The organism is Bacillus sp. AFS017336 (genome assembly GCF_002555445.1).
Taxonomy (GTDB): domain Bacteria; phylum Bacillota; class Bacilli; order Bacillales; family Bacillaceae_G; genus Gottfriedia.
On sequence record NZ_NUCO01000027.1, the window covers coordinates 1 to 57,671 of the forward strand.

Sequence of the window (57,671 nt, forward strand, 5' to 3'; positions counted from 1 at the left end):
TTACTGCTTGCAAAAAACAAGATTCGTTAAAGTTTGGAGAAGTCCTTAAGAAAAGATTAATGAAATTCTCATTAGCACTTAAGCCTAATAAAACTAGGTTAGTAGAGTTTTGGCGATTTGCCAGTAAACATGCCAAACAAAAAGGAAGAAAATTGGAAACAATCTACTTCTTAGATTTTACACATTACTGTACTAGAAAACGTAAAGGTAATTTTATGGTAGGTAGAAAAACTGAAAAGACTAAATTTAAGCGAAACGTTAATAAAATCCAGGAAACTCTCCGAATCATCAGGCATTGGTCAATAAAAGACCAAACTGAAAAGATAAATCAAATTCTTAGAGGTCATTATAATTACTATGGAATAGCAGGTAATCCGCACGCGAGTCTGTCTAACAATTTAAAGTTATTTATTGATTGCTAAGAAGAAAATGGATTTTAATGTCGAATACTTATAATAAAGGAGCTGTTACTATGGCATTTATTCTAGGTGAAGATAGAAATCAATTCAACTTATTACCATATACTTTAGATGATTATGTTAATGAAGATAATCCAGTCAGAGTAATTGATGCGTATGTAGATAGTTTAAATTTAAAGGAACTGGGATTTGTTCTTCATTCCGGTAACAGTGCTGGTCAAAAACCTTATAGAAGGCAAGACCTTCTTAAATTATATATATATTGTTACATGAACAAAATCAGATCATCACGCATGATGGAGACAGAAGCTACTAGAAACATTGAACTAATGTGGTTGATTGGGAAAATAAAACCTGACCATGGTACCCTATCTTCATTTATGAAAATTAACAAAGACGCCATTAAGCAGTTGTTTAAAGAATTCACACTTATGTTAAAAGGTTTTGGTCTTATTGATGGTAACTTAGTCGCTATTGATGGGACAAAGATAAAAGCAAGTAGTGCGAAGAATAAACATTATAATGAAAATATTATTAAAGAGAAATTAGAATACTATGAAGCAAAAATTGAGGAATATATTAATAGCGTTTTAGATACAACTGAAAATGAGAGTATGAAACAAAAAATATCTGATAAAATAGAGTGCTATCAAGAAAGAATAAAACAGTTAAATGCCATTAAAGAAGAGCTCAAAGAACATGGAAAGAAACAAGTTTGTTTAACTGATTCAGATTCAAAATCGATGAAGAACAATGGGAAATTTGAAGTATGTTTTAATGTTCAAGCAGTTGTAGACAATAAAAATAAATTATTTGTAGACTACGAAGTAGTAAATGATGTTAATGATCAAGGGCAATTATCGAACATGGTTAAAAAAGCAAAGGAAGTATTTAAGAATCAAAATATTACAGCTCTAGCTGATACAGGGTATTTTAATATGTCCGAAATCACGGAAGTGGTTGATGAAAAGACCGAAATTCTAATAAAGCCCCAAAAAGGGAAGAAACAAAAGGTTGAAAATGGTTTTGATAAATCAAACTTTAAGTATGATCAAAAAAATGATGTTTATATTTGTCCGATGGACTATTGTTTAAATTTTAAATGGAATGGAAAGCAAAACGGTAAAGATTTCAAACGTTATACGTGTGTAAACTATGATGAATGCGGAAAAAAGGAGTTGTGTACTTCAGCAAAAGGCGGCAGATCTGTAATTAGGTTTAATGAGGAAGAAATCATTGACCAGGTGACTAAAAATACCATTAAAAAAATTAAAATATACAAGAAAAGGGGTTCGATAATAGAACATCTTTTTGGAACCATTAAACGACATTTTGGATATACATATTTTTTAACTAGAGGGCTTGAATCAGTAAACACTGAGGTAAGCTTTATTTGTCTTGCTTATAATTTTAAGAGACTAATAAGTATTATCGGTGTAAAGGAATTAATACGAAAAATTAATGGGGGCACTGCCCCCTTTTTGTATGTTTTTATTTATTTTTATCAAAAATCTTCTTAAATGTATTCAATATTATAAAAATAGAATCAATTGTTAGACAGACTCACGCCGGGTTCTGTGGGGGTCTGGGTCGCTAATTGAGCGATCCTTCTATCCGGAGATGGAGCACAATTTACCGCAAGGTAAAAAGGCCCCCTTCTACTCGACTAGTTGGACAGGTGAAATAAAGCTACCAGATTTAAGGTAACATAATGATGGTTATGGTAGTTTTCGATAATATAAATCTTACAATCCTTCCAAAATACTTCACTACATATTAAGTAATTGTAAATGGTGACTCCCTAACATTTATGGTTTAATAAGTCATGTAACAAATCTTAATTTATTTGAAGTTTTATTATTATGATTTTTATGGAAATTAATATTATTTATGGTAGGGATTTTTAAAAAGGGTTATTAAGCAATAAATAATTAGAATATATTACTTAATTGAATTATTTGAATAGAAGAAGTTAGCAAGAGTGAATCAATTATCAAATAATGTCATGAGCACAATAGGAGGATTCATGAATATTGAACGATTAGTATATCTCTCAGAAGTTGCAAAAAGTGGTTCTTTTTTGATTGCATCGCAAATGAATTTTGTTAGTGAATCGGTCATTAGACAATCGATAAATAAGTTAGAGAATGAATTAGGATTTAAATTATTTAAGTCGTGCAAAAATTCTAAAGTAGTACTTACTATAGAAGGACTACAGTTGATATCACTAGTTAAAGAATTATTAATAGAATATAGGGAGTTAGAACAATTGGTTAAATCAATTAAAAATAATTCTTATAGTTATGTTAATGTTATGTATGATGTGAGTGTATTATAGGGTTTGTTTAGAGCAACTACTTGGTCAGTAGTTGCTCTATTTAAAACGTGAGCAGTACTGTTAAACGTACGATCACGATTAAGTAAGAAAAAAAGCAATAGGCTTAATCAACTCGTATTTGATTCTCGTGATTTTTAGTCATGAGAGGAAAATGCGAGTTTTTTTGTTTTGTTGAAAGTTCTTAAAATTGAGAGTAAGAAAATGTAGTGAGATAGATGATGAGCAATCGGACAAAGTTTTTATTAGTATCCAGTACAACTAAGTTCTATATTGAAGCTCTTGATTGTTTGAACAAATGAGAAATCAATAAATTTAACTAGTCTACCAAGGAGATGATCTTCCGTTACTGAATCTTCTAAACTAACAAATTCTACTTCATGTTGGGATTGTTTGGTTTTCGTTAAAAAGAGATTAAAATGTAGAATCATATCGGAATATGATATTAAATACTCATTAAAAAAGATGTAAAATATTGGATTTGAATAAATATTCAGATGAATTTTCATAAAAACAATCATATTACCCCAAATTTAACGAACGAATTCAAGTTTATTTTTTATTAAAATACTACTCTATCTATTGGAATTTTCGAATTTCATTAAAAATAATGGGATATTTTAACAATTTTGTCGAAAAAAGTCGATAGTAAAAGTACGATATTTCCCCAATATACGAAAATTGTTGAAACAAGTAAAATTAAGTTACCGTTTAAACTATTTAGAAAATTCAAGAGATTCAAACGGTATCTGTGGATGATTTAATTATTTGGGGGGGAAATTATGAAAGAGAGAAAATTATCTCAAAAGAGTAAGAGGCCAACTAAAAAAATACTTTCGATCTTTGCGTTAAGTTCGATGTTTTTAAATGTTGTGATTCCTCAAAGTTTCGCAAGTGTAAAAGCTGAAACGAAACTAAATGAACAAGGTTTATCTAGTAATACATTTAGTGCAAAAGAAGTTAACCGTATTCTTGACGGTCTTACTGCTGAGCAAAAAGCAAACATTAATAAACTTACCGGAGCAGATCAAGCTGAAAAAATACGTGTAGACAAAAAGGATTTAATCGGTTCAAAAAAGATTAATGTTATTGTTCAATTTAAACAAGATCCAGCTAAAATACAAATCATTAAGCAATCTTTAGCTAAAGGTGGAGCAACTGCAAATAGTCAAGCGTTTGATAGCGAATATTCAAATGCTAAAAATAAAGTTAAAGATTCACATGCAAATTTTAAGAGCTTTTTAAATACACAACCTCAAACTTCAATTGTTGGTGGGAAAACTGTTAAAACAGGAATCAGTATAACACGAGAATTTACAGATGCATTTAATGGAGTTGCTTTAACCTTACCAGCGAATTTAGTTCAAAAGCTTGCAGAAAGTCCAGATGTTGCGTCTGTTTGGTCTCAAGTAGAATATTCTTTACCTGATGAAGGAAATTCTAAAACTACAGCAACAAGTAAATCTGTTGGCAAGCCAACATCAGCGCTTACCTATTTAGGGATTGATAAACTTCAAGCCGATGGTAACACAGGTATCATTAAAACAGGTCCACGCGCGGGTCAAAAGGTTAAAGTGGGTGTATTGGATACAGGTATCGATTACAACCACCCTGATCTTTATAAAGTAACACATGATGAAAATGGAAAATTATATGGTGGACATGACTTTGTTAGTAATGATGGATTTGATGCAAACGGAAACATTAAATATGTAGATGACCATGATCCAATGGAAACAACTTATGATGATTGGGTAGCTGATAAGGCAAATCCAGATTCAGTTTGGGGAACACCACCATCAGATTATAAGCCATATATTACTTCGCATGGAACTCACGTTTCCGGTACGATTGCAGCAAATACGACGAATAATAACGATGTGTATTCGGCAAATGGGGTAGCACCTGATGTGGCTCTTTATGGTTATCGTGTATTAGGACCAGGAGGACACGGAACAACGGAATCTGTACTAAGTGGTATCGATCAAGCTGCAAAAGATCACATGGATGTAATTAATCTATCTCTTGGTGCAAGTGTTAATGATCCACTTTATCCAACAAGCATTGCGATTAACAATGCTACTTTAGCTGGAGTTGTGTGTGATGTTGCTGCAGGTAATAGTGGCCCTGGGCAAGCTACAGTCGGTTCACCAGGAGCTTCAGCACTAGCAATTACTGTAGGTGCAAGTACAATCCCTGAAGATATTGCAACAATGACCATTAAAAATGGTTCGAATTCTTATAAAGCACGTTTATTTGGTAAAGACTTCTCTCAATCAGACGATGCTTATAAAGGACAAACACTTCCGATCGTTGATGTCGGTTTAGGGAGTGTAGCAGATTATAGCGGAATTGATGTAAAAGGTAAACTTGTTCTAGTAAAACGTGGCGTTGACTATTTACAAACAAAAATGGCAAATGCTAATAAAGCTGGAGCAGCGGGTATGATTATCTGGGATAATACGGATGATACTGATAGCCAAGGCTTTATTCCTTCTTTCTTAGGTGTCAGCATGGATAATGTTTATTCAATTTCATTGACACAAGCACAAGGACAAGCTCTATCTGATGCGATTAAAAAAGACCCTAAAACTGCAAGCATTACGTTCCCTACAACACTAGATGCTGCTATTAGTAAGAGTGGAGATGAATTAGCAAGCTTCAGCTCAACAGGTCCGGTTAAAGATTGGACAATTAAGCCAGATGTTGTTGCGCCAGGTGTTGATATTTCTTCAACAGCTCCATACGATATTTGGGAGCCAAATGCATCACATGATTATAAACTTGGTTATCAGATTATGTCTGGTACTTCAATGGCAACTCCACACGTAGCTGGTATTTCAGCTTTAATTAAAGCTGCACATCCAGATTATACACCTGCAGATGTTAAAGCAGTGTTAATGAATACAGCTAAAAGTATTGACACAGATTCAAACAAATATAGTGTTTACCAAGTTGGTGCTGGACGTGTTAATCCTGCTCGTGCCATTGCTACAGATGTGAAAGTTCAAGTGTTAGATAAAGCAATTACGGCGGATAATCTATCAGATGCATCAACTCTACATGAAGTAGATAATCTTACTGGAAGCATGTTCTTTGGTTTTAAAGGTCGAGGAGAAGGTGCAACGAACGGCTCAGATGATGTTGTTTCTTCAAAAGATTTTAACGTTTCTAACCAAGGAAATAGCAGTAAAACATTTAAAGTAAGTACTGAGTTTATATCAACAAAATTTGCTGGATCGAATAAAGTAGGTCCAGGCACTGGAAATGACGTAAAAGTCGATTTTACTGTCGGTGGACAAAACGTGACAAACATTAATGTTGGTGGTGGAAGTACTGTTAAAGCAACAGCAAAAATTACAGTACCATCAAATGCATTAGAGGGCACTTACGAAGGGTATATTAACCTAGTAAACGCAGCTGATTCATCAGAGTCTTATCGCGTTCCGTTTACGATTACAGTTGCGGAAAAAGGCATTAATAATTTCCAAGTCGCGATAAAATCGACTAGTGTAGGAAATCTTTCTGCTTATAATTTTTCAGTAAATAACGAAATGGATAACTACTATATCCTAGTAAAAGACAAAGACGGAAAATATATAGGGGTAGCTAACTCCTTATCAGACGGTAGTGATATCATCCCTGGTGTCCAATACGGCCCACGTATCACTCTATTTAATGGATGGTATCTTCCATTTACAAAGGCATACGATGGAACGTATGATCAGTCTGGCATTTCAAAAGACTTACAAGTGTTACCAGAAGGCGCATACTCTCTTGAGATGATAGCAACTGGTAAAGATGGACAACGTTACACAGCGGAAGATACGCTATATGTTGACGGTACACCACCAACAATGACGATGGATGCAGACTCCAAGGGTGGGATTTATGAAATTGATCCGACAGGGTATCTACCTGGACAAGAAATTAAAGGGTTCACGGGTACAGTTTATGACTCGAACATAGACGTAATGAAAGCTAACGGGGAAACGTCCGTGCCAAGCCCTACAGATGGTACACCAGTTCCTGTTGATCAAGGCTTGAACAGTGTTGTAGGTTATCAAGACAGTATGTTCCCAACAGTGTACTTCAATACCAATGCGAAAGGTCGTTTCCATTTTGGTGTGACTGCTGAAGACCTTACAAATAAATGGGGAAGTCAATTTATTATTGACCCAGTTGATTATTCCGGTGAAAGTGATAGTATAAATGATCAAACCTATTACTTTATTAAAAAGGGTAATCCGTATGTTACTTTAACTTCATCTAATGGAGTAGATGCAGGACCAGGTAACGAAGATAAATTGGTTGTAGATGCGAATAAACCATTCAAAATGACAATGACAACACACTACGGTGTTGGAATGACTGGCGGTAAATTTTTACTGAATGATAATAAAGTCTACCAATACAGTAATATCCGACTAACAGACGAGTATAAAAATTACCTTATTAGTAAAGGGATTGATCCAACTAAGGTTCTTACTGTAGGTCAACCTTATGTTCATCCAAACTATCAAGTTGGAAAAACAACAGATGTGACACTTTCTAATATAGGAGCAGCAGGTGCACTTGACCATGATATGCCAATATTAGAAGCAGATGTGACCTATTCAAGCCCTGATCCGATTACGGGACCATTCCCATATCAATTATTACAAGCGAATTTAACATTATCAGGTGAAGATACAGAAATCGCATGGTTCCCAACGAATGAACCTTATGTAAGACAGAACACTTCTTTAATTAGAGGACGTGTGGCAGCGGAATCTTTCGCAAGAAATAACATAAACAACAATTATCCACAATTCACAGTTGATTCAGGTGCGAAGGTAACGGTGACGGATGACCAGGGCAAAAAATTTACAACGGATCAACCGACATCATTTAATAACACAATGGCCTATACGTTTATTAATCCATATTATGCGGTGACAGCAGATGTAAGTAATAAACCATATTCTATGGAAGCAAGTGTACCAGGACATTTTAAAGGATATGGAAAAACACCTGTAATTGGTGAAAACAAATTCGGTTATCAATCAGGTACTGTAAAAGATCTTCCAACTCTTTTCCCAATTTTATTAGGAGGAGACGTAAATGGTGATAACGTCATCGATATGAAAGATTTACTGAAAGAAATCGATGTTTATTATCATTATAAAAACCTAAATAATCTTAATAATCCAGCGAATACATTAGCTAACAAAACTGCATTCTTAAACACAAACCGTGATGAAGATATTTACTGGATTAAGCCAAGTGGTTTTGGTTATGGAATTGATTACAATGATTTCTATTTCATCTTTAAAAACTTTGGAATCAAAAATCAAAGTGCAATTGATGCAGGATTAAGTGTCCCAACTGCACAATTAACAGTAGATAAAGATACGACTTTTACAACTGATTATGCAGGCACAATTACGTTAAATGCTGGTGACACATTAGAGCAAGTTATGCAAAAGCTTAATTTCCCAGCTCCAGCTCAGCAAATCGTATCAACACCGAAGTTAGAAGATTTACAAAATGGAGCAACAATTTCACTTTCTCCAACAAGTGCAGTGTTCGTAGACGATGTAAAGTGGAGAAAATCAATTACAAAAATCATGTTAGGTTCTACTGATGTAACCAATTTAGTGACAATCAATCCTGGATATCAATATCAGGATGCAAGTGGCCAAGCGGCAACAATGCCATCAAAAATTACGTTCCCTGGATCGTTATTCCCAACGGCAACAAATTACACAATGACAATAAAAGCGACAGGATACCAAGATGTAACAAAATCATTAACAATCTCATCGGTTCCAATTCCGACGCCAGCGATTCCGATTATCACTGATCCAACAGTGGCGCATATTGGACAGGATTTAACATTAAACTTTACAGAAGATGCGAAATGGCGAAATGGAATCAATAAAGTGATTGTGACAACATACGGTAAATTAAGTATGGATATCACTAATTTGATCAATCCAGATACGAATCAAAAATATTACGACATAAGTAAGCCTGGAAAAATTACGTTTAACGCAAAAACATTTATGACGAATGCGACTCTTAATCCGAATGATGGTAAAACCTATAGTAATGCAACTGTAGACCCAGGTGGAACAAGTTATCTACCACAACTTTACAAATTTACCATCAGTTCACAAGGTGCAGATGGTACTGTTTATCCAGATGTAATTGCTGGTTCTGACCCTGTATACACAGGTCAACAACCAGTTGGATATAGTGTTACGTTTAATAGCCAAGGAGGAACGCCGATTAATCCGATGGCGATAGGATTTAAAGCAGGCTTAAGTAGATCAAATGGTCCGAATAGTAATTTGATAGCATATAATACTCCTGCCCCAACGAAACCAGGCTATACGTTCCTTGGTTGGTATAATGAAGCATCAGGTACAACACAATGGGATCCAGGATCATCTATTCAAACTGGAGACAAAACAGTTTATGCGAAATGGCAAATGAATACGACTCAAAGCTATTCCCCTGTTGATAAATCGAATCCGAATGGAGCGAAATTCGACCCAAGTAACACAAATGCAAGTGGTAACGGTTGGGTGCTTGGAGAAGGCGATTTAAAAATCAACATCCCAGATTATTTAACGAATGTTTCTTGGTTAACAGGAAAAGATAAAATTGCAAATATTGAAGCGACATTCTATGGAATGAAGAGCGATGGCACAACAGATACGGACTCGACAATCTATACGTTAGACCCAAGTACGTATGACTTATCGTCTAACGGAAGTAACGGGATTCTATCATTCACAACGGCTACACATGATCAAGCTGTTCAAGCAGGTCAAAATAAACCAGGTGAAAAGTTTGCCTTCAGTGAAATGCCAACTCTTGCAAATGCTGGGGGTATAAATGGATACAATTTAAAGATAACGTCGACAACTGGTGAAAATTTCACAATTCAAGCTGTTAAACTTGGTTATAGACGACATGTTGATTTAAATGGTGGTACGTTAAAGACTGCAAATGATACATTCTTTTCTGATGCGTTAGTTAATGGAAAAACTACAGCGCCAAATATGTCTACAGGTGCCACACATGTAATTAATGGAAATTTAACCATTAGTCCAGACCTTTATTTGGATGCAGCTAATTCAAGTGACAAGAAGTCAGATATTACAACAAATCCGAAAGTTTTAACCGGTAATTCTACATTCTATCTATGTTGGATTAAAGTTCCACCAACAGTGAATAAAGACATTGCTGGAAACATTGTTGGAAGCGATATTACGTTACCATTTACTGATGATGGAACATGGAAAGATAATATCAAAGCTATAAAAATCGGTACAAAAACTTTAGAATTGAATAAGGATTACACAATCACTAATAATAGCATCACCCTTAAAGCTGCTCTATTCACGGTTGGACAAAAAGTCAACGTGACGATTGTTTCAGAAGGGTATAAAGATGTTGTAGTGGTTGACCAAGTTATTGGTTACACAGTTTCATTTGAATCAAATGGTGGAGACCCAGTTTCAGCTCAAATCGTAGATAGAAATGCGACAAAACCAGTTGATCCAACAAAAGTGGGTTACAAGTTCTATGGTTGGTATACGGATCAAAATTTAACACAACCTTATGATTTTGATAACATTGTGACAAAACCAATCAAACTTTATGCGAAATATGCATTAGCTGGATCTGTTGTTACAGCAGATACAACAGATAATGCAGTAGGCAACGATATAGTATTAGAGTTCATTGACAAAGATTGGGCAAATGCGATTACTGGCATTAACATCAATGGTCTTCCAGTAGACGCATCGAAATACAATGTAGATAAAGAAAATCGTACGATTACTTTTAATAAGAGTCTGTTCACAAGAGCGAAAGATTATACGATTACTGTAAAAGCTACAGAGTATGCTGATGTGACAGTAGTACAAAAAGTTGTAAATGGATATACTGTGCATTTCGTAATGCCAAAGAATGCGCCTGCTGAAGTGAAAGATGCAACAAAAGATCAAATTGTAGCACGTAGAATCACAGCACCAACTGTACACGGTTATGATTTGACTTGGTTTGCAGATGAAGCATGTACAATTCCTTGGGATTTCACAAATTCTATTTACTCTACAAAAACGATTTATGGTCAATGGAAACCAGCTAAATACACTGTCATCTATGACACACAAGATGCTGGACTTGTAGTTTCAGTGAAAGCTGAATACAATTCTTTACTTGATGAATCAAAACCAACAAGAACAGGCTACACATTCGTTGGATGGTATAAAGATGCTGAAGGTAAAACACCATGGAACTTTGCGACAGACAAAGTAACTGGTGACACGGTTCTATATGCAAAATGGAGTATTAACTCTTACTCTGTTCATTTCAATAGCAATGGCGGAAGTCAAGTAGCTGATAAAACGGCAAATTATAACACAGGTATTACAGCACCAACTCCAACAAGAACAGGTTACACATTCGTTGGATGGTACAAGGATGCTCAAGGAAATGTTGCTTGGAACTTTGCAACAGATAAAGTTACAAATAACACTACTTTATATGCGAAGTGGAAAATCAACTCATATAAAGTAAGTTATGTAAGCAATGGTGGATCTACAGTACCTGCTCAAACGGCGAATTATAATAGTGTCGTTAATTTACCAAAACCAACAAAAACAGGTTATACGTTTGCTGGATGGTATAAAGATGCTACATTAAAAACGGCAGTAGGAAATTCTGTAACACTAACTAACAACATCACACTTTATGCAAAATGGAACATTAACACGTATACTGTTAAATTTAACAGTAACGGAGGAAGTTCAGTTACTTCAAAAACAGCAATTTACAATGCAACAATTAGCCAACCGAAGTCACCGACTAGAAAAGGCTATGTATTCCTTGGATGGTACAAAGATGCTTCTGGTAAAGTAGCTTGGAATTTTGCAAAAGATCGTGTTACAGCAAGCACTACAATTTACGCTAAGTGGGTAGCTATTCCAGCTAAACCGTCAAGCGCAAAAGTAACAAAAAATGGAAAAGACTCTGTGAAACTAACATGGTCAAAAGTATCAGGTGCAACAGGATATGAAATTGTTAAATCAACTTCAAAAACAGGAACATATTATCACCTAACTAGCGTGACAACAACTAATTACACGAACAAAGGATTAAGTAAAGGTAAAACATACTACTACAAAATCCGTTCTTACAAACTGGTTGGAACACAAAAAATCTATGGTGAGTGGACAAGTATAATGTCTATCAAGCTTTAAAAAGTGAAATAACAGGCAGAATAAATTCAAAAAGGGTGTTTATGATATTACGAAGATTGATTAAATACCCTATTTGAAAGTAAAAGGATTAGATAATCTTTTTTCAAATTAAAAACTTTCCCTTTAAATTAATAAAAGACAAGAATACTATTTCGTATTCTTGTCTTATTTTTGTTCTCGAAGCTGTTTATTTTTTCTAGAACAACCCCGTGAAGGATCAAACAAAAATGAATGAAGGGTATTTAGAATCACCCTTGATTACGATGCAAGTAGATAGCAATGAGACATTTAGGGAAATGGTGAATGAAGGAACTGGTTATTCAACCACACCGAGTGTTTTTCTTTAAGAAAGTGAAGAATTACATTTTACTAACTTGATTTTTAAAAGCGGGTATGAAATGAAAAGGAGAAACATGGATGTATTACAGAGAGGCATCAATGAGATTGGCAAGGGCGTCTGAGGTTCTTAAATTAATAACGATCATCTCTTTAAGGGTATTTCCATTTTGTTTACAGTTATAGCTTAGTATCGGTTGTAGTAATTGGAAAAAAGAAAATTCATTAAAATTATTATTTTTTTCATAAAATATTCAAAATTTGGCCAATAAAGATATTTCGGAAAGACCTGTTAAATAGAGGTTTACAAAAATATTTCGAATTTTTTACACTGATTTCACTCGATTTTTTTCAAGTTTTCAGCGGTATTTCCCTAATATACGACACGTATTGTCCGAAGTACAATATAATTAGACAAAAATGTCGGAAAATTGCAAAAAATGGGGAAATTTAATTGGTGAAACGTAATTTAAAAAACATTCTTCGTCAAGAAACAAGTGCAGCACCACAGTTGACGAAAGAACAGATTACGGCATTGAATCAAATCAGCATAGGTGGTGCGAAAATTGCGCCTTCCATCAACACAACAAGTGTCGAACCTGTTCGTGTCATTGTTGAATTCAAGCAAGCGCCAGCAAAAGTTGCGGTCATGCAGGCGCAATTAGCTGGAGAAAAGACAACTCTAACAGATGAAAAACAAGATGTAACGGATACACATAAACAATTTCGTTCGTTTATCGAAGGTTTATCTGCACATCAAGTAGGAATCAATGCAGTAACGGCAGAACATGAGGGCGGATCATCTTCAGATATCGAAATTACGCAAGAATATCAAAATGCATTAAATGGGGTTGCGATGACGCTTCCTGGGAATATGGTTGAGAGACTATTTGATTCAGGTCTTGTCAGTCATGTTCTTGCAGACGAAAAAGTCAAAATCGACCCGACTGAAACAACGACTGTATCACAACAAAGCGCTGAAGGACTAAAAGAAAATAGTATCCCACTTCCAGGAATTGATGCTATTCATAACGAAGGCATTGATGGACACGGCGTAAAAGTCGGTGTGTTAGATACAGGGATTGATTACAATCATCCTGATTTAACGGATGTGTATAAAGGATATCGAAAACAAGAAGGTGTCAATCCGAGTACGATTAACCCGAATTCGGTTAAAGGTTGGGATTTTGTCGATAACGATGCAGATCCAATGGAAACAACGTATGATGACTGGGTGAAGGCAGGAAAACCAGAAGCGACATCAAGTGAAGAATATTGGACATACCACGGTACGCACGTTTCTGGAACAATCGCAGCGCAATCAAAAGCCGCTGTCGAAAATCCAGCACAAGGGGTTGCTCCTGGTGTTGATTTATATGTTTACCGTGTACTAGGTCCTTATGGTTCTGGTTATACAAGTGGGATTGTTGGCGGGATTGACAAGTCAGTTAGCGACGGTATGAAAGTCATTAATATGTCACTTGGTGCACCGAATAACGATCCACTATCTGCTGAAGCAATCGCAGTGAACAATGCAACACTTGCTGGTGTCACATGTGTTATTTCGGCAGGTAATTCAGGTCCGTCAGAAGGAACACTTGGTACACCAGGTGCTGCTGCTACCAATTACAGTTGGCGCAAGTGACTTCCCGATATCTATTCCGATCGCAACGGCGAAAGTCGGAAGCGAAACCTTTACAAACTTTAAATTACTTGGAAAAGGATAGAATGACCACGTTGAAACACTAGCGAACAAAACGTATCCAGTCCAATATATCGGCTTAGCTGGTGACGATGATATGAAAGACACAAACGGTCAACCGATTGATTTGCACGGAAAAGTGGCATTGATTGCACGTGGAACATATCCACTTGCATCAAAAATTGTGAACGCACAAAAAGCTGGCGCAGTAGCGGCGATTATGTATAACAATATCGACGGCGACATCGATAATTATTTAGCAAGTGATGTGGGCTTTATCCCAACATTCCGACTATCAAATGTTGACGGTGAGCGCTTAAAAACAGCAGCAGAAAACGCTTCGATCACCTTTACGAATATAGGGTCAACCGTTACAGAAGGAAATCATTTAGCGGCTTTCAGTTCGAGAGGACCAGTTACGACAAGCTATGATATTAAACCAGATGTTGTAGCACCTGGGGTATCTGTTTACTCAACGTATCCAGAATATGTCCACAGTCCAGAACCAGGAATTGATTACTCACAAGCATATGCACGTATTTCTGGTACATCTATGGCATCTCCGCACGTAGCAGGGATAGCAGCACTGATCTTACAAGCACATCCAAATTACAAACCGGCTGATGTCAAAGCAGCGCTGATGAATAGTGCAGACAAACTAAACGGCGACTATTCTGTCTACGAAGAAGGTGCAGGTGAAGTCGACGTAAAAGAAGCGGTACACAACGATGTATCGTTCAAGGTACAAGACATCACGTTAATGAGTGATAGTTCTGGCGCAATTGCAACGATGGCGTATGAAAAAGGTGCATTGACGTTTGGTGCTGTCTACAAAGAAGATGGTAGCACAATCACAAGTAAACGTACCATTAAAGTGAAAAATAGCGGAAGTCAAGACAAAACATTTGATCTAACGACTGAGTTTATTAAACCGAATGAAAATGTGAATGACGCAGCTAAAAACAATGTGACGGTCACGATGCCAACATCCGTTGTGGCAACTGCTGGTCAATCAATCAGTTTAACGGCAACGATTAACATACCAGGTAGCGCAGAAATGGGACGATATGAAGGGTATGTGAACGTTGTCAACCATGACAATCCAAACGAACATTATCGTATTCCGTTCGCAGCTCGCACAGTAGAAAAAGGAATCGGAGAAGTTGAGTTCATGAATCCTGCTATCTCAACAGTGAATTGGATTCCACAACATCCATTTTCGGTCGGTCCAAATCGCTATATCCGATTCAGATTAAACAGTCCGATGAAAACAACTTGGGCGATTATCTATGATAAAGTCGGAAAAGCACTTGGTGCAACTTCATTAAAACCATTTAACATGGTTGGTGCACCTCTTGATACGGATCTAAAAATACTCTTCATGCCAACGTATTATCCGTTTAACGGCGATCCAAAAGATGAAAAAACAGACATTAATGCACCGATGGTGACACTTCCAGAAGGTGAGTATTCAGTCAAACTTCGTGCTACAGGTGAGGATGCGTTGAACTACGAGGTTGCGAATCAAAAATTCGTCATCGACAACACGTTACCGAAGTTGACACTAAAGGATCATCAACCAGGTGTTTATGAACTAAGTGATTCAGACTTTACAAATGAAAAAGGGCAAGACGGAAATACGTACCATGCATTTTGGCTTCATGCGAATCTGTGGGACGAAGGAACGGCAAAATTAGCATCACAAGGCTTCACCCAGTCTGAAAATAAGCTATGGTATTACCAAAATCAAAAAGCAGAAGCGAACGGAGATTTCCCACTTGATGCAAACGGGGATACAAAATTCGGCATTGAACCATCTGATGTAGAAAATGGACCAACAACGATCACGTTATTCCCAATGGACATGGCGACTAACGCGCACCTTTTAAATGAATTCTATTCCTTTGCATTCGTGAAAAAAGGAACACCTTATGTTTTACCAACGTACGATAAGAAAAAATTGTATCAAGGTGATACGGTGACAATGACACTCAATCTAAACAACGTAAAAGATTTGATGTCTAGTAACTACAATATTAATTTCTATAACCGATATTTACAATTTCAAAATGTAACTGTTAACCCAGTATTTAAACAGTATGCAGATGCAAACGGATTGACCGTCAATATCGATCAACCGACTGTAAAACCAGACCCTGTTTATCCTGAAAATAAAAATGACGTAAAAGTAGGCGCTAGTATCACTGGTGACGCAAATTTCAAAGGATTTAGTGGTGATATACCATTCCTTGATGTGACATTAAAAGTGATCAATGACGATTTCAGCATCTTAGATGACACGCTGAATGGAGAAGACAATACCGTACCATTCACGTATACACAATACGGCAAGCAACAACCGGTTGTCATTCCATCTTTCAACCAAATTAACCGATATAAAATAATACCAAAACACTCACATGTTCAATCGTTTGCTAAGTTACAAGCGTTCCAAAATAACTGGACAATGGATTATTCAACCATTGGTGCAAAAACATATGCACAACTTTCAGATGGAACAAAAGTACCAGGAACGATTGATAAATACGGATATGTAGATATCGAGCAAATTCCATTATCAAAAGACCCAGTCAATATTGTCGTTGAAGCACCAGGGCATTTGAAGAGTATTCAACCACTAACTCTAGGGACAAAAACGACATGGGGGAGAAGACATCGGTGTGTTCACCTATGTAGCAGCAACTCAGAAAAATGCGGCTGCTGGTGATGTAAACGGTGACGGTGTGATTGACGTCCTAGACGTCAAACAAGTTGCAAAGAAATTCGGCGTTAAAAAAGCGACCAATTTCAATATTGAAGACTTAAACCAAGACGGCATTGTGGATACACAAGACATGGCGTTCCTAGTAGGTAATCTTTACAAATCAAATCCGGATGCAACCATCACACCAAAAGAAATGGTTGACGGAAGATATAGTACAGATTATTTCAATGTATTAGGCATATCGACACTTGTGAACACATTAAAAGCGACAACAAAAACGAATCATACAGTAACATTGAACTGGTTAGCAGCTGTTGATGCGACGAATATGAAAATTGAACAATCAAGTGACAATGGCGCAACATGGACAGCGGCTACAACAAGTAATCCAGTAGCAGTTGATGCAAATAGTACTGTTGTGACTGGATTAACTGAAAACACAAGTTACAAGTTCCGCGTAAACGTAACTGGCGGATTAAACGCTGGCGTTTCGAATGTTGCTACAGCAACAACTGATATATCTTTAGCTCCAAACGCACCAGTTGTGAAAGGTCTTGGAGACAACGAAACAAGCATTTCAGGTAAAGCAGAACCAAATGTAACGATTACTGTGAAAAAAGATGGAAATGTCATCGCAACAGGTACAGCTAATGAAGCGGGTGACTTCACTCTTCCACTCGATAAACAAAAAGCAGGCACTGTGTTAACGATCAGCGCGGCAAATGCAGACGGAAAAGTGAGCAAAGAAGTTTCAATCACGGTTTTAGACCGTACTGCACCGAAAGCACCAGTTGTAAAAAAAGTAGATGATAACGATTACGCTGTTACTGGTACAACAGAAGCAAATGCGACGGTTTTCGTACGCAGTACAAAAGGAATGCTTGGCAGCTCAAAAGCGGACAGCAAAGGAAACTTTAAGGTTACGATTGCTTCACAAAAAGCAGGTACTGTGCTAACAGTCACAGCAAGTGACAAAGATGGAAACGTAAGCAAAGCAGTTTCTATAAATGTAATTGACATGACTGCTCCTCTTGCACCAAGCGTGAAACCTGTTACAGACCATGACAAATTCGTTTCAGGTACAACTGAAGGAAATGCAACTGTGACGGTTAAGCGTAATGGGGTTGTAATTGGAAAAGAACAAGCTAATAAAAACGGCAAGTTCTATTTGGAAATTGGCACACAAAAAGCAGGTACTGTTTTAACGTTCAGCGCGTCAGATGAAGCTGGTAACGTAAGTGCACAAAGAAAAGTAACAGTTTTAGATCGCACGGCACCAAAAACGCCAAAGATTTCAAGCTTTGTAGTAGATAGTAAGAAACACCAACTTAGAATGTCAGGTTCAGCAGAAGCAGGTTCTACTCTTGTCGTGAAAATCGGCACGAAGATTAAAGCAAAAGCTACTGTTTCAAGCAAAGGCACATTCAAAGCTACTTTATCAAATCTAAGCAAGGGAACGAATACGATTACCCTTTATGTAGTTGATAAAGCAGGAAATGTGAGTGGTTCTGTGAAACGAACAATCACTGTTAAGTAAGTAAAAAGAATTGACCTCTCAGAAAACTGAGAGGTCTTTTTGATGTGCGCATTTCATGGGTATAGACTATAGTGTGCAAGTATCGCAGCGTATAGGCAGAAACAGTATTAGTTTAAAGCAATGGTTTTCGCGGTGTCGCTGAATTTGAAGAAAGCGAGCGGCAAACCTCGTTGTTGAGGAACACAGACCCAACTCAATTTATAATTTTCATTAATAAATATTTGCATTCTGTAAAAATAGTATTATACCAAACCATGAGTTCCCTCAAATTCTACTTTAGATAGATCCAATTGAAACAAAGTGCAAAAGTAGAAAATTCTTTATATTTTTAAAAAAAAATCAACATTTTTTATCATTTTTCTCGGAATTTCCCCAAATTAAAAATCCAAGTGATACAAAGAGAAAAAGATAGAACATTCTACAAATTCTAACTTTTTTATTAAAAAATACCAAAATTTATGATCATTTTTGCCGGAATTCCCCCAATTTACTGTCTATATAAGCTCAAAGTATAATTTAATATGGCAATAAATTGCCTGAATATTATAAATAGTTTAAAAATAGTTGTTTTTGGGGGGAGAAGTGAATAGGGAAGTAAAGTATTTGCTCTATATACTAAGATATGAAAGGATATGAAGAATGTATGAGGCAACGTAAACAGAAGAGGATGATCATGTCAACAGTGCTTGCATCTTTTATGCTATTTAGCACTACGGCTCCGACGTTTGCTATGACAGGCAAAACAGCCGTAAATACAGGTAAATCTGGCGAAAAAATCATTAATAATATCTTAAATCAAGGGAAACAATTGCAGAACTCTACTGAAAAAGGTAGTAATAGTAACTTTGAACAGAATCAAGCGGAGCAATTGCAGAACTTATATTTGCAGAAGCTAAAGTTTGACCCAAAGATACTTGAAACATCAAAACAACTAGATTTAATTGTTCAATTTGACGTTGATCCGGCGCAGATCCAAAAGGTAAATCAAGAGAAAAATGATTCAACAGATGGTGTGAAAGCATTCTCCATTACTCAAGAAAGCACATCGGATGTCACTCTAGAAAGCGCTGAGAAAGCTGTCAATCAAACTCACAGCAATTTTAAGAGTTTCATAACAAATGAAACTAAAGCTTTGAAAGATTCTGCTGGGACTAATTCTATTAAATTAGGAAGAGAGTATACGCAAGTATTTAACGGGCTAGCTGTTAAAATACCAAGTAATGCCCTTAATGATATGTTAGCACTGCCATACGTAAAGAGCGCTTATCTTAACGTGAAATATGCACCAATTGTTGCTTCTCAGAAGGTTGAAGTTTCATCAAGCATTACAGGTGACGGCAAGGTTTCAGCAAAACAAACGAATCCAAATTTAGTGCCCGCTATTCGTTCAAATCGTGGTAAAGAAGAATCAACTAGCGGTACTTCCTATAGTCCTGCTAAATCGGGTGATTCAATCAAACCGCTTACTGTTCCTGTTACAACTCCAGGTCCAGAAGGCTCACAATCGGGTGAAACAGCAGTTCTCGATTGGATGAAAATTCACGATCTTCAAAATGAAAACATAACTGGTAATGGCGTAAAAGTTGGTGTAATTGACACAGGACTTGACTACAACCACCCAGACATTGCTGGTGAATACCAAGGTGGTAAAGATTTTGTAGACAATGACAACGACCCTATGGAAACGGTATATACTGACTGGTTGGCTGCGAAGAAAGCAAATGATGCTCTTCCGCCAGAACAGCAAGATCAAAGCTTCCCGACAGATTACCATGATTATATTACTTCCCATGGTACTCACGTTGCAGGTACAATTGCAGGTCAGTCACGTAACAACTCTCCATATGCTCTAAGAGGTGTTGCTCCTGAAGTGCAGTTATATGCTTATCGTGTATTAGGTCCTTACGGTGGTAGTGATGAGGCTGTTCTAGCTGGAATCGATCAATCATATAGAGATGGTTGTAAAGTGATTAACCTATCACTTGGTATGGAACTGAATGATTCGTTATCTGCAAATGCTGTTGCAATCAACAACGTTACTGACTTAGGCGTAACTGCTGTTATTGCTGCTGGAAACAGTGGTCCTAACGCTGGCACAGTTGGGACACCGGGTGCAGCTGCTAAGGCGATTACTGTCGGAGCTATCACATACCCACAACAAATTCCAACATTTAATATTCATTCATATGGTGGAACTGAACAAGAATCATACGCTATTACGAATACTCGTTTACTAGGACGAGATTTTACAGAATCAACTACTAAGCTTAGCGGTTCGACTAAGTACGACTTAGTTGATGCTGGATCAGGTACTCCTGCTTGGTACGATTATCTTCGTAACAAAAATATCAGTATTGTAGATAAAGTTGTACTTGTAAAGCGTGGTGCGGCATCTGTAAACCAACTGATGGCATACGCAGCTGAAGAACATGTTAAAGCCATGATTTTGTGGAATCCGAGCGATAACCCTGATCTCCTTGTTGATGATCAAGGCTATTATCCATTTTATATTGGTACATTAGGCGATTCAGTCTATACTTTGCAATTAAACATGCATGATGGAACGAACTTCTATAATGCTTTTAAAAGCGGTACGATTAAGAATATCTCTTTATCGAATGCTGGTAACTATATTATGGGCGGGAACACGCTAGCAAGCTTTAGCTCGACAGGACCAGTTACTGGGTCATTGGCTATCAAGCCTGACGTTGTTGCGCCAGGTGTCGATGTTTTCTCGTCAGCTCCTTATGATATTTGGGAACCAGATAACAAAGACTATTCGAATGCTTATCAAACGATGTCGGGTACTTCAATGGCAACGCCTCATGTTGCCGGTATGGCTGCATTGATTTTGGCGGCTCATCCGAATTATAAGCCTGAAGATGTTAAAGCAGCATTGATGGAAACTGCAGACCCAATTAGCACTCAGCAAAGTTTATTCCAAATTGGTTCTGGTAAAACAGATCCGTATCAAGCTGTGCATACAGATATGCTATTTAAGGTAAAAGACTTTATTCAATCACGTTCGTCAACTGATACGTCATCAACTTCTAATATTATTAGCGAAGAAAATACAACATCTTCATTTTCGTTTGGTTATACTGCACGTCAAGAAGATGGTACTGTATTGAAAACAGGCGACTTGTATATCACCAATAACGGTACTTCTGCTAAAACTTTCAACACAAATAGCGTTTTCTTTAAGGATACTTATTTGAAAACCGGACAAGATGGTGAAAAGGAAGGCGCTAAAATTAGTTTAAGTAATGCCACATCACCCGCAACGGAATTAACTTCGATTTCTGTTCCAGCAGGTGGCACGGTTCACCTTATCGCTAAATTCACTACGCCTGCTTCGGCAGCAAGTGGATTCTACGAAGCGTATATAAACTTTGCTAATTCAGCTAGTTCTACTGAGACCTATCGTATTCCTCTTGCAATTGACATTCAAAGTAGAGGTATAGAGTTCAGTGTTGAAAGAAAAGCATTCACACTAAACGGCGATAAGAACTTTAATCCTAATACTTTTGCAGTAGCTCCAATAGCCTATGCAGGGGTTAGAGTGAAAAGTCCGATTGACCCTTCTTATGGTTTAAGGCTTTATGTCATGGATATAACAGGCAGTAATTATATAGGTTTTATCTCTTCATATAGCGCTTATAGCTTTAATCTAGGAGATTTACAGCAGTTACCATTTATGATGAACGGATATTACTATCCTTATAGTGCTCCTATTTCAAAGGACGACCCTAATCTGACTACGAAGCTTACACAACAAATGTCATCGACAAAAGTAGCTGACGAAGGCGGTTACGTTATACAAGCTCGTGCAATTGACGCTTCTTCTGGAAAGCTTTATCAATTAAACAGCACAGTTTATGTTGATAACACTGCTCCGACGGTGAAAATGGATACAGGCAGTGAACCAGGTATTTACGAGATCGACACTAATGGTCCTGTTACAGACGGTGGGTTAAAATGGTTTTCTGGAAAAGCTTACGACTCAAACGTTGATTATATGAAGAATGTTGGACACGAAACAGCCGTTCCTAAACCACCAGTCTATGACACTGATACGAATGTGAGCCAATCATTAGGTAAAATTGACGGTATGCTAGGGGACTCAAACGATGATCCGTATGTCAATTACTTCCTTAATATGAATGGAGACGGAACATTTAAATTTGGTATATCGAAAGACGACTTAGTGAATTCTGATACTGACCCTTATAAAGAAAACTATGGGACGCAGTTCAGAATTTACCCTGAAGATTATTCTTATGCTGGAAATCTTGAAACTCAAGGGCAATTTTATTACTTTGTTAAAAAAGGCAACGAGTATGTAGTTAATAGATTTGCACGTCTTGATACACCAGGTTCGACAACGTTAAATGGGGTAGACCCTGCTTTTCTTGTTAACAAAACATTGGTCTCAAAAGGCGATAACTTTAAATCAACATTGTCCATTAAATATCCAAAAAATGTTGTAGGTGCTAAGTTCTATATCGACGAGCTTCCGTTTGCAGATATTACGAATATTGATTTTAGTCCACAATACAAAGCATTTTTAGCATCAAAAGGAATTACAGCAGATAAAAGTTGGATTCATAAAAGCTATGACATAAATGGTGATTTTATTTTCAATTTCAATCTCCCTGAAGGTGTTCAATCACAAGGTGTTTTGAATTCTTCAGATACAATGAGTGGCGGCATTGCACAGGAAATGCCAATACTTGATATTTCTTACAAAGTTACGAACGATGCTGGATACGATACATTATATCTTGTAGGATCGGCTCTTATCCCGGAAATCACAACCTACAGTGGTGGTAAGACCGAAATGGATCGTGTCCCAACTTTCCTTGACAAACAGCTTTACATTAAAGGAGCGGCAAATATCAGCGGTAGTATTAAACCTGAAGGATTTCAAAGCTATCCGACATCTAATATATACGGTAGATCAACACCGATAACAAATACTGGTTCAGGTGTCGATATTAGATTTGAAGATCCAAATACAGGAGGTATAACGTCTGTATTGCCAATAGCTCCAGACCCTAGTGTCGGCGCTTCAAGTATTAACCCAGGCATAAATCAAGTTGGTTTATTTACAACAGATCTGCCTATGCAAGCGGGCACTAAGCCATACAATTTTACAATGAAAATGCCGGGACATTTTACTTACCATGGAACATTAGATGTGAACTCAAAAGGACAATATAATTATGCAGCAGGAGGTAATTACGCAGTTCCTAATTTTATTATGCTTGCTGGTGATGTGAACGGCGATGATGTGATCGATATGAGAGACATCGAGGCAGAATCTACTGCATACAATGCATATGTTGCAACGTCCTCAACTTACACAAGAGCAGCGGATTTAAATTATGATGGTGTAATTGATTATAATGATTTTGGTTACATTATCAAAAACTTTGGCAAATATAATACAACTGCTTCTAACGCAGAAACTTTAGCAGGAAATATCGTATCAACTACGAGTGCAGAGATTAAGTTAACCGGATTTAATACAATACCAAAAGGTTCAGATTTAACTGCGTTTAACACAGTCGTTAAACCAGTACCATATATCAAAACAAGCGATGCTAATGCCTTCGTAAATTACGGTAAAGTAAATCCGTTTCAATTATTTTCGGTAGTTTATAAAACTCCTGACATTGTAACAGGTGCTTCTACAATTACGCAAATAGAAGATACTGATTATAGGGCTGCAATAGACGGCGCTGGTGGACAAATTCTAATTGATGGCGTTGACCGTAAAGCAGCTACGAATGTATATAATGGGGTTTCACAAAATTCGATTATTGAAAAAGTTGTTAATAACAAAGGACAATACGAATTTGATCCATCGTTATTCAAAAAATCTGGAGTGCACACAATTGTGTTTAAAGCTCCAGGTTATATGGATCGTTCAATGAAATTTAAAATGCAAGATGGTGTGGGTAATAGCTTTATCCCAATTGCACCGAATAATAGTCCAACAGTTGGAAAAGCATTAACATATAGTCGTGCAGATGGTACAGGCTCTACAGCTGCGCACTACCGTGATATTTGGCAGCCGAATATTACTTCAATAACTGTAACAGATCCAAACAATAATGTTGTTGCAACGTATAAGGGAAATGAACTTGCGGCGCTCTTTAACCAAGTGACACCGACAAATGCAACTACATTTAACTTTACAATCCCAGCAGGTGTTTTCTCGACACCTTCGCTAACGGTCGGAACATCGATTTACGATTGGAATATTTCTGTAGCAGCGGACAATTTCACTACGTATTCTTTTGCACAAAGAATTAGTGCTTTCCCGGGTCCGGCATTGACAGCCGAATCGAATCGATATTTTAATGATAGTAATTCAAATCCAATTTCGATTGCGGTTGGAGCTACAAACGATACACAAGCGTGGAGAGATGCGATTACAGCCGTGCAAGTTGGCAGTACTACCATTTCGAAAGCGGACTTTGCAAGTAAAAACATCACGATCGGTACACCTGGAACGCCTATACAAATTGATAAATCGCAATTTACAGCACCTGGAAGCATAACAATCAACGTGATCGCAACAAATTATCAAACTGCTACTGTTAATCAGCCGTTATACAAGCAAGGTATAGCGCTTACATCACCGTCAGGTACAATCTTTGCTGGAAAAGACCTAGTAATGACTTATACTCCTAGTACAGCAGCAGCTGATTGGATTTCTGCTTTGAAGACAAGTGGTAATATTAAATTTGGTGGAAATTCAATCAAAACTAGAGTTGTAATTGATGAAACAGCAGGAACGATTAAGATTCCTTATGATTTAGTAAGAACAGATGGTGGCGCTGCAGTTTCTAGGGATTTTATTGCCTCAGTTCCTGGATATGCTGACAATAGGGTATCTGTAACTGTTACACCTCAAACTGCACCTGCAATAACGCTTTCTGCGCCTACAGGTACTCCGCAGTTTGGTGACACCATTACTTACACAATTAACGGTGACGATAATCCGTTATGGAGAAGTTCAATTTTACTAGCAACAACATCAGATCTAACGATAGATAATGGCGATGTTACTATCCAATTTACATCAGCTACATCAGTAAAACCTTTTATAACTACATCTGTTATTAATGGTACTGGTGCAGTAACAATCGATGGATACGCAACACAGTCGAATACTGATCCAGGTAATAAGAACATAAAGTTCAAGTCGCCTTACTTTACACCTATTACAATTGCTCAACCATTTAATCAAAGAAAGGCTCCGACACTTCCTGTGACACCAAGTGGAGTTGGCAAGCCGGTAGTTATTACGATACAGAACAATGCTGAAAACATGAGATGGGCAACAGCTGCAAAGGCAGCTTCAGGTGATATTACGGTTGGTGGTGTATCGATTAAAGCAGATACAACAATATCGTCAAATGATAGCGATATTATTTTAACGATCCCTGGTACAGCATTTCCTGCGACAGGTAATTATGAGATTAAGTTTAACGCGTATTGCTATCCTGAAACGAAAATAACTCAAGTAGTTAAGAACAACGCACCAAAGTTTGCTTCAAAAATTGCTTATATTCAAGAAACGAAACCAATTACTACAAGTTACGCGCCGGATTCAGCATGGCTTGCATCAACACCAGTTGTTTCGATAAATGGCAAATTAGTTGATTCTAGTAAATTCAAGCTTTCAGCTACGGAGTTGACATTTGTTGACAGATCATTGTTCCCAGAACTAGGCGATTATAAGGTTACAATTTCAGCGCCTGGATATATCGATACAAAATTTGATATTTTCGTAAGTGACGAATTACAACATTTGATTACGGCAACAACGGACAGCAACGGTTCAATTGACCCAAGTGGCAGTGTTCCTGTGGATCACGGTAAAGATCAAACGTTTACGATAACACCGAATAAAGGTTATGAGATTGCTACGTTTAAGGTTGACGGTAAGGATGTAACAGTATCAAACAACACTTACACGTTGACAAACATAACGAGTAATCACACGATTGATGTGAAATTTAAACTAATTGTTCACACGATTACCGCAACTGCAGATGATCACGGTACGATTAGCCCAAGTGGAAAAGTAACAGTGATTGAGGAATCGGATCAAACGTTCACGATCACACCTGAAAGAGGATATGAAATCGCAACGATGAAAGTTGATGGTGTGGCTGTTTCGTCAACAAATAACACATATAAGTTTACTAACGTAACAAGTGATCATACGATTAACGTATCATTTAAGCAAATCCTTCACACAATCATGGTAACAGCGGGTGATCACGGTACGATTAGCCCGAGTGGAAGGGTTACAGTAAATGAGCTAACAGATCAAATGTTCATGATCACACCAGACATCGGATATGAAATTGCTACGTTGAAGGTTGACAATGTGGAAACAATGGCAACAAACAACATTTACACGTTAACGAACATCAAGGGTAATCATACGATTGACGTAACGTTTAAGAAAATCGTTCACACGATCACAGCAACAGCAGGAAGTAATGGTACGATTAGCCCAAGCGGCAGCGTACCTGTGAAACACGGAGAAGATCAAACGTTCACGATTACGCCGAAAAAAGGATATGAGATTGCTTCATTCGTAGTTGACGGTGTGAATGCCAAGTTAACAAAAAATACCTACACGTTCAGTAGCGTAACGAAGAATCATACAATCAATGTATCGTTCAAGCAAATCCTTCACACGATTACAGTAACTGCGGGTAAAAATGGTACAATTAGCCCAATCGGTAAGGTTTCAGTGGCTGACGGAACAAATAAAAAGTTCACGATTATACCGAAAAAAGGATATATGATTGATACGATCAAGGTAGATGGTGTGAATGTGAAGTTTACAGGCAATACCTACACTTTAACTAACGTAACGAAAAATCGTACAATCAATGTGACATTTAAGCAGAACGTTCATACGATTACTGTAACAGTGGGTAAAAACGGTACAATTAGCCCAGGTGGCAAAGTTACAGTGGCAGACGGAACAAATAAAACATTCAAAATTACAGCGAAAAAAGGTTATATAATCGCTACGTTGAAGGTTGACGGAGTGAATGTGAAGCTTAAATACAATGCCTATACATTTACGAACATAACAAAGAATCATACGATTTATGTAACGTTCAAGCGAAAATAGGTTCTGATAATAATGAAACAGTAGTTATTTCAGATGAAAATTTAATCGTGTTATAAAAGTGGGACTCTTCTTGAGTTACGCCAGGGATGTCTCAAAGGTCACTGTACTTTTGAGACATTCTTTTTTATTATAAAAATTACTCATATTATTGGATTCGGGCGAACTCTTTGTGAACTTTGCTTATAAAGTTGTGAACTCCGTTGATATACTGCTGAAACTGGTTGAAATATTTCTATATCTGGTTGATAAATTGTTTATACTGCTTGAAATCTCATTCAAACTAATAGCATAACAAAAAAAGTTTTTGAAACCGGGCAAAATATGATCACAATTCAAGAAAAAACATAAAGAAAATTCGCCGATTGGCGAGCCTTTAGGCGAAGACAGAGTCGTAGTTGCACTTATACTTAATCTTTAGAATTGGTATCTAAGTAGAGTAATCTTCCTGCTGCCAATTTATAATTTCTTAACGTACAAAAACCCGTAAGAAATCCTAATTTCCTTGAAGGTTTCCTTCATTTAATTTGAGACAGCCTCATTTTTTACATATTGATGTGGGTTAGAAGTTTTAGAAGTAATTTAGAATGTAGTTAGTGAAGAGAGGATGCATTGAAGTACTAATAATAGAAAAGTAATAGATTCATTTTAAAAGAAAACTAATAAATAGATTTTATTAGATGAACCTTTTTCACGAAAAATATTTTTTCTAATATTAATTTAACAGAATAAGGTGTTGGTTTTCTTATAGATTCGGGCATACATAAGAAAAAGTTCAATCCTAAGTAATAGAGGGTTCGGGCTATACGGGCTATCAAATGGAACATCTACAATCACGGTTGATGTAGTTCCTAAAGACGGTTTTAAAGTAACAATACTAGCTAATAAAGTAACGGTTTTTCAGCAAACTCAAATCATTAAACTTAGAATGATTTAAAAGCTATCGTTCCTATTAATTTTAGGGATTTGATAGCTTTTTACTCTCTAAACATAGAACTAGCATGCTAGTTAGTAGATTCGCTTTAGTAGTTAACTGAGTATGTTATTTAGAAAATGATTGAATATGACTTAGAGTTTTATTAGATAAATTGAGTGAAAAAAAATGGAATACACACGTTTACTTGATATTTTCATAAAAATCTTTAAAATTGCCCAAATGAAATATGTCAATTAAAGACAAAAAATCTAAAATATCGCTAATATAATAACTAAATCTACAGTAAAATACCTTATTAGGTAAATTTTTACAAGTAATTCGTTGTTTTTGTCGAAAATTGCCGGAATGAAAAGTTTTATTTTACCCCAATGTACGATTTTGTCGAACTCAAGTAAAATCATACTATATTTACTGTATTAAGAAAATTGTTAATACTTAAATATTTGGTTATGGTTTGAACATAGAATTTACAATTCATTGACTAATTAAGGAGGGGGTGTATGAAAATAAGAAAAAGATTTGCACATGGAATGACCTATGTTTCTCTCTTCGGTTTAGTAATGTCAAACATGTCGTTTGTACATGCCGAAGAAACGAAGCAATAGCTTCCGATTTCGATTAAAAAACGTAAGCCCGACCAGGATATTTTTTTCAGTCAGAAAGATGGCAATCCAAATGTACCAACTTTAACAAAAGAAGATATCGACAAACTCGATGAACAGGGTAAAAAGAGCATACTCGATTCAATTGAAAGAGAAAGAGAAAAAACAATTGCGAATACAATTAAGTTTACCTCAGATGAATTTAATCGATTAGATGAAGATGTATTATTTAGAATATAATATTCCCCAGATATTTATATTGATAAATATATTTCAACCTTAAGAAAAAAACAAGAATACATTATGTATTCTTGCTTTTACTTAAGTAACAAGTATTAATTTGGCCATTTCCAATGCTTTATCAGGTAAGTTTATTTTAGAATAATAGTTAAAAAGTTCTTTTTCAGATCGCTGAATTAAATAAGTGTAACCATACGTATTAAACATTGGTAATGCTTTGTTAGCTAAATATTTAAAGTACTCTTTTTCTTTCGATTTAAGTAAATAAAGGATTAGTCTAAAAAGATGAATATACAATAATTGATTAATTCGAATCGAAATAATTAATCCATCTTCAGCAAGTTGAATTAATACATCTTTTGGAATAAGTTCACCTTCAAAAGAGGTACGAATATATCCTTCTAAAGTAAGTAAATAAATAGGAGATTCTGGATCTTTTAGGGACATTGATTGCTTATAATGCAACCTAGCTTGATCATAGTTTTTTCTTCTGTAGTACTCATACGCTAAGTTATGAAGTAATTTGGCTTTTCGGTCAGGAGCATTGCATATATCACAGCTTTTGATTAAACTCTTAAAACGAGTAATAATTTCTTCATAATCACTACTTTCAGTAACTTGAATAATCATAATCATTTCAGCATCTATAACTCGAAGATAGTTATTAATATCTTTAAAATATTTATGCGATTTTTCTGCAAAATAGTAAGCCAAAACTGGAGATTGAATTGTATGGTAGGCCATCGCTAAGTGATAGTAATATTCTGGATTTTTATAATCCTCAATTTGGATTTGTTTTAGCGTTTGAATTGCTTTAATATGATCTTCACATTTTAAATAATAAATTCCTAAAACATGTTTTAATAGATTGGATTCATAATCTGTTAGTTCGTTCTCTAATTTTTGTATTTTCTTTATGATTTTCATCGCTTCACGAGTATTATTATGAATTAAAAAATATCTTACGCGAAGTAAATGATATAAGTGGATATAGTCTGAAATCGCGAGCAATTCTTCATGTTCTAATTCACAATTGATTTGTTCGATTTCTTCTGCGAATTGCATAATGATTGCATCATTCCACTCTGTTAAGCGGTGTTTAATATTGATTAATTTTTTTATTTCAACATCCATCTCTATTCCTAGTCTCTCGGATAATAAATTTATGATTTCATTATTAAATGTTGTTCGGTTACATTCGATCTTACTAATATGAGTAATGGAACAGATATCTTTTCCTAATTGTTCTTGTGTTAGTTTGAATTTTTCTCGATAAAACTTGAGTATTTTACCCTCATACATAACCAATTCCTCCCTTCAAGTTTGTTGAATTTTAGAGTAATTTATGTTGCAAACTATTTACTCTTTGGCGAATTTTGAATATTCTCATTTTGGTATGGGTAGAAAATTAATTAAATAGAGATTTTATAATACGTATTAATAAAATTTTACAATATACGATAAATTTAGTACATTTACAAAAATGGTAAACTGTATGAAGAAATACTTAACTGAAGTTTAGTTTTTAAACCGAAGAATAGTTATTGCTCTGCAGATTAAACTAACAATAGATTGCATCTTCATTTTTTCTTAACTAATATATAGGATAGTAGAAATGAGAAAAGCTGAATGCCGAGGTGAAAAGATGAATTTTGAACAAATGGAGTACATAATAACAATTGCAAATGAAATGTCTATTACAAAGGCAGCTGAAAAATTTTTTATATCTCCGTCAGGAATGAGTCAATCAATTACACAATTAGAAAATGAGCTTGGTATTAAAATATTTAATCGTTCTAAACATGGTGTAACTCAAACTTTAGAAGGGAAAATAGTTATTTCAAAAGCAAAGATATTACTAAAGACCATTAAAGATTTAAACAAAGAGATTGATATTTATAAAAGTAATAATAAATCACAATTAAAAATTCTAACGGCCCCTACTTTTTCTTATTCGATTCAAGAGCTATTGGTGAAATTTAATATGGATCATAAAAATATATCAATCGAAATAGTCGAGCAAAACCCAGCAGATATTATTCAAAATTTTAATAAGCATAATTATGACATTGCATTTATACCAGCAACAATTGAGGAACTAAAAAAAGCAAGTAATATTAAGTTCGAACATTTACATAGAGGTCACATATGTATTGCTGTTGGTAAAAAATCTCCGTTTTATTCTATGGACTATGTAGCCCCTAGAGATTTAATACATGCAAAAACAGTAGTGTATAAAAATTCTGACTATAGAAGGCTATTAAAAATTGCTAAAATGGATCCCAAAAATATAGTACTGAAATCAAATAGAAGTAGCCTACTATTTGAATTGGTTAAAGAAAGCCAAGCTATCTTTTATCTTCATGATTTTACGGCTAAAAATCGCCCAATGGTATTGAACGGAGATATTAAGATTGTGCCTTTAAAAGAAGAAAACTTCTTCGAAATAGATTTCTGGTTTATTTATTTAGAAATGAAAGGTTTAACACCGGAGGCAAGAGAATTTATCAAAGAATTAAAAAACAGCATTTAAAAGATAGGGATACAATCAATAAATTAAAAAAAATAGGAAAAAAAGACGTCAATTGAACGCTTTTTTTCCTATTAGTAGTTATCGTTCTTGTAAAGCTAAGATGATCAATCATATTCATCCACTTTATTATTTAAGTCAAAATATTTCTTTATGAAAAGTATGGTTATAACGACTATTGACACTCAACCTGTTAGAAACTTTACTTTATCATTGCACATAAATTGCACAGACATCGTTGACGGAACTAAAAATAGAATCCTATATAAAAGATCTATCAACCCATCATTGGAATGACTAGGTCTTGAATAAGCCCTTCAAGTATTTCAAATTCAACTTCCTCGATTAAATCCAACTTATCCTTATAATGATAATAAAAGGTTGTACGGTTAATATCTGCCTCATTAATTATTTCCTGGACGGTTCCACTTATGAATCCCTTACTAGAGGCCATTTTAAATAATGAATTTTTTATAAGAATTTTAGTTTTTTTGAATATGAGTTTATTTGTAAATCTCTTGTCCAAATCAATCCCAAATATTGTATAGTAGGAAAATATATTCTTAAAAATATAGAAGGACAAGCATATCAGATTGTAAATCACTGTTAATAATATTTGCTTTCGTGCCAAGGTTTTAAGCTAGTTATTCTTTATCTTTGAAAATAAAGGCTTCTACCCTGATTTAAAAGAATGGTTATTCACAGACTTAGTTAGAATGAAAAATTAAGTTGGTAGTCTTAGAATAAGTCTGGCTAAAAACAGACAAAAACAAAAAATTAGAAGCGTTTAGGTATGGTGAGTTGACAGTTTCGTACATATCAGTTGAATTATATTTTGAATCAGGATAATTAATCTTTTTTGAAATTCTACTTAAACCCGTAAACGAATAATATTTTATTAGTAGCTATTATATTTCAAGATGAGGTGATATCTTTGATTCAAAAATTACTACTTTCAATGGAGCAAATGATATACATAATTCAAAATGGATTACAAAAAACGAATTCACCTAAACATATTACGATTATAGGTGCAGGTATATCTGGTCTAGTTGCTTCTTCACTCCTAAAAGAAGCTGGGCATAGTGTTACCATTATCGAATCAAATAACAGAATAGGGGGGAGAATTTACACAAAAAGGGAACCTTTTATTAATAATCAATATATAGATCTTGGGGCAATGCGTATACCTTCATTTCACCATTTAGTTTTTGAATATATAAAAAAATTTAATTTGCAAGTTAATGAATTCATTAATAGCACCCCTCAGGATCTGATTTACATTAATAACGTATTAACAAATGAAAAAAATTATAATGCTAATCCAGACCAATTAAATTTTAAGGTCTCCTCAAGTGAAAAAGGAAAAACTGCATTAGAGTTACTATTATTAGGAGTTGGTCCAGTTATTGATTTTATTAATCAAGATCCAGTAAAGAATTGGGATATCGTTATTAAATTGTATGATCATTATTCAATGGCAAACTTTTTAAAATATAACCCTGTTGGTGTATCACTATCAACTGAAGCAGTTAATCTAATTGAAACGTTTGTTGGATTAGAAGGATTTTCTGAACTTGCATTTACAGCCATATTAAGGGAAGTTTTAATCCTAATAACAAAAGATCTAAAACTTTATGAAATTTCAGGTGGGACTGATCATCTTATTAATGGATTTTTACCACAACTTAAAGACGATATTATTACAAATCAAAGAGTAAAAAAAATTATACAACAAGAATCAAACGTAACAATTTATACTGAAAATCAAATACTAAATACTGAGCATCAACTGTCTAGCGACTTTGTGATTTCAACAATTCCTTTTTCTTTATTGAATTTTGTAGATTTACTTCCATTTGAGTCAATTTCATATGATAAAAGGAAAGTTATTAGGAAGATACATTATGCAAATTCAACTAAAATAGCTCTTCAATTTAAAACGAGATTTTGGGAAAAATATGGAATAAATGGTGGGAAATTAACTACTGATCTACCAATTAAGTTTTCATATTTTCCAAGTCATGGACCCGGGGCATCTGTTGATACAGGGATTATGTTAGCAAGCTACACATGGGAAGATGATTCAAGTATATGGAACAATATGACACAAGCAGAACGTATTAAAATTGCTTTGAATGATCTTTCATTTATATTTGGAAATGAAGTGTTTACGGAGTTTTTAATAGGTTACTCACATGATTGGAATGAATTTCCTTATTCCGGAGGAGCATTTGTCATGTTTAAACCAGATCAGATAAAAGAATTAGGTCAATTTATTAGTACGCCAGAAGGAAGAATTCATTTCGCTGGATCTCATTCATCAACTACACCAGGCTGGATGCAAGGTGCAATTGAAGCAGGAATTAGAACCGCGTATGAAGTTAATAGTAGATAAGTTAAATTTTATTGATTTCATTAATGAACCTAAAGCATACATTAGCTGAAGTTTAATTACACTTCCTTAAGGAGTCGGCGATCAGTGTTCCAGAGGGAAAAAAAAGCCCTAAAGTATACAAAGCTACTTTAGGGTTATTTGATATTAACTAGTAAAACGAGACTTTTCCATTTATCTATCCTATCATTATTTTAAAGAATATAAATGGTATGAATGATTCAAATCAAACACTTTTACTTACCAACTTTTTACCCCTAAGCTTCCTTCGTATTAGAACTATTATAAGTAGTATAACGGGAATTATTATTTGAAGTGGTAACTGTAATAAAATGGGTACTATTTCTGCGGTCTTTATACGCTGTTCTATATAGTTCGGCGCTAACCATAATGAACAAATTAACACTATTATTGCAATAGGATAGATTAAATCACTACTCCTCTTCACTCCAAATAAGTCGGCTGATCCTGAAACAGCACAATATAAATAAACCGTAATTTTTATGAAGAAATTATATACTGTAAGAATTACAAGAAAAGTATCCAATTTTTGAATTGAATCTGCAATATTAATATAACTAACAGACGTAAGAAATGGATAGATAGTTCTTTCTATTTCTGAAACGCCCAATATTGAAATATTTAATATTGAAAGCATAGTTACTATAACTCCATACATTAATAGAGATGATATTCCTATTTTTGCTTTCTTTTGATTATTTAAATACGGCAAAATCATAGTAAATATAAATATTTCTCCAAAGGGGTTTGAAACTAATAAAGGAGTTGCTTTTAATACTGGTTCCCAACCATTTTCTAAAACAGGCCTTAAATTATTAAAGTTAATAATATTAGAAATCATCTCTAATCCAATAAAAAGTAAAATAAAAAATATTGAAACAAAAAACATAAATTCATTTGCACGTGCAAATGTTTCAAAGCCTTTATAAAGAGCGTACATAATTAAGAAAACCATTAATATGCCTATTGAAATAAGTGATGAACTGCTATATAAAGACACTACTAGTAAATCTTCGCAATTACGTAGAACCAGAGCAGCATAGTAAATAAAATATACTATATAAATTAATGCTAATACTTTGCCAACGTATTTACCTAAAATATGTTGTATATATTTTGTAAAGGGTATTTCTGGGAAAAATGAATTTAACTTAAGAATCACATAAAATAACAGACAACCAATAACAAGTCCCATAATTAAACTGATCCAAGTATCTTGCTTAGCTCTTTTATAGATTTCAATTGGTATTGGAGCACCTAACTCAAACATAAAAATCATACAAAGTAATTGAAAGCCACTTATTTTTATTTTACGATTCATTTTAGTTCGTTCCTTCTTAGGACTTCTATTGCCTAGCTTTAATGGCATGTCCCTATTTTTACCATATAATTTCAAATTTATAATTATAGACAAAAATAACATTGAGGATTGAAAATGGGAAAGTAAAGGAATCAGCTAGTAGTGAGGAATATTGATTTAGTTATTTCTAAAACCGAAAGTACTTTCGATACGGTTTAAGTAAATGGAGGAATGGTTATAATTACGAGAAGGCTCTAGCTCTTGTGTAGATTAAGAGTTGTTTTTTTAAAAACTTAGTTGTCAATAATTTTCTTCACTTCCAGTCGAAATCAAAAAATAAAAGAGCTTATGGCCGTAGATAAAAACGGTTTTATAGCTCTTTTATTTGTATTCCGAATGAAATTCATTTCTTTGTTGAATGTAACTAATTCGAATTAATAATCTTTATATCAAACTTCGGTTCAATTGTTACTCGCGGATAATCATTCCGCCAATTCAAGGACTTCCAAACCTGTGGATGGAATGCTTTTAATTGCTTTCCAATTCCAAGAACGTCAGAATTTGCTGATTGCATAGTCTTAATAGTCTCCATTGCCATTTCTTCAAACTGTTTATTTAGTTTTTTTTCCATTTGAATATAATCAGGTTTTAACTTATGACCTTCTTCGCCAAGTTCGAATACACTAACTTGCATTTTGGTTCGTATGTTGATTTTAGGTAATTTATTTGAATCTTTGGAAACGGTGATTTTTGAAAACTGTCTTTTGATCGTAAACCCATAATTGTTTTTGTTCACTCTTTCGGATGATGTTTGTTCACCATTTCTTTTCGATAAATTTCCAGTAAACCTTTGTCTACCTGTATTTCCCCCCTGCAATAACATCAAAATTTTAACTTGATCTTTGTCAAGTTTTTTCCCAGTGGGTGTACCATTTCGGAATAATAGGGCACCATCTAACCCTAAGTCAGAATTTATTGGTTTTAACATAGGTAATGCTAAATCACATAGCGGTTCATTTTGAGATTGTATAAAATTCATCATGGAAACTGTTGGTATGGTTCTATTTTTCTCCATGGAGACAATAAACTCATTTAAATCTTTTGTGAACTCATTTTTTAATTCGGGAGTAGTTTCAAATACTTTAGAAATATCCCCGTCAATAACTACTAAAGGAGTGTTTATAGATGAATAGGGCGCACCGAGTAAAAAATCAAGCTCTGAAACAGGGTCATCTAAAGCGAAACTTTTGCTTATTAAATAGACTCTCGTGCTAATTCCTATGAAAGGAGATTGATCAGTGAACTCCCATTGCCCAATTGCTTCTGCTAAACTTGGTCCTTTAAGTTCCTTCATAACAGAAATTGGCTCCCCGGTACCTTGTCCAGTGTTTTTGAAACTTGTAATGAGAAAAAAAGCCTCAACTTCACCAGTTTTATCGTTCAAGTCAAAAGCATTCACGTCAACTAAATGAAGCTTTTTTAAGTCCAATCGATCCCAACATCCGGTCAATAGTGGCAATAGCAATATTAAAATAATGGCTTTTTTCATATTCTCGCCACCTTTTCTCGTACAATGGAAATTAGTAGTATTAATGTCGGCACTCCTAAAATAATAATCGCCGTTGAAGTATTATGATACTCGGAAAATTGAGAAATCAAATGTCGGTCAGAGAAAAAAATTCCGGCTACGAAACAAATAATTGCTATTATCCATACTAAAAGGGTATGGTTACGGATTTCTTTTCTACCGAGAAATGCTAAATAACGGGCGGACAAAAACAAGTAAACAAAAGCTGTTACTAAACTCACGGACAGCCAAATCGTAAGAAAAAGAATATCTAGACTTTGAACGACTGGCCATCTGAATTTACGTAGAATAAAGACCATTGGCTCGGGAATGAATTTTAGTTGATGTTCGCTAAAGTTGTACGTTACAATGACCGATATAAACAAGTAAAATAAAGTCGTAATTCCATTGGCGACTGACATGGCAATCAAAATATCTTTCTTATTTTTACATTTTACGAATGGAAATACGTACAGTAGAAGTTCATATCCAGCAAACGCCCAAAAGGCAGGGATCGCACCCTTAATAATTGGAGCAATCCCATGGTTACCAATTGGGAAAAAATGACGCCAGTCGCCTTGTCCCATACCACTAATAAAAATAATTACAAAGCAGATCAGAAACATACCCATTATGGACCGTGTAATTGTAGAGATTGACCGTAGTGTTGATGAAGCGATATAAGTTGTGATTATGAACAATAAACCGATTAGAACGAACCAAGGTGTTTCAAATAACAACCATCGGTTAATGACATCAGTATAAGAAACTATAACCATTAAACAAGATTCTGCACAGTATGCCGCTAATATTAAGTTTATTATCGATCCTAACGGCTTTCCAACGATGGACGATATGTATTGTTGTAACGGACGATCTGGGTAACTTTTTCCAAGTTGATAAATGATCAGGATAGAAATTTGAGCAATTGCTCCTCCAATAATTATGGACATCCAAGAGTCATAGCCTGCTATTTGAGACATTTTGTAAGGTATAGATAAAACACTTACACCTACTTGTGTCAGAATAACGAGGCAGATGAGCTGATTTATCGAAATTTTTTTGATTTGAATCATTCAGTCTTTCCCCCTTGGATTACTTATTCTGGTCTCATCTTTAGCCAAGCTTTCCATTGGTCGTTTTTTCAAGCTCTTGATTGGAAATCTGAAAAGCGTATCCTTAATCGTATCGGCACTAAACCAATTGTAAAAATACGGAATGCCTATCGTATTTAAGCGGGCTAAGTGTGTCAAAACCAACAGAACTGAAACTTCCAAACCGATTAAACCGAAAATTGCTGCCATGAAGATAAAAGGATACGCTAACAAACGAGCAGTATTACTCATTTCATACGAAGGTATATTAAATGAAGCAATAGCTGTAAGCGCTATTATGATAACCATCATGTTTGAAATGAGATTGGACTGAACCACGACAGTACCGATCACGATACCACCTACGACACCAATCGTCTGACCAATTGGATTTGGTAAACGAACAGTTGCCTCTTTTAAAACTTCAAGTATGGCTAGCATTATTATCGCTTCTAGAATTGGTGGCATAGAAACGAATTGCATAGAACTTTGTAATGTCATTGCAAAATCTAACGGGAGAACTCGAGGATCGAATGTAACGAGTGCAACATAAGTTCCAGGCAAAATAATCGCAATAAAAAAACACATAAGTCGCAAGAATCTTAAGACGCTGCCGAATAACCAGCCAGCTTGGTAATCATCTGGACTTTGAAAAAATGACCAGAAAGATACTGGAACGATTACACAATCTGACGCACCATCGACTAAAAATGCAATTTTCCCATCCATTAAATAAGACATTACTCGGTCTGGCCTCTCGGATACAAGCATTTTCGGAAATAAAGAGAACTTTTTATCTTGAATCAATTCTTGAAAAAAACCAGGCGCTTCAATGTAATCGATATCAATATTAGTAATCCTACGTTCAAATTCTTGTAAAACAACTTCGTTAGCGAGGGATTGTAAATATAGTATAGCTACTTTTGTATTCGACCTACGTCCAATTTTATAGTACTTTACGACAAGGTCCGGGGTAGCAACTAGGTTACGAATTAAATTGAGATTCGTATTCAGGTTTTCATTTAAAGCTTTGTGAGATCCACGTAGAACACGTTCATTCAAAGGAATGTTTACTGAACGTTCTTTAACTAGCTCGGTTCGTAGTAAATAAAGTTTTGATTCGCCTTCGATTTGGACAACCGTTTTACCTTCAATCAAACCATTTGATGCAACAGAAAGAAGGTCCGTTTCACTGTAATCGAGAATCGAGACTGCTTCGTGTACACTGACATTAGTGTTATTAAGCAAAGGACGGATAATATGTTCTTGAACAATTGCATACTCTATCATTGTATCTAAATAAAATAAACGATATATCCGATTACCGGTTTCGAAATTGCTTGATTTGAAGTCAGAACTATTAAATAGCAATTCCCGAAGCAATTTCTCATTTTTATCTAAATTTCGGTCAGCTATCATTTAAGTTTCCTCTTTTCTCCAAATAGTAATTTTATCCTATTTTTCCCTTAATACCCATAACTATTCTGTCCATAAAAGATGTAAATACTTTACTGCTTAACCGAACAATGGAAAGTATTATTGAACGTTTTTTACAAAGTACTAATTTTTAACACTTCGTCACAAAATCTTTCCGATTGCAAAAATTGCATCTCCGTTACTATTATTAGGTGGATTCTTACTGCAAGCTTTCTCTCTAATTGGAGTAGGGATCTTATTGTTTTCAATAGCAGTAGCAATTCAGCTTATTACTTTGCCAGTTGAATATAATGCTAGTTCTAGAGCTGAAAAGTTCATGTTAGCTTAAGGCATTATTCATGATACTGATTTAAAAGGTGTAAACAAAGTATTAGGCGCAGCAGCACTTACTTATTTAGCAGCAACTGATATCAGTATTAGAATTGATGATTTTTGATTTTTTTCTAGGGACAAACTGAAGAGAATAATTAGGGATAAGAATAATAGGAAAAGAACCTTCACAAATGAAGACTGCACCAGGTCATTTTACGGTGTATAAGTCGTTTGTGCTATCAGATGACGTTCGTGGTGATTTAATCGGAAAATTAAGAACTTTTTCCACTCAACCTAAAGCTGGAGATTCGAATAAAGATAATGTCATTGATATTTTAGATGCATTAAATATCCAAACATATTGGTGCACGAATAAAACAGGTTCTGATTTGAACTTCGATGGAGTTGTAAATAAAAAGGATATGGACTATGTAGTTAAAAACTACGGTTTACAAAATAGTACTGTTCCAAATCCACCTAAGGCTAAGACAGCTTATAAAGGTGTAACACTTGACGATGTTTTAACTCAATTAGGATTAAAGTAAAATAAAAGTAAGAGAAGNNCTTCTCTTACTTTTATTTTATAGTAGTTTTAGTATGTGAGCTTAGAACTAGATAATATTTAAAAAAGATAGTAAAGGCAGTATATCAACTGCCTTCACTATCTTTTTCATTACTTATTCCTCAACTTGAGACTCTTTTCCAATTGAACCAGTACTTAATATTGTAACAATAATCTTTGGTTGGATTTTAATAGTGGGATATACTTTTTCCCAATCTAGTTTTTTCCATTTTTCTGAATCATGTTCTTTTAAATATTGACCTATACCTAATGTATCGCTATTAGCAAGTTGGATTTCCTTGATAACCTCTTGAGCTCTTTTATTTAAATCTTTTTTGATAATAGACCAAATTTCATCTTCCTTTAACATTTTAATTGATGTAATTTCGTTTATTCTTACATTTACATTTATTTTTAAGTTCACTTTTATTTTATCTTTAGAAGTAGAAACAGATAATTTTCTTTTTGGTCGAATAATTTCATAAGACATCGTATTGTAAGGTTCTTTATATTTTGCAGGAAGTTTCGTAATAAAATTGCCAGTAGTTCCGTATTTCCCCATCATCATTAGAAGAAGTGGAGATTGATCAGAAGAGATAAAATGACCAGAATAGCGAGCATTATGCATTAAGCCTGCACCTATAACTTTTACACGATCTTTTAGCGTAATATCTACTACAGGTAAAGTAAAGTCAACTCCTTTTTCGGAAGCAGCTGTGAAAATATTAAATAGCTCCATTTTTTGAGTAACTGAAGTTGCTTCGGCGTTAACAATTGTATCCTTTAACATAAATGATAAAGGTTTAGTTCCAAGCGTTTTTAATTCTAAAACGTTTTTAGCAGGCTGTTTATTTGTTATTGCGACTGAAACATTTAGACTTGAAAACGTTCTTCGTCTAAAAGTACTTAAAAGATGAATAAAATTTGTTTTCGAGAAATCTTCACCTAACAATAAAATTCTAGTTTTCGATGTCGTAATATCTCCAGGTAAAAATGATTGTATTTCCATCCCGGCTTGAGACACTGAATCCTTTTTAGAAGTAACGGATTCATTTTGGAAATCGAAAACGCCAGCCCCTTTACCGATAATATCCAGAATTAGTGCATTGACCTCAACTTTTTTATCTTTATCTAAATCAAAACTAATCCCATTTACCAATGATTTATCATTAATTGATCTTGAATCCCAACAGCCTGTAGCTAATAAAAGAAGTGGAAATAGACAAAAAATTTTAATTGATTTTCGAATCAATTTATTAGCCCCCTAACTTTATTAATTAGGAACAATAGAAATGGAATAATGATAATAAAAATGGGGTCCAAATAACTTCCGAAATTAACGAGCGTTTCTCTTTTTATTACATGCAATGAGATCAATGGATAAAATGAAAATATTAATAAAATAATGAAAAATAAAATACTTTGCCTATTTTTTACAATTGAAGATAAACGCTTATGAACATCCTTACTAACAATATAAATATAGTTCACTACTGTTGCACAAATGACAATTGTCCAAAAACTTAAAAATATTGTATCTAGACTTTCGATCATTTTTGAGTGATATGTTTTAAAAATATAAAGGATTGGATCTATAATATAACTATTTTCTTTATTACTTAATCTGATATAAGACGTGAAAATGACAAAAGTATATAATAATGTAGTAAAGATATTTGCGAAAGTTAAAGTAAGTAATTTCTTTTTTGTATCTTGAAAACTTGGCGATAAAAATAAAAAGATTTCGAATCCTAGCATTTGAATAAAAGACGAATATGCACCAGAGCCGATCTTTTTAATTGGCGATTGACCAATAGGTAATATTCTGCCAATATGTACGTTACCATACGCAGATAATAGGAAAAAGATAAATAGAATAAAGATAAATGTACATAGTACGTATGTTCTTGCAATTGTTTGAATGTCCCCTTTTGCGACAATGTACGCTGTTAGCAAAAATAAAATCAGAATAAGCCAAGAAGGACTTCTGGGAAAAATCCAAATCGTAATAATATCAGAAAATCTTAATGATATTATGAGCACAACATACAAAAAATAAATGAAATAGCTAATATTTATACATGTTCCAATAAATGGGTTCGTTATTATTTTTGTATAGTCAGTAAAGCTTTTGTTTGGAAATTTTTTATATAAACCATAATAAAGAAGTAATAAAATTTGAATGATCACACCACCAATAAGGGACGAAATCCATCCATCGTGGCCAGCCGTTTTATAAATATTATAAGGGTAGCTTGTAATGGCAACACCAAATTGTGTAAATATAATTAAATAGAATAGGTGCTTATTATTAATCATGATGATTTCCCCTTCCTACTTTTTAGAAGAGGAAATTCGGAGAAACCTGGATTTTCTACATATCGATAACTAAATGCTCTTATTTTTGATAGGTGGGCTAAAATCATAAAGATCCCCAAGCTAATACCAATAAAACCAAAAATTGATGAAAGGACTAACAGAGGTAATCCCATTATTCTTGAGGCAACAGACATTTCCTTTGAAGGAAGTGAAAAAGATGCAATGGCAGTCACTGCAATCACAACAACCATTGAGTTTGAGATTAAATTCGTTTGTACAATAGATGTTCCAATAACAATTGCTCCAACTGTACCAATTGTTGACCCAATAGGATTTGGAAGCCTTAAAGCTGCTTCCTTCAGTAGCTCCAATATAATGATCATCGAAAAAGCTTCGATTAAAGGTGGAAGTGGCACATTTTCAATTGATAGTTTTAAAGTATAAAAAATAGAAACAGGTAAAATATTCGAATGATAAGTTGTAACAGCAATATAGATTGAAGGCAATAATACTGCTATCCAAAATGCGAATATTCTTAAGCAATAAAAAAATATCCCAAAAAGCCATCGGAAATTAAAATCGTCTACACTACGAAAATAACCATAAATATCATAAGGAAATAATAATGCGCTTGGGTCGTTATCGAGCATGATTGCAGGTTTACCTGATAATAAATGACGAACTGTACGGTCAGGTCTTTCTGTGAACATTACTTGTGGAAATGGAGAAGAGGGATACTCTTCTATAATATTTTGTATATGTACAGACTCAATCATTCGCTCAGGTTCAACTTTTCCACTTGACTCTAGCTCTTTTATTTTTTGTTCAATCGTCTGAAGCATTGATTGTGGAGTCAGATCATTTAAATAAAAAATGGAAAGTGACACAGGATATTTTTTACCAATCGTCATATTTTTGATGATTAATTCTTTAGTACGTAATCTTTTTCGAATTAAAGTTGAGTTGATTTTAAGACTTTCAACAAAACTGTCATGAGAACCTAATGTTATGGTTTCAGAAACTGTTTCTGTTATTGAACGATCACTATTATTACTAGGTGCAGAGTAGGACTTTGCTTTACTTTTATTGTTATTGTTAAATACAATGACATTTCCAGATAAAATTGCTTGTATACATTCATCAAGTGTATATACATCATTAGAGTCTAATATAGTTGTGATTATTCGATCTGAATGATCTTTTGAAACAACCTGTTCTAATATATGAGTCTGAATAACTTCTGAATCAATCATTGTGTCTAAATAACATAAATGAAGAGTCACTTCACCAATTGAATAGTTTTTATATTTAAAATCTGAGCTAAATTGAAAAGCGCTTTTTACTTCTTCTAGCATGGAGGTTTTTTCATTTACTTCCATAATATCCAACTCCTTAAAAAACACCGCAATGAATATAGATATTATTACCAAAGTGTGAATTGGATATGTATGGAAATTAGACCTGAAACCAACAAAGTACTTATTGAAGAGACTGAACTAGGGGTGTGGTAAATTAGAATGAATTTTCTGATCTTTTCGTTATATAATGATGATAGTGTTACAGTTGATGAATAAGTCTATTTCTGTAAAGAGAAATTAGCAAAATATAAAGTACCTAAAGAAATCGAAATTATTTTTGTAATGCCTAAAAATAGTACAGGTAAGATCTTACGTAGAGCATTACGAGCTACAGAAAAGATTTCTACTGAAGCTAACTAATTTTATCTTTTTCCGACATAAGACTCCTTCCTCAATTACGTGAAGGTGTGATAACAGCAGTAATAGGTGGGAGATGAATGTCGGTTAGGAGTAAGACTAAAAGTTTTTTTTGTTGCCCGTTTCATGTCTCAATGATCTTTTCAGTCTTGAGTAAGAGAAAGTCTGATATTACAATGAAATTAGGTAGCGATAATCAGTATTCTTAATGTATTACCAACTTGTGTTAGTTGTAATGAAGTGAGGTGAAAAAATGCTAGTCAATAAAGCATATAAATTCCGTATCTATCCAACTAAAGAACAGGAAACCCTAATCGCTAAAACAATAGGATGTAGTCGTTTTGTATTCAATCGCTTTTTAGGACAATGGAATGACACATACAAAGAAACTGGCAAAGGATTAACGTATAATTCTTGTTCTGCTGAATTAACACAGTTGAAAAAAGAGTTAGTATGGCTAAAAGAAGTTGACAGCATTGCTCTTCAATCCTCACTGAAAAACCTCGCCGATTCATATTCACGATTCTTCAAAAAGCAGAATAAAGCACCACGCTTTAAGTCTAAAAAGAATCCAGCTCAATCCTACACAACAAAAGAAACGAATGGAAATATTGCTGTTGTCGGAAACAAAATGAAGCTACCTAAACTTGGTCTTGTTCGCTTTGCTAAAAGCCGCGAAGTACATGGTCGTGTTCTTAACGCTACCGTTAGACGAAATCCAAGTGGTATATACTTTGTATCCATTCTTACAGAAGTAGAAGTACAACCACTGGAGAAAGCTGAATCATCGATTGGCATAGACTTAGGTATCACTGATTTTGCCATTTTTTCTGACGGTCGCAAGATTGACAACAATAAATTTACTGCCAAAATGGAAAAGAAACTAAAACGTGAACAGCGAAAGCTTTCAAGACGTGCGTTATATGCTAATAAGAATGGGATTAACCTGCTTGATGCAAAAAACTATCAGAAACAAAAACGAAAAGTCGCTAGATTACACGAAAGAGTAATGAATCAACGTGACGATTTTCCTTAACAAGTTGAGTACAGAAATCATCAAAAACCACGATATGATCTGTATCGAAAACCTGAATACGAAAGGAATGTTACGTAACCACAAATTAGCCAAATCGATCTCTGATGTATCATGGTCTGCTTTTGTAACGAAATTAGAATACAAAGCTACGTGGTACGGTAAAACAATCATAAAAGTGAGTAAATGGTTTCCATCCAGTCAAATATGTTCCGATTGTGGGCACCAAGGTGGCAAAAAATCTCATGAAATCAGGGAATGGACCTGTCCGATTTGCCATGAACATCATGATCGAGACGTAAATGCCAGTAAAAATATTCTAGCAGAAGGCTTACGTACTTTGGCTTTGGCATAAATAATCATAGAACCGTAGGAATCTACGGGGATAGCTTGGCAAATAAGAGAAACCTCTGCTGGCAAAGAAATACACTAGCAAGTATGCCCTGTTCCCAAGAATCTCCCACTTCAAACAACCCGTAAGGGTGTTAAGTGGTGAGCAGTTCAACATGTTATTCTACTTCGTAAATTTGATAAGTACAGCCTACCTCAAATTCATTGCACAAAAATTGCACAGACTTACTAGAAACTATTGAGATAAAAGACAAGCCTTGCATAAAATTACATTGAACCCTTAATTTAATGGACTTAATTGACCTAAGATATTCAGTATTACTGAATAATCCGCGCATCCTGTAATTGACAGGGTAGGGGTCGTTGATTGGCTTCCAGTTGGATCATAATCTAAAAGCTTGTCATATCAGCATTTTGATGTGTAATGTTTTCTGATTTTTTATTTGAAAAAGTAACGATTTATTCGAGTTAAATCGAAGGTTATTATGTTCTAAACGTTCAGTAAGCATTTTTATATTTACTTTTGTGTTTAACAAAATGGTCAAAATCGTTAAATAAAGTTAAAATTCTGTTGATTAGTGAATCCGGAGTTTCTTTTGAATTAAATATGGTACTAATTTCAAAGACTTTTCGTTGAAATCGTGATTATCTACGTTGAATAATAACATAAATGAAAAAGCTCAAACTCTTTTGTATCAAAGGTTTGAGCTTTTTTCTTTACTCTATTCAACAACCTGCTATTATGGCAGTTGTTTAAGTACATTTCTTCACAAACTCAACTTTAAACTCTGAATACCCTTAAGTAAAATTCAAATGTTAATACTTTTTAGTACTTCTCAATTTCAATGACAATTATTGAATATTCGAGTTAAAGAGAATATTAAAAAAACTCGTTTGACGGCGATGATCAAGTTGATTTAATATAAATTCGTTACATTAGATTAAGAATGCTATCGCTTGTCGTTAGTAAGCTTTCTACACTTTTAAATTCTGAAAGGAGATATCTAGAGGGGAACTGGAAAAATTTTTGGGATCAATTTGATTTGTTCTTAATTGAGAAATGCGTCCTGAATCTGTCGATATTCCTCGAATGACTTCATCTAACTGAGAAAGTTATTTTGAAGAATGTTTCTATTAATCTAATTTATTATTTACTTAAAATTTTCTTGAGAGGAACTGGGAAATGAACAACATAAAGAATCGTAAATTAACTACATATGCCTTAGCATCTGCTCTTGCGCTTTCTAATTTGGCTACGGTTTCACCAACATTAGCAGATTCTTATCGACCAGGTGATTTAACATCAAAGTTGAAACAAATTAGACAATTAGAGGATTCAAAGAATCAAAAGTACAAAAACAAAGTATCTGATACTAAATTAAATTTAAAAGCATCAGATAAAGTACGAGTCATCGTTGAAGTGGATGGCCAATCACCACTTGAATACGCAACAAAACAAGGGAAATTATTTAAGGAATTACCTGAGAGTCAAAAGGCTAGTCTTTATGCAAAAGTAGCGAGCCAACAAAATGCGGTAAAATCTAAATTACAAGGAAAAGGAATCAGCATTAATTATAAGAAGCGATATTCAACTGCATTTAATGGTTTCAGCGGTGTTGTTGAATTTGGTGATGTAGCAAAAATTGAAGCTACTTCAGGTGTAAAAAATGTTTATTTAGCAAACGAATATAATCGTCCTACATCTGAGCTAGTTACCCCAGATATGACGAAAAGTCATCAATTTATCCAGTCTAAAGAAACTTGGAAAGACACAGGATACGATGGTAAAGGTATGGTTATCTCCATTATTGATACAGGAATTGATCCTACACACCGTGATTTTAAATTAACAGATCATTCAAAAGAAGGGTTAACAAAAGATAAAGTAGCTCAACTTGTACAGGATAAATCATTACCAGGTCATTTCTATACTGACAAGGTTCCTTATGGCTATAATTATTTTGACCAAAACAGTATTGTTACGGATCTTGGACCTGGTGCTTCAATGCACGGTATGCATGTAGCGGGTATTACGGCAGCAAACGGTGATGAAGCAAACGGCGGCGTTAAAGGGGTTGCACCGGAAGCACAAGTTCTTGCGATGAAGGTATTCAGTAATGACCCAAGCTATGGTTCTACATGGTCTGATATTTATTTAGCTGCAATCGATGACTCTATTAAACTAGGCGCTGATGTCTTAAATATGAGTCTTGGTTCTGTGGCATCTTCCTATGAGCCAAATAGTGCGGAAGACCTTGCGATTACTCGCGCAGTTGAGAATGGTATTGTTTGCGCTGTTTCTTCTGGTAACTCGAATCAAATTGGTTACGGATGGGACGATCCTCTTACTCAAAACCCTGATATCGGTGTAACAGGAGCACCTGGCCTAAACAAAGATACGATTTCAGTAGCTGCTTCTGGAAATGAAGCTTACCTTTATGAACATGCTATAACTGTTGAAGGTAACAATCTTAGTGTTACAGGTAATGGGATCGATGATTGGAAAAATCTATCAGATAAATTTGGCGGAAACCTTCCAATCGTTAATCTTGGAATAAATGATAATGGAACATACAAATTAGGTGCTCCAAGCGATTATAACGGTGTAGATGTTAAAGGCAAAATTGTTCTTGTGGCTCGTGGTTCACTTACTTTTGCTGATAAGACGAAGTATGCAGCTCAAGCCGGTGCGGTTGGTATTATCGTATGGAATGCGACAAACGGAGTTCAATACGCTGACCTAGGCGGTTTTGATATTCCAATGATGTTTATTAACACAAGTGCAGAAGGTTTAACTTTAGCTAATGCAATTACAAGTCCAGGAACAATGCATGTGAACCAAACAAAGAGAACTGAAGACGCTGAAATGGGCCGTATGACAAGCTTTACTTCATGGGGAGTTACTCCTAGCCTTGAATTAAAGCCTGAAATCACTGCTCCTGGTGGAAATATCTTATCAACGGTTAATAATAATCAATATGAAGTGATGAGTGGTACTTCAATGGCATCTCCTCATGTAGCTGGTGGATCGGCATTAGTACAAGAGTATCTGAAAAATGATAAACGTTTTAGTTCGTTAAATGTTAGTGAACGTACTCACTTGGCAAAAGTATTGTTGATGAATACTGCGAAAGTGATTAATGACTTAGATGGTCATCCATACTCTCCACGCCGTCAAGGTGCTGGTATGATGCAAATTGAAAATGCTGTTACAACACCTGTTTACTTCTTTAACAAGTTAACTGGTGAAGCAAAGTCCGAATTGAAGGATTTCCAATCTAAGCAAGTTTCAATGACTTTCACAGCTAAAAATATTTCTGATAAAGATGCAGAATATAAAGTAGATACAACAGCATTAACAGATGAATTCTATCAAACTATTGGCGCTGATCGCAATGCCCTTCAAGCAGGGGCATTTAAAGGTATTAAAATAGATGCTCCTGAAACGATAAAAGTTCAAGCAGGTCAATCCGTTGATTTCACTGTTAAAATTGATTTAACAAATGCAAAAATTCCAGGTTTTGATAAGAGTGGAAAGAAGATACTTGCAGATCTTCATAGTAATATTTTTGTTGAAGGTTCTGTAAATCTTATTGGTACTGATGGTCAACCAAACTTAACGGCCCCATACGTAGGCTTCTATGGGAAGTGGGATAGCCTTCCAATCGTGGATGGTTTCAAGGATCTTGGTGAAAATCGTTATTTCGATTTACAACCTATTTATGGCCCATATGCAAAGGACATGACACGAGATGACGATAATTATTTCTGGGGTTCTGTTCCTGGAAAGAATTATTATGCGTTATCACCAAACGAGGATCAATATGATGATAATATCAATGCAGTTCCATCATTCTTAAGAAATGCATCAGAAGTACAATATAATATCCTTGACAAAGATGGTAAATTCCTTCGCCGTTTAAGTGCTCAATCTGATGTTACAAAAAATAACTTTAACAATGGTAACGGCGACATACTAAAGTATAGCAATGCAACTATTTGGGATGGTAAAGTAAATGGTCAAGTCGTTCCAGACGGTTTATACAGTTATGAGATTAAATCTGTAATTGGCTATGAAGGTGCACAATGGCAGTCTAAGATGATCCCAGTCTATGTTGATACTCATGCGCCAAGTATTCATGCAACTTACGATGCAGATAAGAAGGTTGTTACTTGGGATGGATTGGATGAAGGAACTGGGGTTGAAGGGTATTATATCTTCGTAAATGGAAACCTTGTTGGACAAACTGATAAAACAAAATCTTCATATGATTTAGCTACTGCTCCAGATAAATCAGTAGTTGAAGTAGTTGCTATGGATTATGCTGGTAATGCGTCAGAAGATACAGCTGCAATTGGTGATGTAGATCTTCCTTTAGTATATATCACTGATGGTACACCAGATGGTAGTGGAGGATATGTTCCGAACTCACCAGAACCATGGGGAACTTACAATGATAAGAAAGTGCCAGTTAAAGGTTTCGTAACAGATGATATTGGTGTTAAATCAGTTAAGGTTAATGGAAAAGAAGTTCCAATTACTTTTGATCCAGAAACTGGACACTACAACTATTCAACATTTTTAATGTTTGACCAAGATGGTCATTATACTGTTCAAGTAGAAGGAACAGACCTTGCTAACAAAAGCTTCTCGATTGCTCGTCATATTTACGTTGATACAAAAGCTGCTGAAATTAATGTAGATGCGCCAGCTCGAGTAAATAAAGATGTAGATCATGTAACATTTAATGTAAATCTAAAAGATAACTTCAACTTCTTAGAATTCTACGTTGGTGAAAACCATGAATTTGAAGTTCCATTAAAGGATCCGGTGAGTGTCTTAACGCCACTAAATAAGGATTATCAAGTGACTATTCCATTAAAAGAAGGCGAAAATAAAGTTGTATTAAAAGCGACTGACCTTGCTGGAAATGAAACAGTGAAGGAAGTAGTAATTAATCGTGAAGATGCTCCAATCACAACTGGTTGGGTAGTGAATGATGATAATAAAGTTTACTACTACGACGAAAATGGTAAAATGCACAAAGGCTTCTTAGAATTAAAACAAACAGAAGATGATTACACATGGAAATCTACATTCTACTTTGATCCAAAAACTGGCGAAATGCACAGAGGTTGGTTAGATTTAAATGGAAAACGCTATTACTTTGACCAAGAAGGCGGTTTAATGGCGACTGATGTTACTTTTGTTCCAGAAAGTAATAACTACTTCTATTTTGATTCTAAGGGTGTAGCACAAACTGGTGTCTTCAACTTATATGATGGTAAAGCATACTTTGATGCTAAATCAGGTCTATTACGTAACGCTTGGAAACAAGTTGGAACTAAATACATTTACGCGGACAAAGACGGCTCTTTTCACACTGGCTGGTTAAATGTTAGTGGCAAGTGGTACTTCTTTAATAAAGATGGCTACATGCAAACTGGTTGGTTAAACGATGGTAAAAATACTTACTATTTAAATAGTAAAGGCGAGAAAGTAACTGGCTGGTATACGGTAAGTGGAAAAACATATTACTTCAATCAAGCTGGTATTAAGTTAACTGGTTGGGTGTCAGTAAGTGGTAAGAAGTACTACTTAAACAGCGACGGCTCTAAATTTATCAATGGCTGGAAATCAATTAGTGGTAAAAACTATTACTTCGATAAAAACGGTGTAATGAAAACTGGTTGGTTAACAGTAAGTGGTAAGAAGTATTACTTAAACAGCGATGGCTCTAGATTTAGCAATGGCTGGAAATCAATTAGCGGTAAAAACTACTACTTCGATAAATATGGAGTAATGAAAACTGGTTGGTTAACGGTAAGTGGTAAGAAATATTACTTAAACAGCGATGGTTCAAGATTTAGCAATGGCTGGAAATCAATTAATAGTAAATATTACTATTTTGATAAAAACGGTGCAATGAAAAAGGGCTGGTTATCACTACACGGTAAAAAGTATTACTTAAACAGCGATGGCTCAAAATTTACTAATGGCTGGAAAAAAATAAACGGTAAATATTACTACTTCTACAAATCTGGCGCTATGGCAGTAAATGGTAAAGTAGGCAAATATAGAGTTGGAAAAGACGGAGCTAGAAAGTAAGTAGTTTAATTAATTAATAGTTTCGAAATGGGTAGTCTTTGGGCATGTATTCGACTTTGGATACATGTTTTTTTTAGAGCAGTAATGAGGAAATCTAAAGAATGAGCAATATATATAGGTAGTTAAAGTAAAAAAACCACAAGATAAAAAATTGAAGTGAACCCAAAAAGTTAGACACATAATTTAATTACGCTGCTTGGGAGGATTTGACCCTGTATTGTACAGGGCTCAATCCTTTTAATTTTGTCTTAATTCGTTTGTGATTGTAGTAGTGGATATACTTTTCTAATTCTAAAGTAAAATCTTCTATACTCTTAAATTCATGAAGATAAAATAATTCAGACTTTAATAAACCAAAGAAGTTCTCCATAACTGCATTATCTAAACAGTTACCTTTTCGGGACATACTTTGGATGATTTTATTTTCTTTAAGTAGATACTGATATTGTTTCATTTTGTAATTCCACCCTTGATCTGAATGTAGGATAGGGGATTCATCATTTTTTATAACCATGTAAAATTTTATTTCTGAAGTATAGTAAAAAAGTTGTGATTTCATTATTGGAACAATTTATATAGTTCGAATTTATTAATAATAAAAAATGATTTAGGACAATATTTAACCTTTTTTATTTAATAACATTATATTTATATAATGTTTTTTATTCATGTTAATAAAGTAAGTATTTGTAAATGGTGAAAATAGTTAAGTTACAGCAAAATTAATAGGATTTTAACATTTTTAAATATTATAGAATACTAGTTAAAATTTGTTATGTAAAAAGAACTAGTATGATCATTTTTTTGAAAAGATGGAAATTAAAAAAAATGTCAAATAAGAAAGACTAAATTGCTAATATTCTGATTATTAATTAGTATTAAGAACAGAAAGGGTGTAAGTTTTAAACGATATTTGTGACTAATAGACTATTTATTTTAGAAAGAGGTAAGGGGTTATATGAAAATATCAAATTTCACTTGGCTTGGTCGAGCTGTAAAAAGCACTGCAACAGCTGCTATTTTATTGGGAATACTAATTCCACCTTCACAAAATGGTACTGTTTCCGCTTCAGCTGCAACAAATTCAAAGGCTGAACAAATTTTGAATTCTTTAACACAAGAACAACGAGATGCATTAACGAAAATGGAAGCAACAGAAAACTATGGTTTGCAAGGATTTAATGAAAAAGATCTAAAGAGCGATAAGGAAACGTCTGTCATTGTCGAATTTAATTCCAAGCCAGAGGAACCAGCGATTCTTGAAGCTGCTATTAAAGGGAAGAAACTAACAAATGCTGAAGCGAAACGTAACATAGATCGTGAACATGACTCTTTTAGTACGGATTTAAAGAAAATAATGCCTGCATCAAAGGAGAAAAGCGGGAAATCCCCCTATAAAATTATGCGTAGTTTTAAAACTGCTTACAACGGAGTTTCTATTAAACTACCTGCCAACGAAGTTAAGTCTCTTCTACAATCTGATGCTGTAAAAGCTGTATATAAAAGTGCTACATTTACTGTCGAACCACCAGTAATTTCAGATACTACAGGAGAAAAAGATTCTACTAGAAATATTGAAAGTATACCATTTCTTGGAGTAGATAAGCTGCATGAGGAAGGTTTTACAGGAAAAGGTGTTAAAGTCGGAGTAATCGACACGGGTATCGATTATAACCATCCAGATTTAAAAGGTGCCTATAAAGGCGGATATGACTTTGTTGACAACGATAATGACCCTATGGAAACAACGTATGATGATTGGGTAAAAAGCGGTTCGAAACCACCAACAGAAGGGCAAGGTGCATATTATACAGAACACGGAACTCACGTATCAGGTACCATTGCAGGTCAAGCTAAAAACACTGGTGGTGTTGCTGTAGAAGGGATTGCACCTGACGCAGATCTATATGTATATCGTGTTCTTGGACCATATGGTACAGGGGTTTTAGATACTATTTTAGCTGGAATTGACAAAGCAGTCTCGGATGGAATGGATGTTATTAATCTTTCTTTAGGAACAAACATCAATGATCCATTTTACCCTACGAGTACAGCTATTAATTATGCAGTACTTAGCGGTGTAACTGCAGTTGTTTCTGCAGGGAACACCGGACCTAGTTCTTATACACTTGGAACACCGGGAACAGCTGCATTAGCACTTACCGTTGGGGCAAGCAGTACTCCGATATCGATCGCGAAATATACAGGGGTACTAAGCGGTGATTCAAACAAAACTTACGATTTAAGTAATCTTTATTCAAACTTTACAGAAGACTTACGATCATTTGATAAACAAACTTTAGAGATTGTTGATTTAGGTGTTGGAAATGTAAATGATTACACGAATAAAGATGTAACTGGAAAAATAGCCTTAGTTAGTACTGGAGTTATTGGAACACAAAACAAAGTTGTCTATGCAAAAGACCATGGAGCAATTGCAGTATTAAATTATAACAATATACCAAATGCAGGACCATTAGAATATGTTAGAGATGAACAAAACTTTGTTCCTACATTTTCGCTTAGTTATGAACAAGGACTAGATTTAATTACACAATTAGCTGCTGGTAATAACAAGATGACTTTCAACAATTTTAAAGAAGAATATACAAAAGGTGACGAACTGGCTTATTTCAGCTCCCGTGGACCTTCTCGTAAAAATTATGATATAAAACCAGAAATTACAGCGCCTGGTGTAAGTGTTTTATCAAGCGTACCTGCTTATGCGATTTGGCGAAATGACTCAACAAATTATAAATATGCTTATAACCGAATGTCAGGTACATCAATGGCTGCTCCACATGTAACTGGAATTGCTGCTCTGCTACTTCAGGCGAATCCAAATCTTCAGCCAGGAGATATTAAAACGATTTTGATGAATACAGCTAAACCTATGGATGAAAGCAATAGTGTATTTGATGTAGGAGCAGGAAGAGTAGATCCTTATCGTGCTATTCATACAGGAATGATGCTTCAAGTTCAAGATGAAACGCCAATTCCTGTGAACGGAAAAGTAGTTATGATGAAAGATCAAACAGGCGGAATTAGCTTTGGAAGTCAATATGCTGATTCTAAACAGACTATCACTAAGAAATTAACATTCCAGAATCTTGATAACGAAACGAAAACGTTCAAGGTAGCAGTCAAATTTAAAACAGGTGCAAATGGTTCACTCGATGCGAAAGCTAACGGTGTCAAATTAGATGTGGCTCCACTTGTGGAGGTAGACGGAAAGAAATCGGTACCAGTTAATACTACACTTAAGATTCCGAATTCAGCAAATCAGGGGATATATGAAGGGGATTTAGTAGTTACAAATACAACAGACAAAAAGGATCAATATCGAATTCCATTCGGAGTTCGTGTCACAGGAGAAGGGTTTAACTCTACTTCCCTTTCTTCAAATGCAATCTCACCGCCGCATTTACATGTAAAACGTTCATTTAATACTACTACTAGTGTTGCATTGAATTTTAACTTGAAAGCTCCTATGAAAAAGCTTGATTTAGTTTTAGAAGACGGAAAAACTGGTCAGGATATTGGCTTTTTAGAAACAATTCCAATGGAAGATTCGTATGATAATACTAATTATTTTATTAGCAACGTTTTTGATGGTACTTATTATGCATTTACTGGAAAACCTGACAAGCCAATTTCTACTATACGGAGCTACGCAAAACCTGGACATTACCAGATAAAAGCGATTGGTACAAGTGAGCGAAATCATACTTTTACAACTTATAATGATGTGTATATCGATAATAATAGCCCAGACATTTCAACTAACTTAGACCAAAATGAATCACCAGTTATTGAATATCAACCAGGACAAAAATCAGTGCCTCTTCAAGTTAAAGTTAAAGATGAAGATGTGGAAAAATTGATGGTATCTGGATTGAACATAAATCAGTCTGTCAACAAGCTCAACTATTCAATTAATGGAAACTTTAATCCTGTCCTTCCAGTCGGGGCAGATGGAACTGTAAATCTAGATGTACCGATGAATGAATCCAATCCATTCTTACGTTTTACATTAAATGGACTAGACTGGGCGCAAAATACATCTGACAAGAAAAACTACTATTTTGTTAAAGCGGGTACACCGTACGGATATATAAAGACTGACAAAACAACCATCAAAATGGGAGAAACAATATCTACAACCCTAGTTTTAAATAACATAGATAAGTTAAAATCAGCAGAGTGGACTCTTAGCAACATTGGCCAAAGCCTTGAAATCATAGACGCAAAGCCAAATAATGCACTAGCGAATTACGGCACAGCAGGTGTAACTGTTGAAACGATAGGCAATAATTCAATAGTAAAGTTGATGATGGATGGAACAAAGTCAGTGACTGGTAATATCCCAGCAATCAATCTAACTTTAAAAGCGAAGGATACAGCATTTGCAGTAAGTGCAGCAATTAATCCGACAGTTGCTTATTCAAATGAGTTAGGTAATCGAATTTCCATCTCTTCAGCGGGAATGGAATGGCAACTACAGCCTACATTCTCTGAATTATATGGCACGTTAAAAGCAAGTGGCATAGCATACAACGCTGATTGGACAAAACTTGGAGCATCAATTCAATTAATCGATGCTAACGGTAAGAAATATGATGGTACGTCTTCAATCATTAGTTATGGAGACTATCGTATTTCTAAGCTTCCTGTTACTGATAAACCATTTAGTTGGGAGTTCAAATTGCCAGGACATTTTATGATGAAAATCCAGCTTCCGATCGGGGTCGAGAAGAATGGCATAATTTGGGGACAACTTAGACAATACATTAGTGAATTTGCTGTTGCCGGTGATGTAAATCAAGATGATGTGATCGATGTAATGGATGCACTCTATATTCAAACATATTGGGGTACAAACAAACGTGCAGCGGATATTAATTTTGACGGAGTTGTCGATGCGAAGGATTTGACATATGTCGAACAAAATTACTTAATGCAAAATCCAACAAATAGTAATTCACCTACTCCGAAAAAGAAATATAAATCGCAGACGTTAGAGACGGTGAAGAGTGAACTTGGAATACAATAAAAAAGCGATTCTGTAAAACGAACTATAAAAGTTAAATAAAGTACTTAAATGTAATTTGAAAAATGATGTCACAAATGATTTGAAACATTTTAAAAGTATAGCCTAGATTATCCTCTTATAGTAGACACGAAAAAAAGCCTATCTGATAAAAAGGATGGGTAGTCTACTAAAGGGGATTATATTTTGTTGTATTAATACTAAATAATCAGCTAAGAATTTTATATTGATTTTGATAACAATTTATAAGATGCAATTTATAAAAGATAGTTTAGGTTTGGATAAATTCTCTGACACAACTATCTTTTTTTTATGGAAAATAAACCTACTAGATAATTATTTTTAGTGATTTTTAATGAGTTCTCATAAACAAAAAATGTAGATAGTAAGTTTGGAAACATTATAGTTCATTTTCTAATTCACGAAATTTGTCACATGAAAAAGTCTAGTTGGACCTAGTAAAATTCAATTGTGAAAATTGACCTTATATTGCTGTTATTATTGCAGGAACTATAGAATTCACTGTCATGAATAAGAATAACTTTATGAAAATGATTTAAGATAAAGAATTTTATATTAACTATGTTGTCCATAATTGGAGGTATACCATGAAC

The 57,671-nt window shown here is 34.7% G+C and carries 23 protein-coding genes and 3 pseudogenes (1 of these 26 running past the window's edge); 16 read left to right on the forward strand and 10 right to left on the reverse strand.

All coding sequences use genetic code 11. From position 1 onward, the window contains the following. The 8 genes from CN601_RS16710 to CN601_RS16750 form a co-directional block, all read left to right on the forward strand. Positions 1-422: group II intron maturase-specific domain-containing protein (locus tag CN601_RS16710; protein ID WP_098171711.1), on the forward strand; the 422-nt coding region annotated here is incomplete at its 5' end. Between the two features lie 50 nt (positions 423-472). Continuing rightward, positions 473-1,939, forward strand: a complete 1,467-nt coding sequence (locus tag CN601_RS16715; RefSeq protein WP_098171712.1) for an IS1182 family transposase — start codon at positions 473-475, stop codon at positions 1,937-1,939. A gap of 506 nt (positions 1,940-2,445) precedes the next feature. Further along, the gene (locus CN601_RS16720) at positions 2,446-2,757 is read left to right on the forward strand and encodes a LysR family transcriptional regulator (protein WP_179865585.1); all 312 of its coding nucleotides are present in this window, start codon (positions 2,446-2,448) and stop codon (positions 2,755-2,757) included. Between the two features lie 779 nt (positions 2,758-3,536). Continuing rightward, a complete protein-coding gene (locus CN601_RS16730) occupies positions 3,537-12,014 on the forward strand; it encodes an InlB B-repeat-containing protein (RefSeq protein ID WP_098171715.1) in 8,478 nt (2,825 codons plus the stop codon). A 793-nt stretch (positions 12,015-12,807) separates the two neighbouring features. Further along, on the forward strand, positions 12,808-13,995 hold the full coding sequence (locus CN601_RS16735; protein ID WP_257131729.1) for a S8 family peptidase: 1,188 nt from the start codon (positions 12,808-12,810) through the stop codon (positions 13,993-13,995). A gap of 154 nt (positions 13,996-14,149) precedes the next feature. Continuing rightward, positions 14,150-16,780: a S8 family serine peptidase gene (locus tag CN601_RS16740; RefSeq protein WP_098171717.1), complete on the forward strand. Its 2,631-nt coding sequence runs from the start codon at positions 14,150-14,152 to the stop codon at positions 16,778-16,780. After that, a complete protein-coding gene (locus CN601_RS16745) occupies positions 16,734-18,314 on the forward strand; it encodes an Ig-like domain-containing protein (RefSeq protein ID WP_098171718.1) in 1,581 nt (526 codons plus the stop codon). The genes CN601_RS16740 and CN601_RS16745 overlap by 47 nt, the downstream gene beginning before the upstream one ends. Before the next feature lie 673 nt (positions 18,315-18,987). Continuing rightward, positions 18,988-27,486: a S8 family serine peptidase gene (locus CN601_RS16750; protein WP_179865586.1), complete on the forward strand. Its 8,499-nt coding sequence runs from the start codon at positions 18,988-18,990 to the stop codon at positions 27,484-27,486. A gap of 1,857 nt (positions 27,487-29,343) precedes the next feature. On the opposite strand, the gene CN601_RS16755 is transcribed toward CN601_RS16750, so the two are convergent. Further along, positions 29,344-30,564, reverse strand: a complete 1,221-nt coding sequence (locus CN601_RS16755) for a helix-turn-helix domain-containing protein (protein WP_098171720.1) — start codon at positions 30,562-30,564, stop codon at positions 29,344-29,346. Positions 30,565-30,877: 313 nt separating this feature from the next. On the opposite strand from CN601_RS16755, the gene CN601_RS16760 reads away from it, so the two are divergent. Beyond that, complete coding sequence (locus CN601_RS16760; RefSeq protein WP_098171721.1) at positions 30,878-31,795, forward strand: LysR family transcriptional regulator; 918 nt, start codon at positions 30,878-30,880, stop codon at positions 31,793-31,795. Positions 31,796-32,069: 274 nt separating this feature from the next. Here CN601_RS16760 and CN601_RS28025 read toward each other — a convergent pair whose 3' ends face one another. Continuing rightward, the gene (locus tag CN601_RS28025; protein WP_373604986.1) at positions 32,070-32,246 is read right to left on the reverse strand and encodes a TetR/AcrR family transcriptional regulator; all 177 of its coding nucleotides are present in this window, start codon (positions 32,244-32,246) and stop codon (positions 32,070-32,072) included. Between the two features lie 480 nt (positions 32,247-32,726). Here CN601_RS28025 and CN601_RS16770 point away from each other — a divergent pair, with 480 nt between their 5' ends. Then, the gene (locus tag CN601_RS16770; protein ID WP_306659830.1) at positions 32,727-34,190 is read left to right on the forward strand and encodes a flavin monoamine oxidase family protein; all 1,464 of its coding nucleotides are present in this window, start codon (positions 32,727-32,729) and stop codon (positions 34,188-34,190) included. 223 nt (positions 34,191-34,413) lie between these two features. Here CN601_RS16770 and CN601_RS16775 read toward each other — a convergent pair whose 3' ends face one another. From CN601_RS16775 to CN601_RS16790, 4 genes are all read right to left on the reverse strand, one after another. Continuing rightward, positions 34,414-35,529: a GerAB/ArcD/ProY family transporter gene (locus CN601_RS16775; protein ID WP_179865587.1), complete on the reverse strand. Its 1,116-nt coding sequence runs from the start codon at positions 35,527-35,529 to the stop codon at positions 34,414-34,416. Positions 35,530-35,932: 403 nt separating this feature from the next. After that, a complete protein-coding gene (locus CN601_RS16780; RefSeq protein ID WP_098171724.1) occupies positions 35,933-37,057 on the reverse strand; it encodes a Ger(x)C family spore germination protein in 1,125 nt (374 codons plus the stop codon). Continuing rightward, a complete protein-coding gene (locus CN601_RS16785) occupies positions 37,054-38,151 on the reverse strand; it encodes a GerAB/ArcD/ProY family transporter (RefSeq protein ID WP_098171725.1) in 1,098 nt (365 codons plus the stop codon). Before CN601_RS16785 ends, CN601_RS16780 begins: the two co-directional genes overlap by 4 nt. After that, positions 38,152-39,588, reverse strand: a complete 1,437-nt coding sequence (locus tag CN601_RS16790) for a spore germination protein (RefSeq protein ID WP_098171726.1) — start codon at positions 39,586-39,588, stop codon at positions 38,152-38,154. Between the two features lie 148 nt (positions 39,589-39,736). Here CN601_RS16790 and CN601_RS16795 point away from each other — a divergent pair. After that, positions 39,737-40,042, forward strand: a pseudogene (locus tag CN601_RS16795) (zinc metallopeptidase); the annotation flags it as partial. 67 nt (positions 40,043-40,109) lie between these two features. Beyond that, positions 40,110-40,463 (forward strand): dockerin type I domain-containing protein, encoded by a 354-nt coding sequence (locus CN601_RS16800; RefSeq protein WP_098171727.1) that lies wholly within the window; start codon positions 40,110-40,112, stop codon positions 40,461-40,463. Positions 40,464-40,595: 132 nt separating this feature from the next. On the opposite strand, the gene CN601_RS16805 is transcribed toward CN601_RS16800, so the two are convergent. The 3 genes from CN601_RS16805 to CN601_RS16815 are packed head-to-tail and all read right to left on the reverse strand — an operon-like array spanning position 40,596 to position 44,178. Continuing rightward, positions 40,596-41,732 (reverse strand): Ger(x)C family spore germination protein, encoded by a 1,137-nt coding sequence (locus CN601_RS16805; protein ID WP_098171728.1) that lies wholly within the window; start codon positions 41,730-41,732, stop codon positions 40,596-40,598. Next, on the reverse strand, positions 41,729-42,799 hold the full coding sequence (locus CN601_RS16810) for a GerAB/ArcD/ProY family transporter (RefSeq protein WP_098171729.1): 1,071 nt from the start codon (positions 42,797-42,799) through the stop codon (positions 41,729-41,731). The genes CN601_RS16805 and CN601_RS16810 overlap by 4 nt, the downstream gene beginning before the upstream one ends. Then, complete coding sequence (locus CN601_RS16815; RefSeq protein WP_098171730.1) at positions 42,796-44,178, reverse strand: spore germination protein; 1,383 nt, start codon at positions 44,176-44,178, stop codon at positions 42,796-42,798. The genes CN601_RS16810 and CN601_RS16815 overlap by 4 nt, the downstream gene beginning before the upstream one ends. A 589-nt stretch (positions 44,179-44,767) precedes the next feature. Between CN601_RS16815 and tnpB the strand changes: the two are divergent. Both tnpB and CN601_RS16825 read left to right on the forward strand, forming a co-directional pair. Further along, positions 44,768-45,902, forward strand: a pseudogene (gene tnpB, locus CN601_RS16820) (IS200/IS605 family element RNA-guided endonuclease TnpB). Between the two features lie 1,179 nt (positions 45,903-47,081). Further along, positions 47,082-52,007: a S8 family serine peptidase gene (locus tag CN601_RS16825; protein WP_098171731.1), complete on the forward strand. Its 4,926-nt coding sequence runs from the start codon at positions 47,082-47,084 to the stop codon at positions 52,005-52,007. A gap of 187 nt (positions 52,008-52,194) precedes the next feature. Here the strand turns inward: CN601_RS16825 and CN601_RS16830 are convergent. Then, positions 52,195-52,503 (reverse strand): annotated as a pseudogene (locus CN601_RS16830) (IS3 family transposase); the annotation flags it as partial. Positions 52,504-52,965: 462 nt separating this feature from the next. Here CN601_RS16830 and CN601_RS16835 point away from each other — a divergent pair. Both CN601_RS16835 and CN601_RS16840 read left to right on the forward strand, forming a co-directional pair. Then, complete coding sequence (locus CN601_RS16835; RefSeq protein WP_098171732.1) at positions 52,966-57,060, forward strand: S8 family serine peptidase; 4,095 nt, start codon at positions 52,966-52,968, stop codon at positions 57,058-57,060. Positions 57,061-57,665: 605 nt separating this feature from the next. Then, positions 57,666-57,671, forward strand: partial view of a response regulator transcription factor gene (locus tag CN601_RS16840; protein ID WP_098119408.1) — the 5' portion only. Its footprint extends 663 nt past the window's final position; only the first 6 of its 669 coding nucleotides appear in the window; its start codon is at positions 57,666-57,668; its stop codon lies beyond the right edge, outside the window.

Bases quoted from the DNA above. Each gene is read 5' to 3' on its own strand.
- CN601_RS16715 (WP_098171712.1), top strand. From the start codon at position 473: ATGGCATTTATTCTAGGTGAAGATAGAAATCAATTCAACTTATTACCA.
- CN601_RS16720 (WP_179865585.1), top strand. From the start codon at position 2,446: ATGAATATTGAACGATTAGTATATCTCTCAGAAGTTGCAAAAAGTGGT.
- CN601_RS16730 (WP_098171715.1), top strand. From the start codon at position 3,537: ATGAAAGAGAGAAAATTATCTCAAAAGAGTAAGAGGCCAACTAAAAAA.
- CN601_RS16740 (WP_098171717.1), top strand. From the start codon at position 14,150: ATGAAAGACACAAACGGTCAACCGATTGATTTGCACGGAAAAGTGGCA.
- CN601_RS16750 (WP_179865586.1), top strand. From the start codon at position 18,988: ATGTCAACAGTGCTTGCATCTTTTATGCTATTTAGCACTACGGCTCCG.
- CN601_RS16755 (WP_098171720.1), bottom strand. From the start codon at position 30,564: ATGTATGAGGGTAAAATACTCAAGTTTTATCGAGAAAAATTCAAACTA.
- CN601_RS16760 (WP_098171721.1), top strand. From the start codon at position 30,878: ATGAGAAAAGCTGAATGCCGAGGTGAAAAGATGAATTTTGAACAAATG.
- CN601_RS28025 (WP_373604986.1), bottom strand. From the start codon at position 32,246: ATGGCCTCTAGTAAGGGATTCATAAGTGGAACCGTCCAGGAAATAATT.
- CN601_RS16775 (WP_179865587.1), bottom strand. From the start codon at position 35,529: ATGAATCGTAAAATAAAAATAAGTGGCTTTCAATTACTTTGTATGATT.
- CN601_RS16780 (WP_098171724.1), bottom strand. From the start codon at position 37,057: ATGAAAAAAGCCATTATTTTAATATTGCTATTGCCACTATTGACCGGA.
- CN601_RS16785 (WP_098171725.1), bottom strand. From the start codon at position 38,151: ATGATTCAAATCAAAAAAATTTCGATAAATCAGCTCATCTGCCTCGTT.
- CN601_RS16790 (WP_098171726.1), bottom strand. From the start codon at position 39,588: ATGATAGCTGACCGAAATTTAGATAAAAATGAGAAATTGCTTCGGGAA.
- CN601_RS16800 (WP_098171727.1), top strand. From the start codon at position 40,110: ATGAAGACTGCACCAGGTCATTTTACGGTGTATAAGTCGTTTGTGCTA.
- CN601_RS16810 (WP_098171729.1), bottom strand. From the start codon at position 42,799: ATGATTAATAATAAGCACCTATTCTATTTAATTATATTTACACAATTT.
- CN601_RS16815 (WP_098171730.1), bottom strand. From the start codon at position 44,178: ATGGAAGTAAATGAAAAAACCTCCATGCTAGAAGAAGTAAAAAGCGCT.
- CN601_RS16825 (WP_098171731.1), top strand. From the start codon at position 47,082: ATGAACAACATAAAGAATCGTAAATTAACTACATATGCCTTAGCATCT.
- CN601_RS16835 (WP_098171732.1), top strand. From the start codon at position 52,966: ATGAAAATATCAAATTTCACTTGGCTTGGTCGAGCTGTAAAAAGCACT.